General features: G+C 68.6%; 51 protein-coding genes and 3 pseudogenes. 27 read left to right on the top strand and 27 right to left on the bottom strand.

Annotated elements, in window-relative coordinates; genetic code table 11:
• Positions 1-692 precede the first annotated feature (692 nt).
• Together MQN93_RS34870 and MQN93_RS34865 are read left to right on the top strand one after the other, a co-directional pair.
• Positions 693-1895: a glycoside hydrolase family 64 protein gene (locus MQN93_RS34870; RefSeq protein ID WP_242712663.1), complete on the top strand. Its 1203-nt coding sequence runs from the start codon at positions 693-695 to the stop codon at positions 1893-1895.
• A gap of 226 nt (positions 1896-2121) precedes the next feature.
• Positions 2122-2919 (top strand): IclR family transcriptional regulator, encoded by a 798-nt coding sequence (locus tag MQN93_RS34865; protein WP_016430076.1) that lies wholly within the window; start codon positions 2122-2124, stop codon positions 2917-2919.
• Positions 2920-3000: 81 nt separating this feature from the next.
• On the opposite strand, the gene MQN93_RS34860 is transcribed toward MQN93_RS34865, so the two are convergent.
• Positions 3001-4380, bottom strand: coding sequence for an MFS transporter (locus tag MQN93_RS34860; protein ID WP_242712662.1), 1380 nt, complete (start codon positions 4378-4380; stop codon positions 3001-3003).
• A gap of 196 nt (positions 4381-4576) precedes the next feature.
• Here MQN93_RS34860 and MQN93_RS34855 point away from each other — a divergent pair, with 196 nt between their 5' ends.
• The 5 genes from MQN93_RS34855 to MQN93_RS34835 are packed head-to-tail and all read left to right on the top strand — an operon-like array spanning position 4577 to position 8989.
• Positions 4577-5467 carry a DUF6282 family protein gene (locus MQN93_RS34855; protein WP_242712661.1) on the top strand — a complete coding sequence of 297 codons (891 nt, stop codon included), beginning with the start codon at positions 4577-4579 and terminating at the stop codon, positions 5465-5467.
• Positions 5464-6393, top strand: a complete 930-nt coding sequence (locus tag MQN93_RS34850; RefSeq protein WP_242712660.1) for a cupin domain-containing protein — start codon at positions 5464-5466, stop codon at positions 6391-6393. Before MQN93_RS34855 ends, MQN93_RS34850 begins: the two co-directional genes overlap by 4 nt.
• A complete protein-coding gene (locus MQN93_RS34845; protein WP_242712659.1) occupies positions 6390-7178 on the top strand; it encodes an HpcH/HpaI aldolase family protein in 789 nt (262 codons plus the stop codon). Before MQN93_RS34850 ends, MQN93_RS34845 begins: the two co-directional genes overlap by 4 nt.
• 51 nt (positions 7179-7229) lie before the next feature.
• Entirely contained in the window at positions 7230-8186 is a 957-nt protein-coding gene (gene kce / locus MQN93_RS34840; RefSeq protein ID WP_242712658.1) for a 3,5-dioxohexanoate:acetyl-CoA acetone transferase, read from the top strand.
• 41 nt (positions 8187-8227) lie between these two features.
• Positions 8228-8989 (top strand): SDR family NAD(P)-dependent oxidoreductase, encoded by a 762-nt coding sequence (locus tag MQN93_RS34835; protein ID WP_242712657.1) that lies wholly within the window; start codon positions 8228-8230, stop codon positions 8987-8989.
• Positions 8990-9206: 217 nt separating this feature from the next.
• Here the strand turns inward: MQN93_RS34835 and MQN93_RS34830 are convergent, their stop codons facing one another.
• From MQN93_RS34830 to MQN93_RS34770, 13 genes are all read right to left on the bottom strand, one after another.
• Positions 9207-10703 carry an aldehyde dehydrogenase gene (locus MQN93_RS34830; protein WP_242712656.1) on the bottom strand — a complete coding sequence of 499 codons (1497 nt, stop codon included), beginning with the start codon at positions 10701-10703 and terminating at the stop codon, positions 9207-9209.
• Positions 10700-11677, bottom strand: coding sequence for an alpha-ketoacid dehydrogenase subunit beta (locus MQN93_RS34825; protein ID WP_242712655.1), 978 nt, complete (start codon positions 11675-11677; stop codon positions 10700-10702). Before MQN93_RS34825 ends, MQN93_RS34830 begins: the two co-directional genes overlap by 4 nt.
• Positions 11665-12726: a thiamine pyrophosphate-dependent dehydrogenase E1 component subunit alpha gene (locus MQN93_RS34820; protein WP_016430067.1), complete on the bottom strand. Its 1062-nt coding sequence runs from the start codon at positions 12724-12726 to the stop codon at positions 11665-11667. The genes MQN93_RS34825 and MQN93_RS34820 overlap by 13 nt, the downstream gene beginning before the upstream one ends.
• Complete coding sequence (locus MQN93_RS34815) at positions 12723-14084, bottom strand: M24 family metallopeptidase (RefSeq protein WP_242712654.1); 1362 nt, start codon at positions 14082-14084, stop codon at positions 12723-12725. Before MQN93_RS34815 ends, MQN93_RS34820 begins: the two co-directional genes overlap by 4 nt.
• Positions 14085-14139: 55 nt before the next feature.
• Entirely contained in the window at positions 14140-14889 is a 750-nt protein-coding gene (locus tag MQN93_RS34810) for an E3 binding domain-containing protein (protein WP_278191516.1), read from the bottom strand.
• Positions 14889-16286: an amidohydrolase family protein gene (locus MQN93_RS34805; RefSeq protein ID WP_242712652.1), complete on the bottom strand. Its 1398-nt coding sequence runs from the start codon at positions 16284-16286 to the stop codon at positions 14889-14891. Before MQN93_RS34805 ends, MQN93_RS34810 begins: the two co-directional genes overlap by 1 nt.
• Before the next feature lie 44 nt (positions 16287-16330).
• Positions 16331-17371 (bottom strand): zinc-dependent alcohol dehydrogenase, encoded by a 1041-nt coding sequence (locus MQN93_RS34800; protein WP_242712651.1) that lies wholly within the window; start codon positions 17369-17371, stop codon positions 16331-16333.
• Entirely contained in the window at positions 17368-18321 is a 954-nt protein-coding gene (locus MQN93_RS34795; protein WP_278191515.1) for an NAD(P)-dependent oxidoreductase, read from the bottom strand. The genes MQN93_RS34800 and MQN93_RS34795 overlap by 4 nt, the downstream gene beginning before the upstream one ends.
• Positions 18318-19793: an adenylosuccinate lyase gene (gene purB / locus MQN93_RS34790; RefSeq protein ID WP_242712650.1), complete on the bottom strand. Its 1476-nt coding sequence runs from the start codon at positions 19791-19793 to the stop codon at positions 18318-18320. The genes MQN93_RS34795 and purB overlap by 4 nt, the downstream gene beginning before the upstream one ends.
• Positions 19790-20770, bottom strand: a complete 981-nt coding sequence (locus MQN93_RS34785) for an ABC transporter permease (protein WP_242712649.1) — start codon at positions 20768-20770, stop codon at positions 19790-19792. The genes purB and MQN93_RS34785 overlap by 4 nt, the downstream gene beginning before the upstream one ends.
• Before the next feature lies 1 nt (position 20771).
• Entirely contained in the window at positions 20772-21755 is a 984-nt protein-coding gene (locus tag MQN93_RS34780; RefSeq protein ID WP_242712648.1) for an ABC transporter permease, read from the bottom strand.
• Positions 21752-23296 carry a sugar ABC transporter ATP-binding protein gene (locus tag MQN93_RS34775; protein ID WP_242712647.1) on the bottom strand — a complete coding sequence of 515 codons (1545 nt, stop codon included), beginning with the start codon at positions 23294-23296 and terminating at the stop codon, positions 21752-21754. Before MQN93_RS34775 ends, MQN93_RS34780 begins: the two co-directional genes overlap by 4 nt.
• Positions 23297-23376: 80 nt before the next feature.
• Positions 23377-24603, bottom strand: a complete 1227-nt coding sequence (locus MQN93_RS34770; RefSeq protein ID WP_242712646.1) for a substrate-binding domain-containing protein — start codon at positions 24601-24603, stop codon at positions 23377-23379.
• A gap of 214 nt (positions 24604-24817) precedes the next feature.
• On the opposite strand from MQN93_RS34770, the gene MQN93_RS34765 reads away from it, so the two are divergent.
• On the top strand, positions 24818-26002 hold the full coding sequence (locus MQN93_RS34765) for a LacI family DNA-binding transcriptional regulator (protein ID WP_242712645.1): 1185 nt from the start codon (positions 24818-24820) through the stop codon (positions 26000-26002).
• Between the two features lie 277 nt (positions 26003-26279).
• Here MQN93_RS34765 and dgcA read toward each other — a convergent pair whose 3' ends face one another.
• The gene (gene dgcA, locus MQN93_RS34760; RefSeq protein ID WP_242712644.1) at positions 26280-27266 is read right to left on the bottom strand and encodes an N-acetyl-D-Glu racemase DgcA; all 987 of its coding nucleotides are present in this window, start codon (positions 27264-27266) and stop codon (positions 26280-26282) included.
• Between the two features lie 15 nt (positions 27267-27281).
• A complete protein-coding gene (locus MQN93_RS34755) occupies positions 27282-28622 on the bottom strand; it encodes an MFS transporter (protein WP_242712643.1) in 1341 nt (446 codons plus the stop codon).
• 363 nt (positions 28623-28985) lie between these two features.
• On the opposite strand from MQN93_RS34755, the gene MQN93_RS34750 reads away from it, so the two are divergent.
• From MQN93_RS34750 to MQN93_RS34695, 12 genes are all read left to right on the top strand, one after another.
• On the top strand, positions 28986-29906 hold the full coding sequence (locus MQN93_RS34750; protein ID WP_242712642.1) for a CoA transferase subunit A: 921 nt from the start codon (positions 28986-28988) through the stop codon (positions 29904-29906).
• A complete protein-coding gene (locus MQN93_RS34745; protein ID WP_242712641.1) occupies positions 29903-30676 on the top strand; it encodes a CoA-transferase subunit beta in 774 nt (257 codons plus the stop codon). Before MQN93_RS34750 ends, MQN93_RS34745 begins: the two co-directional genes overlap by 4 nt.
• Positions 30677-30729: 53 nt before the next feature.
• Complete coding sequence (locus tag MQN93_RS34740) at positions 30730-31944, top strand: CaiB/BaiF CoA transferase family protein (protein ID WP_242712640.1); 1215 nt, start codon at positions 30730-30732, stop codon at positions 31942-31944.
• Positions 31945-31962: 18 nt separating this feature from the next.
• On the top strand, positions 31963-33198 hold the full coding sequence (locus MQN93_RS34735; RefSeq protein ID WP_242712639.1) for a CaiB/BaiF CoA transferase family protein: 1236 nt from the start codon (positions 31963-31965) through the stop codon (positions 33196-33198).
• Complete coding sequence (locus MQN93_RS34730; RefSeq protein ID WP_242712638.1) at positions 33195-34019, top strand: enoyl-CoA hydratase/isomerase family protein; 825 nt, start codon at positions 33195-33197, stop codon at positions 34017-34019. The genes MQN93_RS34735 and MQN93_RS34730 overlap by 4 nt, the downstream gene beginning before the upstream one ends.
• Positions 34016-34894, top strand: a complete 879-nt coding sequence (locus MQN93_RS44300) for a 3-hydroxyacyl-CoA dehydrogenase family protein (protein ID WP_242712637.1) — start codon at positions 34016-34018, stop codon at positions 34892-34894. Before MQN93_RS34730 ends, MQN93_RS44300 begins: the two co-directional genes overlap by 4 nt.
• Before the next feature lie 35 nt (positions 34895-34929).
• Positions 34930-35796, top strand: coding sequence for a 3-hydroxyacyl-CoA dehydrogenase family protein (locus MQN93_RS34720; RefSeq protein ID WP_242712636.1), 867 nt, complete (start codon positions 34930-34932; stop codon positions 35794-35796).
• The gene (locus MQN93_RS34715) at positions 35793-36572 is read left to right on the top strand and encodes an enoyl-CoA hydratase-related protein (protein WP_242712635.1); all 780 of its coding nucleotides are present in this window, start codon (positions 35793-35795) and stop codon (positions 36570-36572) included. The genes MQN93_RS34720 and MQN93_RS34715 overlap by 4 nt, the downstream gene beginning before the upstream one ends.
• A 40-nt stretch (positions 36573-36612) precedes the next feature.
• Positions 36613-37836: a thiolase family protein gene (locus MQN93_RS34710; protein WP_242712634.1), complete on the top strand. Its 1224-nt coding sequence runs from the start codon at positions 36613-36615 to the stop codon at positions 37834-37836.
• 387 nt (positions 37837-38223) lie between these two features.
• Positions 38224-39036, top strand: coding sequence for an IclR family transcriptional regulator (locus tag MQN93_RS34705; RefSeq protein ID WP_242712633.1), 813 nt, complete (start codon positions 38224-38226; stop codon positions 39034-39036).
• Between the two features lie 550 nt (positions 39037-39586).
• A complete protein-coding gene (locus MQN93_RS34700; RefSeq protein WP_242712632.1) occupies positions 39587-39757 on the top strand; it encodes a hypothetical protein in 171 nt (56 codons plus the stop codon).
• 225 nt (positions 39758-39982) lie between these two features.
• A complete protein-coding gene (locus MQN93_RS34695) occupies positions 39983-40621 on the top strand; it encodes a hypothetical protein (RefSeq protein ID WP_242712631.1) in 639 nt (212 codons plus the stop codon).
• Positions 40622-42044: 1423 nt separating this feature from the next.
• Here the strand turns inward: MQN93_RS34695 and MQN93_RS34690 are convergent.
• The 3 genes and pseudogenes from MQN93_RS34690 to MQN93_RS34680 all read right to left on the bottom strand — a co-directional run bounded on the left by MQN93_RS34690 (position 42045) and on the right by MQN93_RS34680 (position 44560).
• Positions 42045-42197 (bottom strand): STAS domain-containing protein, encoded by a 153-nt coding sequence (locus MQN93_RS34690; RefSeq protein WP_242712630.1) that lies wholly within the window; start codon positions 42195-42197, stop codon positions 42045-42047.
• A 728-nt stretch (positions 42198-42925) separates the two neighbouring features.
• Positions 42926-43150, bottom strand: a pseudogene (locus MQN93_RS34685) (IS110 family transposase); the annotation flags it as partial.
• Between the two features lie 189 nt (positions 43151-43339).
• Positions 43340-44560 (bottom strand): serine/threonine-protein kinase, encoded by a 1221-nt coding sequence (locus tag MQN93_RS34680; protein ID WP_242712629.1) that lies wholly within the window; start codon positions 44558-44560, stop codon positions 43340-43342.
• 430 nt (positions 44561-44990) lie between these two features.
• On the opposite strand from MQN93_RS34680, the gene MQN93_RS44435 reads away from it, so the two are divergent.
• Positions 44991-45515 carry a LexA family protein gene (locus MQN93_RS44435; protein WP_372504511.1) on the top strand — a complete coding sequence of 175 codons (525 nt, stop codon included), beginning with the start codon at positions 44991-44993 and terminating at the stop codon, positions 45513-45515.
• Between the two features lie 572 nt (positions 45516-46087).
• Here the strand turns inward: MQN93_RS44435 and MQN93_RS34675 are convergent.
• Both MQN93_RS34675 and MQN93_RS34670 read right to left on the bottom strand, forming a co-directional pair.
• Positions 46088-46825: a polysaccharide deacetylase family protein gene (locus MQN93_RS34675; RefSeq protein ID WP_242712628.1), complete on the bottom strand. Its 738-nt coding sequence runs from the start codon at positions 46823-46825 to the stop codon at positions 46088-46090.
• Positions 46822-48222, bottom strand: a complete 1401-nt coding sequence (locus MQN93_RS34670; RefSeq protein ID WP_242712627.1) for an MGDG synthase family glycosyltransferase — start codon at positions 48220-48222, stop codon at positions 46822-46824. Before MQN93_RS34670 ends, MQN93_RS34675 begins: the two co-directional genes overlap by 4 nt.
• A gap of 168 nt (positions 48223-48390) precedes the next feature.
• Here MQN93_RS34670 and MQN93_RS34665 point away from each other — a divergent pair, with 168 nt between their 5' ends.
• Entirely contained in the window at positions 48391-48801 is a 411-nt protein-coding gene (locus MQN93_RS34665; protein WP_242712626.1) for a BlaI/MecI/CopY family transcriptional regulator, read from the top strand.
• Between the two features lie 7 nt (positions 48802-48808).
• The gene (locus MQN93_RS34660) at positions 48809-49018 is read left to right on the top strand and encodes a hypothetical protein (protein ID WP_242712625.1); all 210 of its coding nucleotides are present in this window, start codon (positions 48809-48811) and stop codon (positions 49016-49018) included.
• A gap of 436 nt (positions 49019-49454) precedes the next feature.
• Here the strand turns inward: MQN93_RS34660 and MQN93_RS34655 are convergent, their stop codons facing one another.
• Together MQN93_RS34655 and MQN93_RS34650 are read right to left on the bottom strand one after the other, a co-directional pair.
• Positions 49455-50060 (bottom strand): phosphatase PAP2 family protein, encoded by a 606-nt coding sequence (locus MQN93_RS34655; RefSeq protein WP_242712624.1) that lies wholly within the window; start codon positions 50058-50060, stop codon positions 49455-49457.
• Positions 50057-50725, bottom strand: coding sequence for a DedA family protein (locus MQN93_RS34650; protein WP_242712623.1), 669 nt, complete (start codon positions 50723-50725; stop codon positions 50057-50059). The genes MQN93_RS34655 and MQN93_RS34650 overlap by 4 nt, the downstream gene beginning before the upstream one ends.
• A gap of 117 nt (positions 50726-50842) precedes the next feature.
• Here MQN93_RS34650 and MQN93_RS34645 point away from each other — a divergent pair, with 117 nt between their 5' ends.
• Both MQN93_RS34645 and MQN93_RS34640 read left to right on the top strand, forming a co-directional pair.
• Positions 50843-51214, top strand: a complete 372-nt coding sequence (locus MQN93_RS34645; RefSeq protein ID WP_242712622.1) for a BlaI/MecI/CopY family transcriptional regulator — start codon at positions 50843-50845, stop codon at positions 51212-51214.
• Complete coding sequence (locus MQN93_RS34640; RefSeq protein ID WP_242712621.1) at positions 51211-52140, top strand: M48 family metalloprotease; 930 nt, start codon at positions 51211-51213, stop codon at positions 52138-52140. Before MQN93_RS34645 ends, MQN93_RS34640 begins: the two co-directional genes overlap by 4 nt.
• A 571-nt stretch (positions 52141-52711) precedes the next feature.
• Here the strand turns inward: MQN93_RS34640 and MQN93_RS34635 are convergent.
• Positions 52712-53488 (bottom strand): annotated as a pseudogene (locus MQN93_RS34635) (IS701 family transposase).
• Between the two features lie 67 nt (positions 53489-53555).
• Between MQN93_RS34635 and MQN93_RS34630 the strand changes: the two are divergent.
• On the top strand, positions 53556-54197 hold the full coding sequence (locus MQN93_RS34630) for a carbonic anhydrase (protein WP_242712620.1): 642 nt from the start codon (positions 53556-53558) through the stop codon (positions 54195-54197).
• Between the two features lie 336 nt (positions 54198-54533).
• On the opposite strand, the gene MQN93_RS34625 is transcribed toward MQN93_RS34630, so the two are convergent.
• Together MQN93_RS34625 and MQN93_RS34620 are read right to left on the bottom strand one after the other, a co-directional pair.
• Positions 54534-55508 (bottom strand): L-threonylcarbamoyladenylate synthase, encoded by a 975-nt coding sequence (locus MQN93_RS34625; protein WP_242712763.1) that lies wholly within the window; start codon positions 55506-55508, stop codon positions 54534-54536.
• A gap of 218 nt (positions 55509-55726) precedes the next feature.
• Entirely contained in the window at positions 55727-55882 is a 156-nt protein-coding gene (locus MQN93_RS34620; RefSeq protein ID WP_242712619.1) for a hypothetical protein, read from the bottom strand.
• 128 nt (positions 55883-56010) lie between these two features.
• Here MQN93_RS34620 and MQN93_RS34615 point away from each other — a divergent pair, with 128 nt between their 5' ends.
• Positions 56011-56361 carry an STAS domain-containing protein gene (locus MQN93_RS34615; RefSeq protein WP_242712618.1) on the top strand — a complete coding sequence of 117 codons (351 nt, stop codon included), beginning with the start codon at positions 56011-56013 and terminating at the stop codon, positions 56359-56361.
• A 26-nt stretch (positions 56362-56387) separates the two neighbouring features.
• Here the strand turns inward: MQN93_RS34615 and MQN93_RS34610 are convergent.
• Positions 56388-56756 (bottom strand): annotated as a pseudogene (locus tag MQN93_RS34610) (transposase); the annotation flags it as partial.
• Positions 56757-56834: the final 78 nt, after the last annotated feature.

Here is a 56834-nt window from a genome sequence, read left to right as displayed (position 1 = left end):
CCGCGCACCCCCCACGCGGATGCTTCCCGGGCCGCCGGGACCTGGTCGGAGGGGTCTGACGGGTCGACGTACAGTGCGCCCTCCGATGCCTCGAAGTGGGCTGCGGAGAGGGGCGGTTGGGGCAACGGCACCCACGAACGGCAGTACAGAATCAATGGCCGGGACCCGTCTGCCCTTGACTGCGGCGGACACCCGGTGATCACCGCCCGCAAGAGGAGTGACGTGGTCTGCGGCGGGGGACCGGTGCCTGCCGGTGCACGTGCGATCGCCTCATCACGTCCGGGACGTTCACTCGATCCTGCGGACGCGTCGAGGCCCGTAGCAAAGTGCCGCGCGAGCACGGCAGCTGGCCCGCGGTGGGGACGTGGGGGGACACCCGCGGTGCCGCCGCACCGCGCTGGGCACCCACCTGGACACGCGACCTGACCGGCGTCACGGCGGACACATGCCCGGCCGCGCTGGACAACGCCCCGGCCAACACGCCCGGCCTGCAGATGGGTTCCCGCACAGGCCGCGCAGGCCATCAGCGGACCGCCGACTGATTCCACCGGCCCCCGACGGCCAGGCGGTCCCCCTCCCCGCGCCACTCCGCGCCACCCCGCGGTACCCGCAGTTCCCGAACATCCCAGCAACTCCCAACCTTTCCGCACTGTGCGTAAGTGAACAGTCCCCACCTGTAAGGAGCACCTCACATGTCCCCGCGTCATCAGCGCAGCCTCACCCGTCGCAAGGTCCTCACCGCTCTGGGCGGTGTGGCCGTGGCGGCACCCGCCGTGGCCGTCATCGCACCGCACGCCCTGGCCGGTTCAAAGTCCACAGCCGCCGGGGCGGACGCTGCGGGCGGGCTGCCGCTGACGGTCGTCAACAACACGGGTTCCTTCGGCAACGACTCGGTTCACCTGTACATCGTCGGCAACCAGGACGGGAAGCAGGTCCGGGTCACCCCGGAGGGCGCCCTGGCCCCGATATCCCTGTCCGACAACGGCGCCGACGGCTTCACCGACTACGCCATCCCGCTCGCCGGCAGCGGTGAGACCAAGCTGTCGCTGCCTCAGATGTCCGGCCGCATCTATGTGGCGCTGGGGAAGAAGCTGAAGTTCAAGGCGGTCGCGGACGGCAACGGAAACGCCGCCCTGCAGTACCCGGCCGGCTGGGTCACCTCGGACCCCAACTATGAAGTCCTGCACGACTGTGCGGAGTTCACCTTCAACGCCTCGGGCATGTTCTGCAACACCACCATGGTCGACATGTTCAGTGTGCCGATGAGCATCCGGCTGAGCGGTGCCAAGGACCAGACGACCGGTGTGGTGCGCGAGGGCGGACGCGCCGCCGCGTTCGCCGCGGTCAAGGAGATCCCGGAGTTCGCGCCGCTCGTCGTCGACGACGTGCGCATCATCGCTCCCGGTCACGGCCTGGATGCGGGCATCTTCGCCAAGGACTACTTCGGCCCGTACATCGACGAGGTGTGGAGCACCTACACCGGCAAGGACCTCAAGGTCACCACCAATGCCGGTACGTTCACCGGGCGGGTGCGGGGCGAGAAGTTCACGTTCGACGGCCCGGCCTCGGTCTCCTTCGCCAAGCCGTCGACGCGGGACGTGCTGTTCTGCGACGGCAACCTCGCCGCCCCGAACGACGGCACCACCGGCCCCGTCGCCGCCGTACTCGGCGCGGGCTTCAACCGCTCCACCCTGATCAGCAACCCCGCCCAGCCGACCACCGAGCCCGGCGACTTCTACCAGACCGATCTCACCAACCACTACTCCAAGGCCATCCACGCGGCCATGGAGGACGGCAAGGCGTACGGCTTCGCCTTCGACGACGTCGCCGACTTCGCCTCGTACATCCAGGACACCGCCCCCACCGGCCTCACCCTGACCCTGTCGGCCCTCTGAGACGGCGCCCGGCGACCCCGGCGGTCCCGGGGTCGCCGGGCGTTCGAGCACCGTCTGCGGGAGCGTGTCGCACAACAGATGGGGTACGAGGCCTCACGCCCCGACGCCGCAAGCCAGTGCAGGATCGGCCGCAAAGCTTTCTGGAGGAGCATCACGGCAGAGATCGCGCCGAAGCGGGTCGACTAGGATGGCGGCACCCCTCGAACATCGTCCGGCGGAGGCTTGCGTGACCAAATCGACACGGCCGTCGGATGCGGTCCGCGCCGACCAGGCCGACATTCAGGCCGTGAGCCGGGTCAGTCAGATCCTGTCCCTGTTCAATCCGGCGACCCCGGAAGTCACCGCCGGTGAAGTGGCCGAACGGCTCGGTTTCAATCGCACCACTGCCTATCGGTACTGCACATCGCTCGTGGCGGCCGGTCTGCTGGAGCGCAGCGCCGACGGTGGTTACGTCCCCGGCGGCCTGCTGCTGCAGTTGGGGGCGTTCGCGATCGGCCACCGCCGCGTCGTCAATCTGGCGCCTCGTCACATGCAGGCGCTGTCGCGCGTCGCACGGACCAGCGTCGTGCTCAGCCTGTGGGGCCTGACCGGCCCGGTGGTCTCCCGGGTCGAGGAGGACGTCTCCGCGATCGTGGTCGTGTCCGTGCGCGTGGGCAGCCATCTGCCGTTGGACACGGCGCAGAGCAAGGTCTTCCTCGCCTACCACTCCGACCAGTTGTCCATGGAACGGCTGATGGCGACCCTGCCCGCTGCTGCGCGGGACGAACTGCGCGCGGACGTCGAGCGGGTCCGGGCCGTCGGCCACTGCTCCGCGATGGGTACCCCCGGTGTCGTCGCCGTGGCGGCACCCGTCTTCGACGAATACGGCATCTGCGCCACCATCGCCATCGTCGGTCCGGACAACACGCTGTCGATGTCCGATGACGCTCCGGAGTTGCGGTTCGTCGTCGATGCCGCGCGAGACCTCACCCGCGAACTCGGCGGCCACTACCGGCCCGACGACCTCTCCCGGCCGGCGGTGTAGAGCAGCAGTGCGGATGGCTGGACATCCCGCGGAAGGACGACCCTTCTGCGGGATGATCAGCCATCCGCGCGTCCCTCGCCGTCAGGACAGGGCAGGAATCGTGGTGTCGTCGGCCATGTCGACGTCCTTCGTCTCGGGGCCGAGGAAGCCACCGACGCTGATCAGGGCACCGGCCAGTGCGATGAGGAGGGCCGGAGCGAAGTGCGCCGGCATGAAGCCGCCGAGCTGCTCCAGATAGAACTGGTAGAACGCCGGGGCGATCAGGGCAAGGCTGTAGCCGACGCCGTAGCCGGTGGAACGCACGCTCGTCGGGAATCGCTCGGTGAGGTAGGCGGCGATGGGGCCGAACGTGCCGATGGTGGAGACACCCATCAGCACACCCCAGCCGAGTGCCGCCCCCAGACCGCCGTTCGAGGCCATCAGCACTGTGTAGGCGCCTGACCCCACCACCAGGACCGCCAGGCCGTACCCCATGTAGAAGCGCCTTCGTCCGATGTGCTGGGACAGCACGCCGTAGACGGGGAACGACAGTGCGGCGGCAGCGTTGATGACGAGCATGGTCAGTGTGACCTGCTCGCTCGACAGGTGGAGATGGTCCTTCAGCTGTGCGGGAGTCACCGCGGTCTGCATGTTGGTCGCCAGCCAGGTGCCGGTCATGAGGATGAAGACCTGCCCCAGAGCCTTGGGGTACCGCCCCAGGAGCCGCGCGAAGGGCAGTTTGTGACGGTCTGAGGTCATCTCGGCGGGCGGTTCGTGTACCTGCTTGAGGTAGTAGCGGAACAGTACGGCAGCCAGCAGTGCCCCGATCAGGAACGGCACCCGCCACCCCCACTGGACGTAACTGCTGTGCAATCCGTCGGAGTTCAGCAGTTGCAGCATCAGCAGGGTGACGGCTGCGATCACGGCGTAGGCGGCCGGCGAGGTCGCCGTGATGATCGAGGCGAAGAGCCCGCGCTTGTGCCGGGGGCTCCATTCCATCGCCAGGGGTACCGCGGTCGTGTATTCGCCCCCCAGGAAGATGCCGTCGACGAACCGCAGGGCGATCAGCAGACCGATGGACCACGTTCCGATCGTCTCGTGCCCCGGCAGACAGGCGATCAGCAGGGTGGTGATGCCGAAGCCGCCGACGGCGACCAGGGTGGTGCGCTTGCGTCCGACGGTGTCGGCGAAGTGCCCGAAGATGACCGCGCCGAGCGGTCGGCCGACCAGCGTGGACGCGAACACCAGGGACGAGAGCAGCGCGGTGGTACTTGCGCTCAGGTCTGCTGCCTGGAAGTAGATCACCGCCGGGGCCACGACCACGATCGGCAGATAGATGTCGTACTGGTCGACGAAGTAGGCAAGGACCCCGCCACGCACCGCAGCGCGCACCTTGGCGATGTCCGGACCATGGGGCGGTCGTTGGGACGGCAGATCCGAAGCCGCCGTCTGCGGTTCGGTGGTCGGTGGCGGTGTGGACATCGTCGTCCTCCGAAGTGGGCTGCGGGATATCTGCAGCTCGCGAGTCGCCACTCTCGATGTAATGCGAACTGCATGTTCACCAAGCGAACCCGAATCACGGTAAACACGCCAGATCTGTAGCACAAGACTGTCGACAAGGTTGACATCTGGTCTCATGTTGAACTCATACTTCATATAGCGAACGAAGGGTGAGCTCATGAATCCACGACCCGCCATCGCTTCCCTCCTCGACGGCCTGGTCGACATGCATGTCCATTCCGGCCCCAGCCCCTTCCCCCGGCGCTTCGATCACGTCGAGGCAGCACAGGACGGCGCCCGGATCGGCATGCGCGCCATGGTCGCCAAGTCCCACCACCACAACACACAGATGGACCTCCTGGCGATGAAGGGCCGCCTCGCCGGCGTCGCCGCCACCGCCTACGGCGGCATCGCGCTCAACAGCACCGTCGGCGGACTCAACGTGCACGCCGTGCGCATGTGCCTGCGGATGGGTGGCAAAGTCGTCTGGTTCCCGACCATCTCCTCCGGCCGGCACATCGACTGCCACCCCGAGGACGGAGCATTCCCCACCACCACGGTGCCCCTGACCCTGGAGCGCATCGACATCGTCGACGACACAGGCGAGTTGAAGCCCGAAGCGGCCGAAATCCTCGACGAGATCAAGGAGCAGGAGGCCGTCGTCAACGGCGGCCACATGTACCCCGAGTACATTCGCACGCTGTTCCAGGCCGCCAAGGAACGCGGCATCACGCGCATGGTCGTCAGCCATCCCGATTTCGTGATCGGCGCCGAGCCGGACCTGTGCCGCGAACTCATCGGACTGGGCGCGTACATCGAGCACGAGGTCGGCATGTACGACCCCGAAGGATCACAGCACTGGGACCCGAGGCAGCTGCTGACCTGGATCGAAGCCCTCGGACCCGAGCACACGGTGCTGGCCTCGGACTTCGGGCAGGCGACGAACCCCAAGCCGGTCGACGCCTGGCTGCGCGTCGCCGAGGCGCTGCTCGACCTCGGCCTGCCGGAGAAGGATCTGCGGCGCATGGCCTGCGACAACCCGGCCTATCTGCTCGGACTCGAAACGTGAACGAAAGGGACAACACCGTGTACGCCAAGGACGACCCCCGTTCCTCCCTCGCCACAGCGCCCGCCCCCGGCCCGGACGGCAGCGCCGCGATCGCCGCCGCGCAATACGTGGACTTCCGGCAGCTGGCCCCGGCCGATGGCACCACGGCAGAAGAGCGGACCGCGATCGTCCGCGCCCAGAACGTCATACTCGTCCACACCGAAGCGCGCACCGGCGACGACCTCGGCAACGGAACGCTGGACGGGGAGCTCGCCGTCATCCTCACCGACGACTCGCCCGTCATCTCCGTCCACACCGCCGCTGGAACCACGCCGGTGAACGACCCCGGGCTCGTGGTGGTCCCGCCCGGCGCCTCGCACATCAGCGTGCAGGGCGACGGACCCGTCCTCCGCCTGATCGAGGCCGCCGAACCGGAGTGGCGCGATCGTGCCGCGAACGCGGAAGCCTACGCCGAGGACCACCCACGCGTCGCTCCGCTGCACCGATGGCCGGAGCCCGTCGGCGAGCCGGCCGTGCGGCACTACCCGCTCGCGAAGGTACCCGACGACCCGGATCGGTTCGGACGCATCTTCCGCACCCGCGCGTTCATGGTCAACTTCCTTCCCCCACAGCACGGTCCGCGTGATCCGCGCAAGCTCTCGCCCCACACGCACGACGACTTCGAGCAGCTCTCCGTCGCGGTACGGGGCAGCTACGTCCACCACATCCGCACCCCCTGGCTGAACGACAGCACAGCGTGGCGCGACGACGAGCACGTGCGGCTCGGCAGCCCCTCCGTGGCCATCATCCCGCCTCCCGCCGTGCACACCTCCGCGGCGGACGACCCCGGCGTGAACCAGCTGATCGACATCTTCAGCCCCCCGCGGGTCGACTTCTCGCAGAAGCCGGGCTGGGTCCTCAACGCCGACGACTACCCGATGCCGTGAGCACACCACACCGCACGGGCGCCGGCCTGTTCTCGCCGGACCGCACCACCACCCCCCTCGGCACCTGGCTGAAGATCGCCTCCTCGGAACCGGTCGAGATCATGGCGTACGCCGGCTTCGACTTCGTGGTGATCGACCTCGAGCACGCGCCCCTCGATCTCCAGACCGCCTACCGACTGATCAACTCGGCTGCCGCACTGGGCATGACGCCTCTGGTGCGCGTGCCGGACATGAACGCCTCGACCATCCAGAAGGTCCTCGACGCCGGCGCCATGGGCCTTCTCGTGCCGCACGTCGACACCGTCGAGCAGGCGGCCGCCGTCGCACGAGCCTGCCGGTTCCCGCCGTACGGCGTACGAGGCGCAGGCGGCACGAGCCGTGCGGGAGCCTGGGGACTGCTCCCCAATGCCGACTATCTCGCTCTCGGCAACGACGATGTGCTGTGCATCCCACAACTGGAGAGTGTCGAGGCAATCAAAGCGGCACCCGAGATACTCGCCCTCGATTCCGTCGATGCGGTGTTCGTCGGTGCCGCCGACCTGTCCCTGTCCATGGGGTCGACACCTGGATCGCCCGAGGTGCTCGCCCTGATCGGCTCGGCCCGCGACGCCGCGCATGCCGCGGGCAAGCGATTCGGTCTCGCGTTCGGTGGCGCGCCCGAACAAGCCGTCCGGGCCGTCCGGGACGGCTGCGACTTCGTCCTGCTCAGCAACGACACAACGATGCTGGCAACCGCGGCGCGCGGCCTGGTCGCAGCGTTCCGGGAAGAGAGCCAACGCCCATGAACCCATGAAGGACACCGCACTCGGCGTTCCCCACGCGAGAAGGAGCCACTGATGCGCAAGGCCGACAAGGTCATCATCACGACCGCGGTGACGGGCTCGGTCAACGTGCCGTCCCAGAGCCCCCACATCCCCCTCTCCGCCCAGCAGGTCGCCGAATCCGCGCTCGAAGCGATCGACGCCGGATCGGCCATCGTGCACCTGCACGCACGCCAGCCGGACGGCCGGCCCACCGCAGATCCCGACGTCTTCGAAGAGATCCTTGAGCGCATCACCCCGTACACCGACGCCGTCATCAACATCACCACCGGTGGATCATCGGCGATGACCATGGAGCAGCGGCTCGCCGCGCCCGTCCGCCTCCAACCCGAGCTCGCATCGCTGAACATGGGCTCGATGAACTTCGTGTACGCGGGAATCGCCGACAAGGTGACCGCGTGGACGCACACCTGGGAGAAGCCCTACGTCCTCAACACCTACTCCCAGCCGTTCATCAACACCTTCGAATCCATCGAACACACCCTGAGAACACTCGGCGCTTTTGGCACTCGATTCGAGTACGAGTGCTACGACATCGGGCACCTCTACTCACTCGCCCACTTCGTCCAGGCGGGTCTGGCCAAACCACCCCTGCTGATCCAAGGAGTCTTCGGCGTCCTCGGCGGCATCGGCGCCGACCACGACAATCTCGAGCACATGGTGCGCGTCGCGGACAGGCTCTTCGGCGACGACTATTCCTTCTCCGCGTTCGCCGCCGGTCGTAACCAGATGGAATTCGGCACCCACGCCGCCTGGCTCGGCGGCCATGTACGCGTGGGCCTCGAGGACAGTCTGTGGCTCGGCAAGGGCCGGCTCGCACAGAGCAACGCCCAGCAGGTCGAAAAGATCCGACGCATCGTCGAGGACCAGGGCCGGGAGATCGCCGCACCGAACGACGCCCGCCAGATGCTCGCCCTCCGCGGCCCCGCAAAGGCCGGCGACAGCACCACCGTCAGGGCACCCGCCCGCTGAACGCAGACGGACAAAGGACACAGAACGATATGCCGCAAGACATGAAAACCCAGCCGCTGCTCAGCGGAAAGGTCATTCTCATCGTGGGAGCGAGTACGGGGATCGGCGCCGACACCGCCCGCGTGCTGGCTGCGGAAGGCGCCGCACTGATGCTGGTCGCACGCACCGAGGAACCCCTCGCCGCACTGGCCAAGGAACTCGGAGCCTCGGGGTACGACGTGGAGTACCGCACCGGCGACGTCTCCGACGCAGCAAGCGTCGCTGCCTTCGTCGATGCCACCGTCGCGCACTTCGGGCGCCTCGACGGGGCGTTCAACAACGCGGCGATGACCCAGAGCGGACGGCTCGACGCGGTGGAGGAGGACGACTTCGACCGGATCATGACCGTTAACGTCAAGGGCACGTGGCTGTGCATCCGTGAGGAGGTACGGGTCATGGAACAGCAGGGATCCGGCGCGATCGTCAACATGAGCAGCATCGGAGGACTACGCGGCAGCAGCGGCATGGGCGCCTACCAGGCCACCAAGCACGCCGTCATCGGCCTGACCCGGACCGCAGCTCACGACTTCGGCCCACTCGGCATCCGCGTGAACGTGATAGCCCCCGGGCCCACCGAGTCCCCGATGCTGACACAACTGCGGCAGGCAATCCCCGGAGGCGTCGAGGCACGAATCGCCGCGACACCCTTGCGCAAGGCCGGCACGGGAGCCGAGGTCGGGGCGACGGCTGCATTTCTACTGAGCGACCGGGCGAGCCACATCAGCGGAACGGTGCTGCCGGTCGACGGGGGATTCACTGCCTGATCAGCCATGTGACGGCGGTTCGCTCGCACGGAATGGGGTGCCCATCTGGAGGGCAGTTGCATTGAGCCAGGTAGCTTGGCCGGCCCGGTCGTACAACGGCTTGCGAAAAGCCGGTCGCCGCGAGGTGGTTGAGGTGATCCGACCCAAAGAGCCCCGGATGGCGAACCGGCTGATCGACGACATCATGATTGGTGCGATCACGTGGATCTGACGAAGGTCAACCCAGGGTGAATGGATCGCGGGTGGCGCCGGACAATTCGATCCATACCGCCTTCGTCACGGTGTACTCGCGTACCGCGTCGATGCCGCTCTCCCGCCCCCACCCGCTGGCGCCGGTGCCTCCGAAGGGTACGTTCGGGGCGACCACGCGATAGGCGTTGACCCACACATTGCCGGCCCGCAGTTCGTGGGCCACTCGGTGCGCCCTGCGGACGTCAGCCGTCCACACACCCGCACCCAGCCCGTACTCCGTGGAGTTGGCGAGCTCCACCGCCTCCTCCTCGGTGTCGAAGGTCAGTACGGACAGTACCGGGCCGAAAATCTCCTCCCGGGCCACCTCCATTTCCGGGCGGACGTCGGTGAGGATCGTGGGGCGGTAGAACAGTTCGCCCAGATCCGGGGCGGAACAACCACCGGTCACAACGCGCGCACCGTCCGTGACGGCGCGCTCGACGAAGCCGCTGACGGTCTTGAACTGAGCGGCGTTCGACAGGGGGCCCATTTCCGTTTCCGCGGCACTGGGGTCGCCCAGGACGATGCGTTCCGTGCGCTCGCGTACCCGTTGCAGCAGGGCGTCGTGGACATCCCTGTGCACCACCAGGCGGGAGCCTGCCACGCAGGTCTGCCCGGTGGCCGCGAAGATGCCCGCGATCACACCGTTCGCCGCCGCTTCGAGGCCGGCGTCCGGGAACACCAACTGCGCCGACTTCCCGCCCAGTTCCAGCGTGGTCCGGGCGAAGTGGGCCGCCGCGCTCTGCGCCACCTTCACGCCTACGCCCGGCGATCCGGTGAAGGCGACGTGACGTACACCGGGATGCTCCACCAACGCGCGTCCCACATCGGCGCTCTGACCGGTCACGACATTGAACACGCCGGGAGGAAAGCCTGCCTCGTCCACCAGGCGCGCGAACGCGAGCGCGGAGACAGGCGTGTGCTCCGACGGTTTCACCACCAGCGTGCACCCCGCGGCAAGCAGCGGAGCGAGCTTCCACATCAGCAGCATCAGCGGGGAGTTCCACGGCACGATGGCACCGACGACACCCACCGGTTCATGGCGTGTGTACACCATGAAGTTGGGGCGGTCCGAGGGGATGACCTCTCCCTGGAGCTTGTCGGCCACACCCGCGAAATAGCGCAGCCAGGCCGGCAGATACTCCAGCTGCCCCTGCATCTCGCGCAGGAGTTTGCCGTTGTCCTTGGTTTCCACGGCGGCCAGTCCGGCCGCGTCGCGTTCCAGCAGGTCGGCCAGCCGGTGCATGAGCCGGGCGCGGGCGAAGCCGTTCGTGGCGCCCCAGGCCCCGCGCTGGGCGTCCTCGGCGGCGCACACCGCCGCATGCACGTCCTCGGCGGCGGCGTCGGGGACACTGGCCCAGGGCCGGCCCGTGAACGGATCAATGCTCTCGAAGCGCGCCTCGGACGCCGCTTCGCACCAGCGGCCCCCGATCCACATCTGAAAGGACGTCAGGCCGTCGGCGGAGGTGGGGAACGTGTTCACGTGTGGACTCCTTTGCGCACTTCCTCGACGATGCGGGCCACGGACGGCAGGACGGCATCCTCCAGGTTGTCGGCGGAGGGCAGGGGAATGTGCGGGGTGGTGATCCGGCGGCACGGCGTCTCGAGGTCCCAGAAGCACTCGTCCGCGGCGAGCGACACCAACTCCGCGCCCCAGCCCAGCAGTCGGGGGTTCTCCTCGACGGTGAACAGCCGGCCTGTGCGCGACACGGACGACAGCAGTGTCCGGGTGTCCAAGGGCACGAGCGAGCGGACGTCGATCACCTCGACGTCGATGCCCTCGGTGGCCAGCAGCCCGGCCGCCTCCAGTGCTCTCGGGACCATCAGGCCCAGTGCGGCCACCGTGGCGTCACGGCCGGGACGGCGGACCACGGCGCGTCCGAGCTCGTCGACGATCTCGCCGTCGGGCACCGCGCCCTTCGCCGCATACAGCCCCTTGTGCTCGAAGAACAGCACCGGATCGTCGCAGCGTACGGCGGCAGCCATGAGCCCGACGACATCGCGGGGGGTCGACGGCGTGACCACCTTCAGCCCGGGTACGGCCATCGCCCAGTTCTCGATCGACTGCGAGTGCTGCGCTCCGAGCCGCAGGCTGCCACCGCCACCCGACTTGATCACCAACGGCATCGACAGCTGGCCATTGGTCATGTAGCGCATCTTCGCGATCTCGTTGACGACGATGTCCCAGCACACCGCGAAGAAGTCGGCGAACATGATCTCGGCGACGGGACGCATGCCGGTCATGGCGGCACCCATGGCCGCGCCCAGGATGGCCTGTTCGGCAATGGGCGTGTCCAGGACCCTCTCCGGTCCGAACCGGTCGAGCAGTCCGGCCGTCGTCTTGAACACACCCCCCGCGCCCGCTACGTCCTCGCCGAGGAGCAGGACTCGTTCGTCGCGGTCCATCTCCTGGCTCAGACCGCGGGCGACGGCCTGTCGGTAGGTCAGTTCCGCCATGACGAACCTCCATCGGCCCAGACGTCGGTGAACGCTTCGGCGGTGTCGGGCAACGGCCCGCTCTTCGCCTCCGCAGTGGCCTCATCGACCCGGCGGCCGACCTCGGCCTCGATGCGGGCGAGGTCCTCCTCGGCCACACCCAGCCGGGTGAGCCGGTCGCGGTACAGGTGCACAGGGTCGTACGCCTGCCAGGCGGCGACCTCCTCGGCAGGGCGGTACTTGCCGGGATCGGCTCGCGAATGGCCGCCGTGCCGGTAGGTCACCGCTTCCACGAGCACGGGCCCCGCTCCTTCACGTGCTCGGGCCAGTGCCGTGGCTGCCGTGGTGTACATGACGTCCGCGTCGTTGCCGTCGACGTGCAGGGGTTCAAGGCCGTAGGCGGCCGCGCGGTCCGCTGCCGGGCGCTCCACCGCTGTGACGTCGCGAATCGGCGTGTACTCCATGTAGAGGTTGTTCTCGCAGACGAAAACGGTCGGCAGCCGGAAGGCGGCGGCGAAGTTCAGGGCTTCGTGGAAGGCTCCGATGTTGGTGGTGCCGTCCCCGAAGAAGCAGACGGCCACCTGGCCGGAGCCGCGCAGCTTCGCCGACCAGGCCGCCCCGTTGGCCACACACAGGTGCGCCCCGATGATGGCGTAGCTGCCCATGACCCCGTGCTCGACGCTGGTGAGGTGCATGGAGCCGCCCTTGCCCCCCATCAGGCCGTTGGCCCGGCCGAGGAGTTCCGCCAGGACGGGCGCCATCGGCACCCCGCGGGAGAGAGTGTGGGCATGGCCCCGGTAGGTGGCGAAGGTGTAGTCGTCCTTGCGCATGGCGGCGCCGAAGCCGGCCGCGATCGCCTCCATGCCCAGGGACAGATGACTGGTGCCCTTCACCAGCTGCTGCAGGAAGAGGTCGTAGGCACGCTTCTCGAACTGGCGCAGTTCCTGCAGCCGCCGGTAGAGGTCGATCCGGGTCTCCTGCGGCACCTGCAACCGGTCCCGTGCGGTCACCGACGGCGGCAGGACGGTGGGATGCGCCCCGTAGTCATGGGACGCCAGCGGAAGGGTCATGACTGGTTCCGAGTCTTCGGGTTGTTGAGATGGGACTGCGATTCACGCACGGCCGGCAGCGGGCCGGAGGCCGCGAAGTAGCGCTGCCCCGCCACGAGCAGTTCCTCGGCGGGGAAGCGGGTGATCACCTCGCAGCCGTCGGCGGTGACCACCAGCTCCTCCTCGATGCGGGCGGCCGACCAGCCGTCCTTGGCGGGCCAGTACGTCTCCAGGGCGAAGACCATGCCCTCCTTGAGCTCCTCGGGGTGATCCAGGGAGGTGAGGCGGCTGAAGATGGGCTTCTCCCACACCGACAGACCCACGCCGTGCCCGTACTGCAGCGCGAACGCGGCCTCCTCGTCGGCGAAGCCGAAGTCCTGCGCACGCGGCCACAGGGAGACGATGTCGGCCGTGGTCGCTCCCGGCTTCACCGCGGCGAGCGACTCGTCCATGATCTCCCGGGCGATTTTGTACGCGTCGTTCATCGCGGGGGAGGCGCTGCCCACCGCGAACGTGCGGTAGTAGCAGGTCCGGTAGCCCATGTAGCTGTGCACGATGTCGAAGAAGGCGGGATCGCCCGGCCGGACCATCCGGTCCGAGTAGAGGTGCGGGTGGGGATTGCACCGTTCGCCGGAGATGGCGTTGATGCCTTCCACGAACTCGGAGCCGTTGTCGTAGAGGATCTTGCTGACCAGGCCGACCGTCTCGTTCTCCTTGATGCCGGGGCGCAGGAAGGCGTACAGCTCCTCGTAGGCCATGTCCGCGAGGGCGCAGGCGTGGGTGAGCAGCGAGATCTCGTCGCGGGTCTTAACCCGGCGGGCCTCCAGGAACAGCTGCTGTCCGTCACAGATGTCCAGCCCGGCCGCGGTGAGGGCCCGGTGCACCGGCATCTCGACGAAGTCGACACCGACCGGCTCGCGTTCGAGTCCGTGCTTGCGCAGTTCCTCCAGGACCCGGGCGGCGACACTGCCCGCGCGATCTGCGTCCGGGTGGACGGCGCCGCGCAGCGTGGAGATGCCGGCGAACGAACGGGAGGTGCCGGGCACGGGGGTGCGCACACCGGTCACCGGATCGGTCTCCTCGTCGGAGAGCCAGGGGTTGTACAGCTGGTGGTGGCGGGCCGCGGAACCGAAGTCCCAGATGACGGGCTCGGCTCCGCGTACCAGCAGCGCGAACCGCACGAGCTTGTCGGAACCCCACGTCCCGATGTGGGTGGAGGTCATGTAGCGGATGTTGGCGAAGTCGAAGGCCAGCAGGGCTCCGAAACTCGACGCCTCCAGTTGTTCACGCAGCCGGGCCAGGCGTTCGCGGCGCAACCGGTCGATGTCGATGCGCGCCTCCCAGTCGACGTTCGTCGTGCCGTAGGTGGCGATTCCCATGACGTATGTCCTTTCCGATGCTCACGACCGGCCTGCTGCCGTTCGTGGGCGGGGCTCATGCTTCTTGTGCCGACGGTTGTTCCAGGGCCGACCTCACCGCGCCGAGGAACGCGGCGGCAGCCTCGACGCCGGTGCCTTCCAGGCGCACTCTCAGCGCGAGCGTGGCGACGGGATGCACGCCCATTCCCTCCGCCTGCGGGCCGCCCACCACGACCACCTTGCGGACGACGGGTCCCACCGACAGGGCTGCGCTCTGCCCCGGTACGAGGTCGCGGACGGTGAGCACAGCGTCCGACGGTGTGCACCGGAGAGTGAAGACGCTCCGGCCGCCGCTCGCCGTGGGCCGGGCCAGCATGTCGGCGACGGACTCGGCACTGTGCGCGTCGAGGTCCTGCAGGAGCACGGCTCGTACGCGCCCGTCGGGCTGCTGTGTCTGTACGACCAGGCCGTCCGTGGCGGCGATGCCGGGCAGCGGGTGGGTGCGCAGCGCGGCGGCCACCGCGATGCACAGATGTGCGGTGATGCCGGTGCCGGCCGTCGCGTCGGGTCCCGGGGCCTCCGAGGTCACACGGTGCAGGTCGACCTCGGTCATGGCCAGTGCGGATGCCGCCCCGGGCACGGGATCCGGCGACGGAGCCTGCTGCGCCAGATGTGCGGTGACGTCGGCTGCCGTGAGCCGGCCTCCTGGGCCGGTGGCCGCCACGTGGGTGAGGTCGACACCGTGATCACGTGCCAGCCTGCGCACCCGTGGGGAGAGAAGGGTCCGCGTCGGGGGAGCCGAGCGCCTCGGCGTGGGCGTGGCCATCACAGCTCGGTGGTGACGAGAGGCGCCGGCTGCCACGTGCCGCCGATCCGGGCATCGGTGAGGTTCTTGGTGTCCCGCGTACGGGAGAAGAGGCTGTCGCGGCTCGCCTCGCCCAGTCGTACGGCCCGTTCCGCGAGGTCGCCGTGCAGTTTCCCGCCCGACTTCACCACGCGACCGGCCACCAGAACCGTGTCGACCAGACCGGGGTGGGCCGAGTAGACCACCTGTCCGACCGGATTGTTCAGCGGAGCGAGGGACGGCGTGTCGGCACGCAGGAGGACGATGTCGGCCTGCTTGCCCGGCGTCAGACTGCCCACCTTGTCATCGAGGCCGCAGGCACGGGCGCCGTCACGGGTGGCGAAGGACAGCACGTCGCGTGAGCCGAGCGTGACGGAGGCCCGGTCGCTGGCTCCGGGCTCCTCGTTGTCGATGGCCCGCTGCGTGGCCAGACAGAGCTGCATCGTGCCGAACATGTGGCCGCTGTTGGACACACATGTGTCGATCGAGAGGCTGGGCCGGATGCCGACACGCATGAGGCGTCCGGTGGCCGGCCAGCCGTGGCCCATCTGCATCTCGATGTCCGGGGAGATCGACACACTGCCGCCCGAGTCCGCGATGTCCCGCAGTTCCTCGTCGGCGAGCGTGTTGCAGTGCACGTAGGTGATGTCCGGCCCCAGCAGGCCGCGCTCCTTCATGCGGGTCACGGGCCGGCTGCGGCCCCACTCGCCGTCGCCGACGTGCAGCGTCACCGGCAGGCCGAGCTCTCTGGCCAGGCGCAGATCCGACGCGGTGACGTCGAGGGTGGCGAACTGGGGGCCGCGCAGCGCCATCGCCATCGTGCACAGCTGATCGTCGGAGGGGAAGTAGCGGTCCCGGACCCTGCGTACGTCCTCGTCGTGCGGCACGGTGCTCGGCACCTGATACATGTCGGCACCGCCGCCGTGCGCGAACACGGCCCGGATGCCGGACTCCAGCAGGCCCTGGACGGCCGCGTCACTGTGCTCGGGCGTGTTGACGTTGTGGGACCAGTCGAGCATCGTCGTGATGCCGCTGTCGAGGGCCTCGACAGCGCCCAGCAGGTTCCCGGCGTAGGTGTCCTCCGGGCGGAACAGGGCACTGAGGCCCAGATGCAGTCCGGTCATGTACTGACCGAGCGTCCAGTCGGCGGCGAGTCCCCTCAGCGCCGCCTGCCAGGTGTGCCGGTGTGTGTCGACGAACCCGGGCAGCACGATCATGCCGTGGGCGTCGATGCTCTCGGCCTCGACCGGGCCCAGATCGGGTGCGACGGCCACGATGAGACCGTCGTCCACGAGCACATCGGCGGCGGCGAAGTCACCCAGGTCGTCGTCCATCGTGATCACCGTCCCCTGCCTCAGCAGCAAACGCTGGCTTCTCATGTGTTCACTCCTTTGTGAAGCCGGTGGAACGAGTTCATGCAGGGTCAGCGCAGGCTGATCACCGCCTTGCCGGGCAGTTGCCGCTCCACGAGCGGTTCCAGAGCCATCGCGACGACGTCCTCGAGCGCCACCGTCCGGTCCACCACGAGCGGGGAAATGCGCCGCCGGGTCAGTGCCTGCACGGCTTCGGGAAGATCCGTTGCGCACACATGGGCACTGCTGGAGACGAGGTCGATCTCGGATATCACCGCCCGCCGGACGTCGATCTCGGCGGGGGCGCTCGGCAGACCGAGCATCACCGTCCGGCCGCCCGGCGGGGTGAGCGCCAACGCGCTGCGCAACCCGGATGCGGTGCCGGAGGCCTCCACGACGGTCGGAACCCTCGCCTCGGCCACGGCCCCGAGACCTTCGCTGTCGGCCGTGCGGGCCGTGGCCGCGCCGAGGGCCAGGGCCGTGCGCAGTCGCTCGGGGCTGAGGTCGAGCACGTGCGTGGGCATGTCGCGAGAGGCAGCGGCGGCCACCAGCAGGCTGCCGATCCCGCCGGCTCCGATGATCACCACGGGTTCGCCGGGTGCCGCGCCGGAGCGGTTGAGCGCATGCAGGGCGATGGCCATCGGCTGGGCCAGGACGGCGCTGTCGTCCGGGCAGGAGTCCGGGACCGCGGTGCACATCGCGGCGGGCACCGTGACGTACTCCGCGAGCCCGCCGTGGGTGTTGAGCCCGTAGGTGTAGTAGTTCCGGCACAGGTTCGTCCGCCCTGCCCGGCAGGGCGGGCAGGAGCCGCACCAGTGACCCGCGCCGGCGACCACGCGTGTCCCCTCCGGCAGTCCTGTCACGTCCTGACCGCACTGCTCGATCACTCCGGTGAACTCGTGACCCGGAATCATCGGCCCTTGATGCCCGGACGCGGGGTGGCGTCGCTCGAGCGGAATCATGGACGGACCATGCGCGTACTCATGGCCGTCGGTGCCGCACAGTCCGCAGAGCGCGACGCGCAGCATCACCTCGCCCCGTCCGGGTCCGCGCGGCTCCGGGACCGACGTCACGCGCACATCGCGGGGCCCGTGGTACACAGCCGCTCTCATGTCCCTACTCCTGTCGCATCGGCAGTGCCCCGTCCGTCGGCGACATGGCGCATCAGCTGCGCCGCCTCCCGGCCGCCCTCGCCGGCGGAGCAGATCTCGTCGAGCAACCGCTGCGCGAGTGTGCCGGCGCCCAGCGGCCGTCCCGCGGCCTCCAGGGCGTAGCGGACGTCCTTCCTCAGTTGCTCGGCACTTGCCCATACCTCCGGGGGCTCGGCCAGCAGGAACGGGGCGCGGTAGTGGAGCATCGGAGAGGCGATGACGCTGGCGAGCATCGCCTCGGTGGCATCGGTGCGGGAGATTCCCGCCTGCTCGGCCACGACCATGGCCTCGCCCCAGGCGATCGACTGGATCGCGACCTGGAGGTTGACCGCGAGTTTCATGGTCAGTCCGGCCCCGTTGGCCTCTCCCAGGTGTACCACGGCTCGGCCGAGGCGGTCGAGCACGGGCCGCACGCGCCGCAGAGCGGACAGCGGACCCCCTGCGAACAGCACGAGGGTGCCTGCCTCCGCCGCGTCGAGGCTCCCGGAGACCGGGCAGTCGAGCATGTCGGCGCCACGGGAGCGTACGCGTTCTGCCAGTTCGCTGCTGACCGCCGGTTCCACCGTGCTCAGATCGACGAGTACGTGGCGTGGGGTGAACCCGGCGAGCAGGCCGTCCGCGGGGTCGCTGACAGCAAGCAGCGCCTGGGAGTCCCACACCATGGTGAGGACGGTGTCGGCACGGTCGGCGACCTCGCGCGGTGACGCACACGGGGTGAGACCCCGGACGATCAAGGGGCGCATGCGCTCCGGCGTACGGTTCCAGCCGAATACCGGGTGTCCCGCCGAGAGCAGGCGCGCCGCCATCCGCCCGCCCATGGCACCCAGCCCGACGAAGCCGATGCTCCGGCGATCATCAGTCTCCGGTATGCCTTGTGCGTGTCCGTCACCGGGACTGGTTTGCCCGTTCATGCGGCGCTCCCGTCCACGGCTGCCCGACGGCTGCGTTCCATGAGGGATCTGGCGCTCGAGAGGGCACGGTCGACCAGGACGCCGCAGGAGCCGAGGTAGGCCTCCGGGACCAGGAGTTCGACGAGTCGCCCGCGGTCCACACCGGACTCCACGACCTCGGTGCTCTCGATCAGTACGTCGCGCAGAGGACGCTGTGACTCCCAGGCGGACATGGCCGCGCGGTAGACGACGTCGTGCGCCTGGGTCTTGCCGATCGCCGCGGCGATGTGCATCATCGCGGGCTCGGACAGCATGAGATCTCCGAGCTGGTGCAGGTTGCGGCGGAGGGCGTCGGGGTTGACGACGAGACCTTCGAGGATCCACACCGTGCGTTCCAGCACTCCGCCGACCAGGCAGAAGGTCTCCGGCACGACCGCCCATTCCACGCCCCACAGGCTCATGTCCCGCTCGTGCTCCTGATGCATGGCGGCGAGCATGTTCGCCGGCGCCTGCCGGCACAGGAGGGCGCTGGAGATGACGTACTCACAGAACATCGGATTGCGCTTGTGCGGCATCGTGCTGCTGCCGACCTTGCCGGGAATGAACGGCTCCTCCAGCTCGGCGACCTCCGTGCGCTGCAGGACCCGCACCTCGTTCGCGATCTTGCCGCAGGTGGCACCGATCATCGCGATGACGCTGACGACTTCGACCAGTCCGTCGCGCGCCGTGTGCCAGGGCACGACCGCGCTGCCCAGACCCAGCCGCCCCATCATCCGGTCCTGCAGCTCCGGCCCGTGGTCGCCGAAGGCGGCCATGGAACCGACCGCACCTCCCAGCTCACCCACCAGCACGCGCGGCGTGACATCGTCGAGCCGCGCGGCGTGCCGTTCGCACTCGGCGAGAAGGACCGCGAACTTGAAGCCGAGTGTGATGGGCAGCGCGTGCTGGGCGTGGGTACGGCCGACCATGGGCACATCCCGGTGGCGCTCGGCCAGGGAGGCGAGTACGCCCATCAGCCCGTACAGCCTCGACCGCACCAGTTTCAGGGCGTCGCGCACCTGCAGGACCAAGCCCGTGTCGGTGATGTCCTGCGTCGTGGCGCCGTAGTGGACGTACGCGCCGGCCTTCGGGCCCGCCTGTGCCGCGAGCGCCCGGAGCAGCGGTACGAGCGGATGCGCCGTTTCCTTGATCTGGGCGCCGATGAGGTCGAGGTCGAAGAGATCGGCGTCGGCGCGCGCGGCGATCTGCGCGGCGGCGTGGGCCGGAATGATGCCGAGGTCGCTCTGCGCCCCGGCCAGTGCGGCCTCTGCGTCCAGCCACGACTGGACCATCGCCCGATCCGTGAAGACGGCACGCATCGCCTCGGAGCTGAACAGGTCACGCAGGATCCGTGAGTCCAACAGGTGGGAGGGATCAGGGGTGTCGGGCACGGGGAGCAATCCTCTTTCCGGGAGAACGCGGGTGTCGGCGGGGTGGTGCTCGCTGCTGCTCATATCTGGCTCCCCAGGGGCTGGTCACGGCCGTAGGAGGCCACCACGATCACGATGAGCGCGCCGAGCACGGCCTGCTGGGCGGCGGCACTGAGGGAGAAGCCGACGAGGAGGGTCGTCAGTTCGGTAAGGATCACCGCGCCCAGCGCACACCGGAGCATGTCGCCGCGCCCGCCGAGCAGGCTGTTGCCGCCCATGACGACCGCGGCGACGGCGCTGAAGAGATACGGTGCGCCCACATCGAACAGTCCGGCGCCGGTGAAACCGGTGAGGAGCGTCCCCGCCAGCGCGGCCAGCGTCCCGGAGCAGGCGAAGGCCAGGGTGTTCACCGAGCGGCCACCGACCAGCATCAGCCGGGCGGCACGGGGGTTGACCCCTTGGGCATACAGCTTGCGCCCTGCCGTGGTGCGGCGCAGGACGAACTCCGCCGCCGCGGCCAGCACGAGCCAGACCACCACGACGGGCGCCAGCGGCAGCGGCCCCGTCGTCGCCGACGACGAGGTGAAGCGGGTCAGCCATGACGGAGCGCTGCCGGTGAGCGTGGCGTCGGTCCACAGGAGCACGATGCCGCCCACGACGGAGCCGGTGGCCAGGGTGACGACCAGGGCAGGGACGTTCCACCGGCTGGTGACGTAGCCGTTCAGGGCGCCGACCGCGAAGCCCGCCACCAGTACGAGGACGATCACGACCGGGGAGGCCATGCCCTGGCCGGTGAGTTTGGCCGTCATCACGTTGCCGGCTCCGATCAGCGCCGGTACCGACAGATCGATGCCTCCGACCAGCACGACGAGCGTCTGTCCCATCGCGGCGATGCCCAGGAACGCGGCCAGGACGGCCATGGCACGGATCGACGTCCAGTCGCTGTAGCCGACCACTGCGCTGCGACCGATGAGGAAGACGGCCACGATCGCGAGGATCTGCGCCGGGCCCGAGGCCAGACGGCCCTGCAGGCGGGTGGACCAACGGTGCACTCGACGCATGTCAGACTCCCTGAGCTGCGGTGACACGGGGGCGCCGCCCACTGCGTGGGGCGGAGTTGAGACAGAGTGCGACGAGCAGGATCACGCCATACACCACCTGGATCCACAGCGACGACACCTGGGCCGAGGACAGCAGCAACTGGATGAGGAAGAGGACCACGGCGCCGAGCAGGGGGCCCAGCATGCCCCCGCGTCCGCCCGAGAGGGCGTTGCCGCCCAACGCCACGGCGGCGATCGCCATCAGTGTGTACTGCTTGCCCGCAGTCGGGTCGGCGGAGTCGGTCAGCGCGGTGAGAGCGATACCGGCCAGACCGGCGAAGACGCCCCCGAGCGTGTAGGCGCCCAGCCGCACGACGGGCACGTGCACACCGGATGTGTAGGCGGCACGTTGGTCGCTGCCGACGGCCGTGACGAGGCGTACCAGACCGAGCCTGCGCAGTCCCGCCCACAGAACGAGGACACCGGCCGGCAGGATCAGGATGTGGGGGAGATATCCACCCAGGGAGCCGTCGGCGAGGAAGGACGCCCACCGGGGCGCACCTCCGCGGGGCTGGGGAAGGACGACGAGCGCCAGACCGGACAGGACGAGGAACGTCCCCAAGGTCGCCACGATCGGCTGCAGCCGGCCGTACGCCACCAGGAGACCGTTCACGGCACCCACCAGGGCACCCAGAAGGACACACAGCGGGATGCCGAGCCAGGCCGACAGGATGCCGTGTTCAGCCAGGACAGCCACGGTGACGACGTTGACGAAGCCGAGTGCGGGGCCGACCGACAGGTCGAGTCCGCCGCCGCCGGACAGGACGGACGGAACGCCGGCCAGTGCGGCCAGGGCCAGGGGCGCCAGCAGGTTGGCCATCGCGGTCACGCGGGTGCCGTGCAGCAGGTCGGGCGCGATCACCGCGTTGGCCACCACGAGGGCGGCGGCCATGACCCACAGCCGTGCGACCGGCGCACGGAGCGCATGTACGTAACGCTGGTTCACTGGGAGCCTCCCTGCACCAAGGTCTCCTGGCGTTGCCCGAAGTAGGCGGCGATGAGGGCTTCGCGATCGGTCTCGCCGTGCGCCAGCTCCTGGACGCAGCTGCCGGAGTGGAAGACCAGTACGCGATCCATGAGATGCAGGTGCTCCTCGACCTCGGTCGAGAGCATCACGATCGCCGTCCCGTCCGCGGTGAGTCCTTCGAACAGGTCGTACAACTCGTGCTTCGTCCGCAGATCGACCCCCCGCGTCGGGTCGTTGAGCAGCAGAACGCGAGGGGCGGTCGCCAACCAGCGGGCCAGGATCACCTTCTGCTGGTTGCCGCCGCTCAGGCGCCCTGCCGGGATCGCCGGTCGCGGCTCGAGGTTGACGGTGCCCGCGAGGGTGGTGAAGCGCCGACGGGTGCGGCGGGGGCGGACCGCTCCGCCGACGGCGTCCCTGCGGAGCGTGGGCAGGCTGAAGTTGTCCAGGCTGGACAGCACATCGGTGATGCCCTCGGCCTTGCGGTCGCGCGGTACGTACGCCATCCCGAGCCGTACGGCGGAGCGGTAGGACCGCACGGCCACCGCCGAGGCCGTGTCCTGGTCGAGGAGGTGCACCTCACCCGCGGTGGGCGGGCGGAGTCCTGCCAGGATGCGCAGGAATTCGTCCTGTCCATGGCCCTCCAGTCCGGCCAGGCCGACGATCTCGCCGGGGCGCACGGTCAGCTCCACCGGTTCCGCTCCGGGCCGGACGACGACCCGTCGGGCCCGCAGGACCGGGGCAGTCGTGGTGGGCCGGGTGCGCGCGGCCCTGGTGCGCTGTTCAGCGGCCTGTTCGCCCGAGATCAGCCGCACCAGGCGTCCGGCTGTCGCTTCGCGCCGGTCCACGGTACCGACGGTCTCGCCCGAACGCAGGGCGACGAAACGGTGGGCCAGTGTCAGCACCTCGTCCATGCGATGAGAGATGAACAGGGCGCCGGCCCCCTGCGCGCAGCGTCGGCGCAGTTCGGCGAAGAATCGGTCACGGATCGTCACATCGAGGGTCGACGTGACCTCGTCGAGCACGAGCAGCCTGGGTCGGCGCAGCAGACCACGCGCGATGACACAGACCTGCTGCTGCATCAGGTCGAGTTCACCTGTCTCGGCTTCCAGAGGAGGGGGGTCGGGAGCGAGCACGGAAAGGATCCGCTCCGCCTCGGCCCGGCGCCTCATCTGTTCGCTTCGGGTGGTGAAGGCCGAGCCGTGGCCCAGCCAGAGGTTGTCCGCCACGCTGAGGTCGGGCGCTGTGAGGATTTCCTGGAACACGGTGACGATGCCGGATCTCAGCGCGGCGCGGGGTGTCCGCAGGGCAAGCGGGCGACCGTCCATCCGCACGGTGCCCCGGTCGGGGCGCAGCACTCCGGAGAGCGTCTTGACCAGCGTGCTCTTACCGGATCCGTTCTCTCCCAGCAGGGCGACGATTTCACCGGCGGACACGGACAGGGAGGCGTCGACAAGGGCTTTGGTGGCGCCGAAGCTCTTGGCCACGCCCGCGGCCTCGAAAAGTGGTGTCTGTCCAGCCACTGACTCTTCCCCTTTCTCGAAGGACGGTCCGGCGCAGCGCTGCGGAAGCGGTGTGTTCTCCTGGTGGCCGACGTGCCGGGTCATGGCAGTGGCGGCAGCTCGGGAAGTGCGGCGGGCCGCTGGAAGTAGGACCGCAGCTGCTGAGGAGACAGCCAGTCGGTTCCGGGCGGGGCGGGCGCCTGAGCCGCCGACGAAGCGGTCCAGCCGTCGCGGATCCAGTCGTCGAGGGCGGCGCGGCCGGTGATCTGCGTGGGAGTGGCGACGATCGCGTCGTACTTGGGTCCCTGACCGTGCAGTACGGCGATGGCGGTCAGCAGCGCGGCGTCCATGCCCTGCGCGGGCGGTGTCACACCGGCCGCGTACTGGTCGGGGAGCAGTTTGCGCAGGGAGACGAGTGACCCCTGGTCGGGGTTGGCGTCGCCGATGGGCACCGGTTTGCGGCCGGTCTGTTGCAGGGCCTGCAGAATGCCGTTGGTCATGCCACCGCTGTTGACCACGGCCGCAAGTTGTCCGGGGTGGGTGGAGAGGTACTGCAGCACCAGGGACTTCGCCGTGGCTTCGCTCCACTGGCCTTCCAGCGAGCCCTTGACGTGGATGCCCGGGCACTTGGCGAACGCCGCCTGGTAGCCCTGGTGCAGGGTGGAGCTGGCGGGCGAACCGTTGATGCCGTCCACCACCAGGACGTCGCCCTGCCCCTTGACGATCTTCGCGACGCCCGCGCCGACGAGTTCTCCGGTCAGGTGGTAGTTGGTGTCCACATTGATGGCGTAGGGCGACGTCACATGCGAGTTGAGCGTGATGAGCGGGATGCCGGCGTCGTAGGCCTGCTTGATGACGTTGTTGAAGGCGGTCGGCGAGTTGGGGATGGCGATGATCGCGTCCACTCGCTGGTTGATCATGCTGGTGATCTGCTGGATCTGGAGGCTGTTGTCGAGGTTGGAGTTGGCGGTGCGCAAGCTGCTCATCACGCCGGACTTCTGGAGGGCTGCGGCATCCTGCTTGAGCCGGGCGAGCGCGTCTCCGCGCCAGCCGTTCGCGGAGAAGGAGTCGCTGTAACCGATCTTCAGATGGCCGGTGGACTTTGCTTTGAAGTCTTTGTAGACCGACGTGTTGACGGGGGCGAAGTATCCGTTGTATCCCTCGCGGATCTTCTTCGGCAGCTGCGAAAGGTCGGCGTTTCCACCGGGGTCCTTGTAGGTGAGAGTCCCACAGCCCTTCCCGCCGGTGCCGGCGCCCGCTGCCCTTGCGTCCGTGTCCGAGCCTCCTTTGGCCGCGCAGGCCGCTGTTCCCGTGAGGGCGGCGGTCATGGTGAGGGCAATCAAGTGACGGCGTCTGAAGAGCGGCGGCCGACGTCCCATCGGACTCATCCCCTTCGATGTCGTGGAAAGCTTTCCACTGGTTCAGGTAGCTGAGAGCATGCGACTCAGGCTGGGGCTATGTCAATGGCTTCCAGCGAGGGGATTTCGATCGAACGGCAACGAAGTGGAAACCATCCCACGCGCTGTCGGGCACGCAGGAGGCGTGAGCAGCACAGATGCCGCTGAAGCGATGATGCGCGACGGAATGTGGCGAGGTGGATCGGCTTCAGGCCTGGGCCAGATCCTGAAATCGCGAGGCGGAGTGATCGGCGTGTGGCGGGGGCGACGCAGGCGGTATCGTTTCCACGTGGCAACGCTCAAGGACATCGCGCAGGAGACCGGCCTGGGGCTCGGCACGGTCTCCCGTGCCCTCAGCGGGGCACCGAAGGTGAGCCCCGCGACGCGACGCAAGGTCGAGCAGGCGGCGAAACGCCTGGGATACCAGACCAACGCGCTGGCGCGGGCACTGCGCCAGTCGCAGTCCAAGGCCGTCGGGCTGGTGATCCCGGATATCGAGAACGAGTTTTACACCTCGGGTGCCGCCATCCTCCAGGACGTTTTCGCGCGGGAGGGATACCGCTTGGTCCTGTGCTGCAGCAACAGCGACCCGGAGACCGATGCCGAGCTGCTGGCCTCCCTGGTGGAGCGCCGGGTCGACGGAATCGCTCACACCCCCTGCAGCCCGCAGGGCGCACAGGTGATCCGGACATTGAGTCCCACGTTGCCGATCGTGGAGTACGCCCGGCGTTCCGAACTGGACAGCGTGGATTCAGTGACCGGTGACGAGCAGCGCGGCAGCGCGGAGATCGTGGACCACCTTGTCGGCCTCGGACATGCTTCCATCGCCATGATCACCGGGCCGAAGGATCTGAGCACGACGCAGGCGCGGCTCGCCGGGTTCGACGATGCCTGTCGTCGGCAACGGCTGCGCAGGCGTGACTGTCCTCGTCTGGTCGGCGCGTACGACGCCGAGTGGGGCCGGGAAGCCACGCTGCGCATACTGCGCGACCATCCGGGCGTCACGGCGATCTACGCCTCGAGTTCCCGCATCGTCTTGGGAGTTCTGGAGACACTGCGCGAGGCCGGCGTCAGCATTCCCGACGACATGTCCGTAGTGGGCTTTCTCAACCCCCGCTGGTACGGCGTCGCCTCCCCGCCGCTCACGACGTACGAGCTTCCTCTCAAAGAGATGGGCGACATCGCCGCTCGTCTGCTCCTCCAGCGTATCGACGCCGGATCAGACCAGTCCTCGCACGAGCGACGGTCCGTCCGCATCGAAGGGCGCCTCGTCGTGCGGCAGTCCACGAGCCGCCCCCGTGTGGGACCCGTGCCCCGGCGGATGGCGTGAGTACCGGCAGGGACCGCGAGGTGGCTGCCATCGCCAGAGGGCGATCGCCTGACCTTCGGGCCGGTGCGGCCGTCGTATGCACGACCTCGCCTCCCACGACGGCCGGCTCGGTGCGATGCACGAGCCGCCCGCCGGCGATCGTTCGTGGCGGGTGGCGCCCGGCCCGGGGACAACATGGCGGTCTCCATGGCGCTGCCCCTTCCCGTGGCGGGCTGCGGAGCCGGACTCGTGATCGCCGCCTACCGGACCCTCGCCCTGCACCTTGCGCCACGTCGCGCTACTGTGCCCAGACTCCGCCATCGGCGGGGTGAGTCATCGCGCCCTCGTAATGAAGCGAGGGCTCGCGGTCGCGTTCCAGCAGGAGTGGACCGTCGAGATGGACGATGTCGGTGCGCTGTGCGAGCACGACTCCCGGCGCCATGGACAAAGACGTCGCGACCATGCATCCGGTCATCGTCCTCAGGCCGGCCTTGCGTGCCTCCGCCTCCAGTTGCAGCGCTTCGGTCAGGCCGCCCGTCTTGTCCAGCTTGATGGTGGCGATCGCGTACTTGCCGACCACGTCGTTCAGCGTCGCGAGGCCGCGGCAGGACTCGTCCGCCGCGAGGGGCACCGGGCTGTCGAACGAGGCTAGGAAGTCGTCTTCGGCTGCCGGAAGGGGTTGCTCGATCAGTTCGACGCCCAACTCCTTGAGGTGCGGGGTGAATTGACGCAACTGCTCCGGCGTCCACGACTCGTTGGCATCGAGGATGAGGCGGGCCGAGGGCGCTGCCGTACGGACAGCCCGCACGCGTTCCAGATCACCGTCTCCGCCGAGCTTCACCTTAAGAAGGGGCAGACGGGCATGGCCGAGTGCCGCAGCGCCCATGCGTTCGGGTGTGTCGAGGCTGAGCGTGAAGGCCGTCATCACGGGCTGCAGTGCCTTGGGCAGACCCGCGAGGTCGGCGACAGGTTGGCCGGTGCGGCGTGCAGTCAGGTCCCACAGCGCGCAGTCGAGCGCGTTGCGTGCGGCCCCCGGTGGCAGCACGGACTGCAGTTCGTCCCTTTCCATTCCCTGTTGCACGCGCTCGCGGACCTGCTCGATCTGGGCGCAGACACTGCCGGCCGTCTCGCCGTAACGGGCGTAGGGGACTCCTTCCCCGCGTCCCGTCACGCCCTCCTGACTGATCGTCACGGTGACGACCTGGGCGACTGTCTTCGCTCCGCGACTGATGCGGAAGACCCCCCGGATCGGGAAGTCCTCCACCGTTGCGGTCAGGCTGCGCACGTTCTCTCCGTTCCGTCAGTGCTGGTACTCGAGCGGCCCCGCGGGAGCGGGTGCCGGCGTGGCCGGTTGGATCAGCCGTGACCTGCCGACACAGGCGGCGACGACCGACAGGGCGCCCACCACTGCCAGGTACACGCTGAAGGCCGTACTGGTCCCGGTGGCGTCGTTGAGCCAGAGACCGATGGCGGGGCCGGCCGCGCCGAAGGTGATGGTGCAGACGTTGTAGGCGAAGGCACCGGCGGTCACCCGCACACGTGCCGGGAACATGTACGACATGGCCATGGCGCCGGCGACGGCGACGATGCCCTTGCCCACGGCCAGCAGCGATCCGCCCACCAGAGCGCCGGCCACGCCGTGGGAAGCCAGCGCGAAGGCAGGCACGCTGATCACGGCGATGAACAGTCCGCCGATGACGAACGTGCGCTGAAGTCCGTGGTTGGACATGAGCCTTCCGGCAACGAGCGTCGCTCCGATCATGACCAGGTTGACGACGACGGAGATCCAGTAGGACGCACCGTGGCTGATGCCACCGGACGACTGCATGAAGGTGATGAAGTACGAGGACAGCACCGGGGTGATCAAGGCGTAGGCGGAGACCACGCAGAAGAACAGCACCATGGCTTTGGCCTGCGTACGGAAGGCGGCCCGGATCGGTGTCGCCTTTGTGTGCTGGACTTCGGACTCCGCGTTGACCCGTGCGAATTCGGGGGTCTCGGCCACTCGGTTACGCAAGTACAGACCGGCGATGCCCAAGGGACCGGAGAGCAGGAACAGGATGCGCCAGCCCCAGTTCTCGAAGACGCTCTCGCCGACGATCGCCGTGCACACGCTGGCCGCCAGGACGGACGTGGTGATGCCGAGGAAGGTCATCGTCACGAGGTAGCTGATGCGGACCGGTCTCACGCGCGGATCACTGTGTTCGTAGACGAAGGCGATGGCCGAGCTGTACTCGCCGCCGGTGCCCAGACCCTGGATCAGCCGGCATATGGCCAGGAGTAGCGGAGCCGCGATGCCGATCTTGGAGTAGGTCGGGATGAAGCCGATGAGCATGGTCCCGGTGCACATCAGGAGCACGGTGAAGGACAGTGCACGGCGACGGCCGAGGGTGTCCCCGAGCCATCCTGCGAACAGCCCTCCCAGGGGACGGCTCACATAGGTGAGGCCGAAGAGGGCGTACGCGCTGATCAGGGCGACGGCGGGATTGCCTGCGGGGAAGAACTGCTTGGCGAGGATGGACGCGACCACGCCGTAGACCGCGAAGTCGTACCACTCCGCGAAGTTGCCGATGCCCGCCGATGCGATGAGCCGGCGCGGGGATTCGGTACGCGGGACGTCGGCCGCTGGAACCATGCCCATGAGGGCCTCCTAGGTCAAGGGTTGCTCATACGCGGGCTGCTGAGGAGGGGGCTGCGCGAGAGATCTGTTGCGTGCCTGCCTGGGGGCGAAGCAACCGGCGAGAGCCATGTAATGGCGCTATTGGCGCCATATGGGCCATGTAATGTGCTCGAATCGTCCAGTCGGTCGCTCCGGCTGTCAACCCCTAGGAACGAGCCGGATTCAGATCGCGCGCCGTTCGGCGGCCGGCCGTCCCTCGTCGACTCATCCATGTGCGCTGCGTCTCTCCTTGATCGCAGAGCGCTCTGGTCTTGACACGCGCTTTCACCGTGCGCACCATTATGTGAACACAGCGACCATATAATGACGCAGGAGGTGACCGGGATGGACGCGTCGAGTCCGCCACCCGCAGCCCGGACCGTGCGCACGTCGAAGGCGACGGCCCTGTCGGAAGCCGTGGCACTCGTGCCCTCGGGCTCCTTCGTGGCCCTGGGCGGCCTGTGGTTCCACAACAACCCGTCGGCCGCGGTGCACGAACTGATCCGCCAGGGCGTGGAAGGGCTCACGATCGTGGCCGCGCCGCCGTCCAGCTATGCGGTGGACCTGTTGATCGGGGCGGGCGCCGTGCGCACCGCCTACCTCGCACATGTCTCCTTCGACCACCTCGGCATGGCGCCCAACTTCCGCAGAGCCGGCGAATCCGGTGAGGTGGAGATCATCGACGGAGACGAGGCGCTCCTCCTCGGCGGTCTGATGGCGACGCTCGAGGCGTTGCCGAAGCACCCCGTCCACTCGCTCAAGGGCACCGACCTGCTGCGTCGTTCACCCCTGGCCGGCTCGTCCGACGCCTTCGGTGGCGCGGACGTGGCCGCTCCGGCCGCGATGGCACCGGACGTCTGCCTCCTGCACGCCCAGGAGGCGGACATCTACGGCAACGTGCGGTACGAGGGCACGCCGTTCTGCGATCCGTTGCTGGCCAAGGCCTCGCACAAGGTCATCGTGTGCGTGGATCGGCTGGTCGACAACGACGAGATACGCCGCGAGCCGCACCTCACCGTGATCCCCGGCTACCTGGTGGACGCCGTCGTCGAGACCCCGTACGGGGCACACCCCTGCGCGAGCCAGGGCCACTACGCCCATGACGAGGAGCGTCTGACCGCGTACATGGCGGCCGGGCGGACGGCGGCCGGGTGGCGAAGCGACTATCTGGAGCCCTATGTGCTGCGTCCACGCACCCCGCAGGAGTATCTCGCCGCTGTGGGCGGCGCGGAACGCATCGAACGTCTGGCGAGTGTCGTCTCATGACTGACGCGCCCACCAGCGACGAGCTGATGACGATCCTGATCGCACGCGAACTGCGCAACGGAGAGCTGGCCGTGACAGGTGCCAGTTCGCTCGTACCCGTCGCCGCCTGCCTGCTGGCACAGCAGCTGCACGCTCCCGACCTGACACTCATCCTCCCGTCCGGCGTGGTCAATCCGCGGCCGGGCCGCCTCTACCGGTCCGCCGCGGACGGCCGATGGGTGCCAGGAGCGGAAGCGGTCGGCAGCGGCTACGACCTCTTCGAGATGTCCGAGAACGGGCGCCTGGACGTGATGTTCTACGGCGGCGTGCAGATCGACCGGCACGGCAACGTCAACCTCACCGCCACGGGGCTCGACCAGGGACCCCTGCCCGCGTTCCGCGGCCCGGGTCTGGCGAACACCTCCTTCGCCGTGGTGTCCGGCCGGATCATCCTGTTCAGCGCCGGCCACACGCCCAGGACATTCGTCGAACGGGTGGACTACCTCACCGCGGCCGGCCATCTCGACGGCGGCAGCAGTCGCGCCGATGCGGGGATCACGACACAGGGCCCCGTCCTGTGCGTCACCCCTCTGGTGACCTTCGACTTCGACGAGGCACACCGCATGCGCGTGCGCAGCGTCCACCACGGTGTCAGTGACGACGAGGTCGTCGCCCGGACGGGATTCCACCTGCCGACCGAGCCACCGTGGCCGAGGACCCCGCCCCCGACCACGGACGAACTCGCCACCCTCCGTCACATCGTCGACGGCACCGGCGAACTGCGTGCCTAGGACATCACCCGGCACGCGCCCTCACGACTCCACACGGTGAAAGGCAGTACGCGATGCAGAAAACAGCACTCCAGGGCCTACGGGTCATCGACTTCTCCCGCGTGGTCGCGGGCCCCTACTCCACCATGCTGCTGGGCGACCTCGGCGCCGAGGTGATCAAGGTGGAGCGGCCGGGCAAGGGCGATGACAGCCGAGCCTGGGGGCCGCCGTCCCGGGGCGAGGTCAGCACCTACTTCCTGGGCCTGAACCGCAACAAGAAGAGCATCGCCATAGACCTCTCGACCGAACGGGGGGCCGCCCTCGCCCGCGAACTCGTCGCAGGCGCCGATGTGGTCGTCGAGAGCTTCCGTCCCGGAGTGATGCAACGCCTCGGTCTGGACTACGACACCCTCCGGGAGACCAACCCGGGCCTCATCTACTGCGCCATCTCGGCCTTCGGCCAGGACGGCCCGTACAAGGACCGCCCCGGCTACGACCTGATGATCTCGGCGCTGGGCGGGCTGATGAGCATCACCGGCACCCCCGGTGGTGAGCCGGTGAAGACCGGCGTCGCGCTGATCGACGTGGCGACGGGACTGTACGCGGCGCTCGGCGTCCTCGGCGCCCTGAACCATCGCAACGCCACGGGACAGGGACAACGCGTGGACATATCCCTGCTGAGCACCGAACTCGCCATTCTGATCAACGCGGCCAGCCAGTACCTGATCGGTGGCAGTGTCGCCGAACCGCAGGGCTCCGCCCACGCCAACGTCGCGCCGTACCAAGCATTTCCCACCAGTGACGGCCATGTCCTGCTCGGCTCGCCGAACGACAAGCTGTTCGGCGTGCTCGCCGAGGCCCTCGGCCACCCCGAGTGGCGCGAGGACCCTCGATACGCGACGAACCAGGCCCGGGTCCTCCACCGCGACGAACTCATCCCCATGATCGCCGAAGTGACGGCGCAACACCCGTCCGCCCACTGGGTCGACGTGCTCTCACGCACGGGGGCACCCGTGGCACCGATCAACCGCATGGACGCCGTGTTCAAGGATCCCCAGGTCCAGCATCTCGACCAAGTGGCCGAGGTCGAGCATCCGTTGTACGGCAGCTACCCGGTCGTCACCTCCGCACTGCGGATGTCGCACACCCCGCCGGTCGTGGGGGACGCGGCTCCGCGACTGGGCCAGCACACCGCCCAGATCCTCGGCAGCGACCTCGGCCTGCCCGACGAGCAGGTCGCCGAACTGATCGCGGACCGAGTCGTCGAATACCGGCCGGCTGCCGGCTGAAGCCGAGGGACGTACCTCATGCAACCTGAACGAGAACCTGGCCCAGGTCCACTGGCCGGCCTCAAGGTCATCGATCTCACGACGTCCTACGCAGGCCCGACCGCCGCCATGTATCTGGCCGACCTCGGCGCCGACGTCATCAAGGTCGAACGACCCCGTACCGGAGACGACGCCCGCTGGTGGGGGCCGCCCTTCGTCGACTCCCGATCGGCCTGGTTCGCCTCCGCGAACCGCAACAAGAGGTCGGTGGGCATTGATCTGCGGCAACCGGACGGACTGACGACGCTGCGCACCCTGCTCGCCACGGCCGACGTCTTCATCGAGAACCTCAACCCAGCGAAGCTGCAGTCCGCCAAGATCGACCCCGACACCCTGCGACAGGGCTTCCCCCGTCTCATCTACTGCGCGATCTCGGGATTCGGCCTGACCGGCCCCGACCGGCTGCTGCCCGGCTACGACCTGGTCGCGCAGGCCCGCTCCGGTCTGATGTCCGTCACCGGCGCGGAAGGCGGCACACCACAGCGGGTCTCCACCGCACTGTCCGACATCGTCACCGGCATGTGTGCCGCCCTCGCCATCAGCGCGGCCGTGGTGCGCCAACGCGAGCAAGGCACCGGCGACCTGATCGACATGTCCCTGCTCGACTGCGACCTCGCTCTCATGGCGCCCCGCATCGCGGCCTATCTCGCGGGGGCGCCGGAGCCGGCCCCGAGCGGCGGCACCGACTCGGTCCTCGCCGTCTACCAGACCTTCTCGACCGCGGACCGCGAACTGGCCGTCGCGATCGGCAACGACGCGATGTGGATGCGCTTCTGCCACGCCGTGGGCCTGCCCCACCTCGCCGCTGACAAGACCCTCGCCGACAACGAGGGGCGGCGCCACCACCGAGGTGTCATCGTGCAAGAGGTCGAGGCGCGCCTTCGAAAGCGCCCGGCCAAGGAGTGGCTCGGTGTGCTCGCCGAGGCACAGGTGCCCTGCTCGTTGGTGCAGGGGCTCTCCGAAGTGGTCGCCGACCCGCAGGTCACCGCGCGCGGCGCACTGCTCCCCGTGCCCGGGACCGACGGGCGCATGCACAGCGTGCACAGCCCGTTCCGTCTCGCATCGGTGAAACGGCCGCGCAACAGCGCGAGCCCCGAACGCTCCGCACACACCGCCGAGGTGCTGCGCGAGCACGGATTCAGCTCAAAGGACATCGAGACTCTCGCCGCGAGCGGGGCCATCGAGGTCATCGAGCACCGGGGGACAGGACGATGAGCGAAGCCCTGATCGAGACGGAACGCCGGGACAGGGTCTGCGTCCTGCGCATCAACCGGCCCCACGTGCACAACGCCCTGAACGCACAGCTGTTGACCCAGCTCGGCGCGACGATCGACGAACTGGCGTCGGACGGCGTCACCCGTGCCGTCGTCATCACCGGAGCCGGCTCCAAGGCCTTCAGCGCCGGCGCCGACCTGGAGGCGCTGTCCGTCATGGACGTGCCCGAGGCGCATGCCTTCCTGCAGGCCGGACAGCAGGCTCTGCGCCGGCTGGAACACAGCGGCATCCCGGTGATCGCCGCGGTCAACGGGGTCGCACTCGGCGGCGGGTTCGAACTCGCCCTCGCCTGCGACTTCGCGCTGCTGTCCGAGAACGCCTCGCTCGGACTGCCCGAGACACGCCTCGGCCTGATCCCCGGCTTCGGCGGCACGCAGCGCCTGCTGAGGGCGGTGAGCCCCGCCGTCGCTCGGTACCTCATGCTCACGGGGCGACGCGTCGACGCGTGGCGTGCCCATCAACTGGGCCTGTCAGTACTGCCACCCACGGTGCCGGACGAACTGCTGCCCACGGCGGTGTCGCTCGCCGAGGAGATCAGCCGGAACGGCCCCCAGGCCTGCCGCTTCGTCCTGCAAGCCGTCCGCGAGGGACAGGACGCGCCGGTGGAGACCGGACTCGCCCTGGAGGCCGCGTTGGCCGCCATGGCCGTGGGGGGACCGGAGTCCGACGAGGGCGTCGCGGCGTTCCTCGGCCGCCGCACCGCGGACTTCGAGCGAGAGCCCACGGCGAAGAAGCCGTACATCAGAAGGGAACCGAAGTGACTTTCCACCAGCGCACCGTGGCGGTGCTCGGCTCGGGCACCATGGGCTCCGGCATCGCCGTAGTGAGTGCCCGCGCGGGCCACCGCACCCTCCTGTACGACCTGGACGACGCCAGGGTGAAGCAAGGCCTCGGCCGGGTCGCGGACTTCCTCGACAAGAGCGCCGCACTGGGCAAGCTCAGCCCCGAGGCGGGCGCGGCAGCCAAGGCCAACACCAGCGGCACGACCGACCTCGACGAACTCGCCCGAACGGACATCGTGATCGAGGCCGTCGTCGAGGACCTCTCTGTGAAGCAGGAACTGTTCGGCCGGCTCGACGGCATCGTCTCCGAGCGCACGCTGTTCCACACCAACACCTCCACCCTGTCCGTGACGGCGATCGCCGCGGGGTCCTCCCGGCCCGAGCGCGTGATCGGCACGCACTACTGCAATCCGGCGCCGCTGATGAAGCTGGTCGAGGTGGCGGACGGACGGCACACGGCCGACTGGGCGCACGACGCAACCACGGACTTCCTGGCCTCGCTCGACAAGACGACCATCGTGACCAAGGACAGGCCCGGTTTCATCCTCAACCGGTTCCTCATCCCCTGGGAGAACAGCTGCATCGACGCGCTGGAATCCGGGCTCGGCACGGTGCAGTCCATCGACACCGCGGTCAAGGGAGCCCTGGGGCATCCGATGGGTCCCTTCGAACTGCTCGACATCGTCGGCCTCGACATCCACCGGCAGGTCGCCATGCGCCTGTACGAACAGCTGCGTGATCCGCGGTTCTTCCCCCCGCCCATGGTCGACCGCATGATCGCTGCCGGCGACCTGGGACGGAAGACCGGCACCGGCTTCTACACGTACGACGACAACCGGCTGTTCGGATCATGACCGCCACACCGGCCATCTCTCACGAAGGAGCCCCTATGACCGTCTATCCGCATGTCGCGGTACTGGGATTCGGCACGATGGGCGTGGGCATCGCCCAGGTTGTGGCGCAGTCCGGCCGCCAGGTCACCGTCCTGGAGGCGAGCCAGGAGCGACTCGAAGCCGGTCTCGCCGCCATGTCGGACTTCCTCGACGGTGGTGTGCGACGCGGCAAGCTCACCGACGAACAGCGCGCGGACGTCCTGGCCCGGGTTCAGGGAACCACCGAGGTCGCCGGGCACACGGACACCGATCTGGTCATCGAGGCGGTCACCGAACGTCCCGACGTCAAGCGGGCGTTGCTGAGCGAGGTGGCGGACGTGGTCCGCGAGGATGCCGTCATCGTCACCAACACGTCCGCCCTGTCGGTGACGGGCCTGGCCACCGCGGTGCCGCATCCGCGGCGCTTCGCGGGCCTGCACTTCTTCAATCCCGCCCCCTTGATGCGAGTCGTCGAGGTGGTCCGCGCCCTGCAGACCGACCCTGAGGTCGTACGCCTACTCACCGCCTTCACCACCGACATCGGCAAGGACCCGGTCGTGGTGAAGGACCGGCCCGGATTCCTCGTCAACCGCCTGCTGATGCCCTACCTCAACGATGTCATCCAGGCCTACGACGACGAACTGGCCGATGCCGAGGACATCGACACCGCGGTACGCCTCGGCCTGGGGCACCGTCTCGGACCACTGGAACTGCTCGATCTGATCGGCCTCGACGTACACCGGCACGCCACCCTGTCCGCCTACGAAGCCACGCTCGACCCTCGCTTCGCCCCGCCGCCGCTGCTGGCCCAGATGGTGGCCGCCGGTCACCTGGGCACCAAGAACGGCCAGGGCTTCCGCACTTCTTCGAAGGAAGCACGATGAACGACTACGAGGACATTCTCGTCGACCGGGACGGACCGGTCCTGACCCTCACCCTCAACCGGCCGGACAACGGGAACAAGTTCCGGCCCCAGACCTGCCTGGAGTTGATCGACGCCCTCCAGAGGTTCAGGCTGGACCGGGAACTGCGGTCGGCGGTCCTCACCGGAGCCGGTGAGAAGTTCTTCTGCATCGGCGGCGAGCACGAGGACATGTCCTTCCTCGATCAGTCCCAGGTCCTGCCGATCATCGACGTGTATCAGGCCATCGACACCATTCCCAAGCCGGTCATCGCCGCCGTGAACGGCTACGCCGTCGGTGGCGGCAACGTCCTGCACACGGTGTGCGATCTGACCGTCGCGGCGGACCACGCCGTCTTCCGTCAGGTCGGGCCGATGGTGGGCAGCTTCGACGCCGGATACGGCAGCTGGTACCTGGAGGAAACCATCGGCCGCAAGCGGGCCAAGGAGATGTGGTACCTCAACCGCAAGTACTCCGCGCAGGAAGCCCGGGACATGGGGCTGGTGAACGACGTGGTCCCCGCGGCGGAACTGCGTCGGCACGCTGCCGAGGTGGCACAGGAGGTCGCCGCCCGCAGCCCGCTGGCCATAGGAGGTCTGAAGGCGGCTTTCTCCGCGCGCCACAACGGTGTCTCGGGCCAGGCACGCATGGCCCACGACCAGTATTTGACGCTCTACCTCACCACGAAGGAGGCCCATGAAATGGGCGCTTCCTTCGCGGACCGCCGCCGCCCCGATGCTCAGCAGTTCTGGCACTAGTCGCGAAGATCGCACACGACCCGTCCGAAGGTGGGCTCCGATGTCAACCGAGGTGTATCTGATCGACGGCGCTCGCACGCCGCAGGGCCGCTACGGTGGCGCTCTGGCGTCCGTGCGCCCCGACGACCTGGCAGCGCTGGTCGTCAAGGAGGCAGTTGCACGCAGCACCATTCCCTCGCACGCCGTCGACGAGGTGATCCTCGGCGCCGCGAACCAGGCCGGTGAGGACAACCGCAATGTGGCCAGAATGGCCGTGTTGCTCGCCGGCCTGCCCGACAGCGTTCCCGGCCACACGGTCAACCGTCTGTGTGCGTCCGGACTGACCGCCGTCGCCTCCGCCGCACAGGCGATCCGCGCGGGCGAGGCGGACCTGATCGTGGCCGGGGGAGTGGAGTCGATGACCCGCGCCCCGTGGGTGATGGAGAAGCCGGGCACCCCATGGGCCAGGCCCGGAGCCATCCACGACACCGCTTTGGGCTGGCGCCTGGTCAACCCGCGCTTCGAGGCCATGGACCGGGGCAGCGGCGACGGCACAGGCCCCGCACACGGAGAAGTCACCCTGTCGATGGGGGAGACGGCGGAAGAGGTTGCCGCGCTGGACGGCATCACTCGGGCGGAATCGGACCAGTTCGCGTTGCGCAGTCATCAGCGTGCGGTCGCTGCGCAGAACGCCGGCCGCTTCGACGACGAGATCGTGCCGGTGCCCACACCGGACGGAGAGGTGACACGAGACGAAGGCCCCCGTCCCTCGACGAACCTGGCCCAACTGGGAAAGCTGCGCACCGTCTTCCGGCCGGACGGCATCGTCACCGCCGGTTCGTCCTCGCCGCTCTCGGACGGCGCATCCGCGGTCGTCGTGGCCGGTCGAGCGGCGGTCGAGGGATATGGACTCACCCCCAGGGCGCGCATCGTCACCTCGGCGGCGGCCGGTGTGCAGCCCGCGCTCATGGGTCTCGGTCCGGTTCCGGCCGCCCAGAAGGCGCTCGCCCGCGTCGGCTGGCACGTCGATGATCTGGATGCCGTCGAGATCAACGAGGCCTTTGCCGCCCAGACGATCGCCGTGATGCGCCGCCTCGCACTCCAGGAGGACAAGGTGAACACGGACGGCGGCGCCCTGGCACTGGGGCATCCCCTCGGCTGCTCGGGGGCTCGCATCCTCCTCACGCTCATGAGGCGGATGGAGCGCGAAGGCGCCCGTCACGGGCTGGCCGCCCTGTGCGTGGGGGTCGGGCAGGGCGTCGCCATGCTGCTCGAAGGTATGTGAGCTGCCGCGGGCGAACCCGGACAACGTGAGGACGCACCGGCACGTCAACATTCAGGAAGCGCCGAAAGCATGATCACCGAACAGCATGCGTCCCCTCACTGGCCCCGCCTACAAGCGCTCAAGGGCGGAGGAGATCGGTCGTCCAACACCGCTGGATTCCGGATCGCGTCGGCCCGGCAGGCCCATCAACGGTCGCCTCAGCGATGGGCCGGAAGGCTTCGCGCGGACCTTCCTGCCGGCCGGCTTCCGGCTCGCGGGAGCGACTGGTGCCGGCATGAGGAGCGGACCGTCTCGTGGGCCGTGCTGCTGCAGTGTGCCCTTGCTGTGTGAGGTTGGGGGCGTCGGACATAATCATGCGCGTACCACTGAGGCGGCGAAGGGGTGGGGATGCCCAAGCAATCCACAGGACAGCCGGTGCGCTCAGCCGAGCGCATGCTCGCTGTGCTGGAGATGTTTTCCTTCGAGCGGCCGGCGTTGTCAGTCGCCGAGATCAGCACCGGACTGGATCTGGCGACCAGTACGGTCCGGCGGTTGCTGAACGTGCTGGAACAGCACGGATTCGTGCGGTACAGCGCGAGCAGCGGCAAGTTCGCGCCGCACTACCAGGTGGTGAGGTTGGCAGCTGTCGCGGTGCAGGGCAACGACCTGATCGCTGCTGCCGGCGGTCCGCTCGACACGTTGCGGGAACGCACGGGGGAAGCCACCCAGCTCACGGTTCTGGCTGCCGGTGATGTGGTGTTCGTCGACCGGCGGGAGAGCCAGAGCGTCATCAAGATCTTCAGCCCGATCGGTCACCGCAGCCCCGCGTGGGACGGTCGGGCATCGGGCAAGGCGTTGCTGGCGTGGCTTCCCGAGAACGAGGTCGCGGCGATGTTGCCTGAGTCCGCGCACTGGCCGGCCGGCGGCCCGAATGCGTCGGATGGTCCGGAGGAGTTCATGCGACGGCTGGCGCTGGTGCGTGAGCAGGGCTACGCGATCAACGACGAGGAGACCGAGCAGGACGTGTGGGCCGTTGCAGCGCCCGTGCGGGATCACACCGGCGAGGTCGTCGCCGCGGTGAACGTTCCGGTGCTCAAGACGCGAGCGGCGCAGCCGGGCAGGTCGGCTGAGCTGATCGAGGCGGTGAAGGTGGCCGCTGAGGACGTCTCGCGTGCGCTGGGGAGTTACCGGAGTGGGCCCGGCCGGGGAAAACAGGGATAGAGGAGCCGTGTGGCCCCTGGCGACTCATCGCCAGGGGCCACAGCTCGCAACATGTTCATGAAGCGGTGCGCCCGCGAGCGGGTTGCTCCCAGCCGATGACCTTGAAGTCCTTGTTCACGAGGTAGCGGTTGTGGGCTGCGGCGCTGTTTGTACACCCAGCGAGTGAGTGGTCTGTGACGCTGCGCTGCGAGGACGGCACCTGGACTCTCGGCTCCGCGCCAAAACCGCCGAGCTGGGGCGTTTGATACTGCGCGCCGGGCAGGGCAAGCGACTTCGGGTAAAGCTGACACTGATTGGCTGAACCCCTCGTGGCAAGTAGGATGCCGCGTCGGCCAGGCACCGGACTGCCTCGCCAGGGCCCACATTGAAGTGATCGCTCTCACGGCTTCCGTCGGCGTCCGCCCCGGGCCGCAACCATTGCTCCGCCCGCACTGTGCCCGCTGTCGCGGTTTGCGTACCGGGTCGGTTGGCGGCGACCACGAGCAACGCGAGCCGAGGAATCAGCGAGGAAGCCCTCTGCCTCAAGCAACTCCGCGACTATTGTCCGGAGTTGAGCGACACCGCGAGTCATGTCCGCGAGTTCGCCAAGATCATGGACCGGCTGGACGGTGCCCGGCGGCTGCCCGGATGGATCGGACGCGTCGAGCACGCCGAGCTTCCGGTGATCCGCAACTTCGCCTGCAACCTCCGCACCGATCTCGGAACCGTCGTCCAGGGCTGACCAGCCGCTTCAACTCGGGCGTCGTAGAGGGCCTCGGCACAGACCTCAAATCGATCAAGAGGCAGATGGCGGGCCGCGCAGGATCCTCTCTCCTGAGGAAACGCGTCCTGCTCGTCGCTGCCAGCCGGCGACTACCCAAGGCCGCCCGAGTCGAGAATCTTCTGACCAGTTCCGCCAGGGTCCTTGCTACTCAGCCGAGTACGTTGACCGGTATAACGATCTGTCATGACCATCATCGCGGCGCCGAGCGAGACCTTCTGGACGGCCTTGGGGGCGGTAGGGGCCATGCTCGCGATCCCGACCGCCCTCTTCATCGGCTGGCTCGGCTACCGGGCAGTCTGGCCACGACGCCGGATCTATTGGTCAGCGCGCGTCAGCACTGTCACGCATACTGCCGCACGCGGCGCTTTGACCATCACGCACGGAAGCACAACGCTGAGCAACCCGCATGTGGTGGAGATCGACCTCTCCAACGTCGGCAACAAGGATCTGGAACCCGCGCAATTCAATGGCCGACCCATAGAAATCACTTCCACGGCCGAAGTGATCGCTGTCCTCAACGAAACGTCACGGCCTACATCGCAGCGGGTACTGCCAGCCACCGTCGACACCAACGCCCTTAGCCTGAGCCCTGCGACACCTCTGCACCAGGGCCAGACATTGACGTACATCATGCTGGTCGACGGCTCGGACCCGCAGATTGACTTGCGGGCATCCGTGAGCAACACCTATATCAAGCGTCAGACCCGACTGACGCCCGATGAGATCGTCCGCATGTACTACACGCGCATGTCCCAGGTCGTGGGAGCCAGCGCCGGCACAGGGCTTCTCTATCTAGTCTTCCTTCTGCTCTTTAAAGCGTGACGAGGCGCGTTCGACATGCACCAGCCAGGCGATACCGGGATGTCGGTCATCGAGAGCGCAGAGTCGCGACCCCGGTCGGCTCACGGGACTCTTGCAAAGCCGAACGAATGGCCGTTGACACATCCCGATCGCCTGGTCCATGACGGTGTGCGAGATCATTGCCTCGTGGAGCTGCCTGACCTCTTGCCGAAGCTCGGCGCACCCGGTTCGTCTCGTTGGCGGGCACCCTCGATGCCGGTCCCATATAACCGATCTTCGCCCACTGTGCCCTTTTTGCGCCAGTTGATAGAGCCGCGCAGCTCATCGAGCCGCACATGGCCTCAGAAGCACATGATCACATGTGACGTCTCCGAGCACCGCGGCCCGAGCCCCGCAGTGCGGGCCAGGCTCCACGATCTCGATCAGCGCCCGGCTCGCCTGCGGCACTCTGCCGTTCGGTGATTCAGGGGTGTTCGGGCTTCTGGGCCGGTGGCACTCCGCCGCCCTGGCCGCCGCCCTTCTTGCCCCTGTCCTGGCCGTGTGGGCGGGCGGACTGTGCCGTGGCCGGATGGCTGGCGGGCCTTCAGCTCGCCGCCGTCCTGCGGGGTGGCGCCTCCCTTGTCACTGCGTCGCTGTTCGGGCTGCTGCGGATTGGACATGCGCCGGACTCCCTTCGTGTGGTCCGTGCGCGGTTCGGGTTCCCAGAGCAGCGGGGGCAAGCCGCCCCCGGCGAACGCGGCGAGGCCGTCCGGGCCATCGACAGCTGACGACTCCCAGAGTCTGCGGTCGGGCCGTTTTGATCCGTTGCAATGGCCTAAGGATGAGGGGGGTGGGGATGTCAGTCCCGGGAAGGATCTTCGACTCCACGCCTGGGGCCGCAGCTGTCCTTTGCACCCCTGTTTCGGCTCTGCGCGGTGGATGGTGCTGAGGTGTCAGACCTCGACTGCCGCGGGCGAGCCCTGTTCTGGGTCTGGTTCATCTGCGCTGCGGTAGCTGACCGGCTGGCCCTGCAATCTGTCTGATGCATCCGCTCGTCCCGCATGAGTGCCTGATCGGTGGGTCCTGCATCCATGGGTCGGCCTTCCCTCGTGCACGGCATGCGGAAGGTCCGCTTGCTTCACACCGGACTCGACGGTCTGGTCATTGTCCGGGTCGGTAGCCCCTGACGAGTTCAGCACGGATGCGGACCACGTGGTTCACGTCCGTGCCGATACGGGGCGGGAGGAGGTGCCGATGGCGGTCTGTGTCCAAGAGGGTGTGGATGCGGCTGGTGGGGCCGGTGCCCACGACACCAACTGGTTTGGGTGGTGATGTCGAACCCGACCTGAGTCACTGCCATCAGCCGGGCGACGACCGGCGTGCGCGGCCCGACCGCCTGGACGTAGCCATCAGGGCCGCCGGGCTTGCGCATGGCATCCAACAGGACGTTCAACCCGGTGCAGTCTCAGAAGTTCACCCCGCGGAAGTCGACGGCTATGCGGCGAGGACCGGTGGCCATCGCGGCATCCAGCTCGTGCCGGAGCCGGTCCGACGCCGGATAGGCCACGTCGCCCGCGACCAGCACGGCCGCCCAATCGCCCGCGCGGATGCCGAACATGCTCAGCCGATTGCCGGTTCCTGCCCCCTCGACACCACCTCACGGCCTGACGTATGCCCTCGCCTTTGTGTAAGGCGCCGCCAGCTCGCGACTATGCGCCGGAACTCGGCAGAGGTTCAGTTCCGCGACGGCAGCTCGAGCGCCACGCCCACATGATCGGTGCATAGTCCCTTGCCCGGCGCGCGTAGTACCGCAGGCTTGCCGCACAGGTAGCCGTGCACCCAGGTCCGTCGCCCGTCAGGGCGCTCCACCTCGCGCGCGACAACGCGCCGGCACGTCGTTCCGTCCATGTTCCTTCCTTTGCCGCCTCGCCACATTCGGCTGCGACGCCATTGATCGGCAATTGCGTGTGGAACGTGGACGAGGGTACTCGACGCGGTAGAGCCCTGATTACCGTGAGCACTTCCTGATAGCGCTCCGTAATGGGGATGGGCCACCCGGAGTAGACACCGTCATCCTTCGGCTGCAGGGCGCATGCCGCACCACAACCGCGCGCCCTGACTGCGCCACGTCGAAAGCAGGGGCAGACCCGCCACGGGGGGATTGAACGGCGCCGCCCCTGCATGTCGGCGCCCACGAGACCTCCCCAAAGGTCCAGGCGCCTGACCCCGTCAGGGAGTCACTTCCCCCAGCGGATCACGAGGCGGGAACGTCACTGGTAACCGCAGACGGTTGCAAGGTCAACACCCATGTGCATACGGCTACTCACTGCCGGCACGAATCGGCCACGAGCGCCGCGTATCGATGCCGAGGTCAGCGGTGCGCACCAGGGCGGTCGGGGCGTTCACAGCCCTGGTTCGCTCGCTGGTGAGTTCGTCCCGCGCGGTGAGCAGGATCTGCGCTGCCGCGCGGATCCCCTCGTCCATCCGTGGGCTGCGCAGCTGTTCTTCGTGAAGTGGAAGTACGGCTGTGGCTATGCGCCGGGCATCGATTGGGTCGGACTTGCCGATTCCGCCGCGCTCGGGGCGGCATGTTCACAGGGGTGCCCCGCAGATGTCCGCCGCCGGTTCCGGCTGGAGTCGTCCTCCGGCACCTCTGTTGGCGCCGTCGAATTCGATTTCTGGGCACGTCAACACCTGCCAACCGTCTCGAGCTGGCCCGAAGCCCTTCGGGTCGGTTTCGGCATGCTCAGTGGCGAGGGCTCAGTCGTCTGAGTCCTTGCCCTTGCCCTTGCCGTGTCCCCCTTTCCCTGCGTGGCCTTCGCCGTCTTCGGGGTCGCCCCCCGGGGGCTTCGTGGTGGAAGGAGCAGCGGAGGACGGCGGTGCTGAAGGAGTCTCACTGACATGGACCGACGCGGCATAGGACGGCACGGAAGAGGGGGGTGCCGAAGGGCTCTCGTCGCCCGAGTTCATCGATGCACCGATCGCCGCGGCCGCGGTGAACAGGACGATGCCGGCCCCGCCCAGCACGGCCCGGGACGCTGTCCTGCGGCGTCCGCGCGGCCGGGAGTGCGCCGGGGGACCATGCATACCTACCAAGGGAGCCGCATCCGGGACCGGCGGCGCGGCCATGTGGACGGGCGGAGCCGCCATGGGCGCGGTCTGGCCGACCTCCGCGGCCGAGGCCCACTCCGATGTGCCCAACCAGTGGGCCGCTTCCTCGGCGGTGGGCCGGGCCGCGGGGTCCTTGGCAAGCAACTGCAGTACGTACTCGGCGAGTTGCGGCGGTATCTCGGGGCGCAGCCGGGCCACTGGCACCGGGACGGCATCCACGTGCTGCTTGACCACGGCCAGCGAGGTCGCGCCCTGGAACGGTGGACGGCCGGTGAGGAGGTGGTACAGCACGCAGCCAAGTGAGTAGACGTCCGAAGCGGGCCGCGCGGAACGTCCGAGAGCACGCTCGGGGGCCATGTAGTCAGCGGTACCGACGACCTTTCCGGTGGCGGTCATCGTGCCGGCCGCATCGTCAGCGAAGCGGGCTATCCCAAAGTCGGTGATCTTTACGGTGCGGTCGGTGGAGATCATCACGTTGGCGGGCTTGATGTCTCGGTGCACTACCCCCTGCCGGTGCGCAGCGGACAGGCCCGCAGCAGTCTGCGCCGCGATGGCCGTCGCCTCGTCAGGAGCCAGGACACCGCGCATCGACCGCTCCTGCGCCAAGCTCCAGCCGTCGACGAACTCCATGACCAGGTACAGCCGGCCCCGGTCTGAGCCGAAGTCGTAGACGCCCACCACATGGGGATGGTTGAGGCGGCCCGCGGTCTGCGCCTCCATCCGGAAGCGTTCCGTGTCCGCCGGCTCTTCCTCCCTGAGGAGCTTGACCGCGACGGCGCGCCCAAGGATGCGGTCGGTGGCCCGCCACACCTCACCCATCGCGCCTCGCCCCAGCAGTTCCTCCAGCTGATAGCGGTCCGCCAGCAGCACCAGTACACCCACCCCAAGTCGACACGAACATGTTCACTACGAGCCCAAATGCTGGTGTTTTATGACCTTTTGGGCAGCGGCGCGGCCAGATTACCGCGCGCTCTCGGGCCGCAGCGCCGGGCCGGAAAACCTCGCGTGGCAGGCCGGTTACGGGGGTGCACCTGCCTGCCTGGCGTACGAGTACGGGCCCGGGAGGGTGTCGCGTACGTCCGGGACCCGCCGAAGCTGGTCCCGCTCATACAGCGCACCCATGCCCGGCAGCGTCACACCACTACGAGTGCAATGCCGATTACGCTGAGCCCCTTGCGGAAGTGCGCCGGCAGCCGTGCATCTACGGGCCTCTCCAGGATGCGCAGATGCACGTATCCCCGCTTGCGGCCCGTCGTGAGGGGGCTTTCGAACATATAGGGAGGGTTGCAGAAGTCGCGGCATGGCCGTTCACATCGGGCGGCCGGCTATGCCTGGCCGCTTCTGGCTATGCCCCAGTGACGAATCGCGCGTCGGCTTGCCTGAGAATGCAAGCGAGCGATCGAATTTAAGGATGGCCGACCATTGGGTCGAGTACCTCACCTGCGCCCAGGCGCAGCTTCTCCGCTGCATTCGCGAGTCGATCGCCGACCGGAGTGCAGCGCCCACACTGAAGGAGCTCGGCGCGCGGCTCGGCATGTGCAGCACCCGTCCGTGCACCGCCATTTCGGACGCATCGAGGCCGTTGGGCGCATCGCCCGCGAGCTCCCATGGCCCTGCCGAATCCGGCTCACATGACCAGCGCGCCCTGGAACGGTTCCACCTCACCGTCGCCGCTGACGGCCGCCCCGCTGCCCGGGGCTGGTGGGAAAGCGACACGACGGCTCGCGGCAAGTTCTTGTCGCGGGTGGGCCGGTGGGCCGCCCCTGGTGTGCATCAACCTCGTCGACCAGCAGGACAACGAGGTCGTGATGAGTTGGGAGGCTGAGACGGTAGGACTCAGGCCCGCTGGGCAGCGCCAGCTGGCCACACGACGTCGACGGGGTGGCCGGCGGCGCGTGCTTCCAGGACGGTGTCTGCGGCGCCGCAGCCCTTGAGGATGGGGGATCGCCGTTTTCCAGATGGCGACCAGGTGTTCGGCGCGCTGGACGAGCGTGTGGTTGGCGTCCTCGCAGGCTGAGCGGTTCGCAGTCTCCTTGGCCAGGACGAAGATTTCGTCTACGGCGTCGATGAGCCGGTCGAAGAGGGGGGTGGTCGGGCATGTCCTTGTTCTGCCGATGTCCTCGAGGGGATCACCGAGGCCAGGCGGCCGCCGAGGGCCCTTCACGATGCAAGGGTCTCGGTGGCGAGGGCATCTCGCTTGCATGAATGGCTTGGGGTCCTCGGCGCGAGGCTCGGGGATATACGGGAGCAACGATGAACTGTTGGCTGTATTCAGGCGTTTACGTGTGTGCCGGCCTCAACTGACATGTGCCGACTACTGGTGACGGCGACGACGACGCGCCGAGCGCGACCTGATGACGGACGTGTGAGTAGCAAGAGATCATCGAGCTCGATAGGTCAGGACGGCAGCGGCCATCCGTGGTCGCGCAACCTACCGACCTGGAAGCCGCGTTGCTCACAGGCGTCGAGGATGCGCGGGAGCGCGCCCAAGGCCGGCCGCCAGGCGCCCGGGGCGGACGTGCAGTCGGAGTCGTGGAGCAGGATGGTGCCGCCGCCATCCAGGTCGGCCGTGACTCTCTGGTGGATGGACTCCGGTGTGGCGCGTGCGGTCCAGTCCTCTCCCCAGCAGGTCCACAGCACGGGGGTGAGACTGAGGCGGCGGGCGGCAATATGCGCTGCGGTCGACATGACGCCGTACGGGGGACGGAAGAGGATCGGCTGGTGCCCCGTGATGTCGGCGACGATGTCGCGGGCGCGGGCGAAATCGTCGTACGTGGCGCGCAGGCCGCGCAGTAGTAGCGGACGGTGCAGCCAGCCGTGGATACCGATCTCGTGTCCCGCCGCGGCGATGTCGCGTACCAAGTCGGGCGAGCGTTGGGCCTCCCGGCCCAGCAGGAAGAAGGTCGCCCGGATCCGGCGTGCGGCGAGGAGGCCCAGAAAGCGCGGGGTGGAGAGCGGGTCGGGTCCGTCGTCGAACGTCAGGGCTACGTGGTCCCGGCGGCCCCGGCCTGCGAGTCGGGGCATCGCGCGATTGCGCAGCGGCCCGAAGGTGGAGATGGCGGGTGCGGCATGGGCGGCTGCCAGGGTGGGCAGAGCGGCCAGAGCGGCGGTGCGGAGCAGTCGTGAGGTGGTCACGAGTGGTGGTGCCCTTCGACGTGGAAGATGTGATGCGGCGGCGGGTCGTCCCGGTCGAGACTGTGCCCGATGGCGTGGATCACGCCCGAGCCCTCGTAGGCGGTGGCGATCCCCGTCCCGACGGCGCAGGCCCACACCCCGCAGGCCACGGCGGTCGTGGCGACGAGTCGGCGTGCCGCCGGGTGGTGCCGTGGTGCGGTGAACCGGGGAGATTGCGGAGGCGACACTGCGCTGTGAATGCGCCCTATCTCTGCGGCGGGTCCGCCTTCGCCCTCAGCGGTGAAGAGGGCGAAGCCAATTGCGCGTTGGCTCAGTCCCAGTGGGCCGTGGATCAGGTCGCAGAGCGCGACCTTGAGGCGGGCAGGGTCGCGGATCCAGACCGCCGCACCGGCCTCTTCCAGGGCGGCGGCGTTGGTCAGACCGTGGCCCGGTATGCACCGGTAGCTTGCGACGGGCAGACCGGTGGCGAAGGCCTCCAGGGAGCTGAGCCCACCGGCGTTCTGGACCAGCACGTCGGCGGCCTGCATCAGGGCGGGCATATCGTCCACCCAGCCAAAGGCATGTTCGATGCCGTCCGCGCGAAGTCGTTCTGCCAGCGCCTTGTTGCGGCCGCAGACGACCACGGGGACGGCGGCACCGCAGTCGCGTAGCTCCAGGGCAACCTGCCGGACCGGTCCGACCCCCCACGAGCCGGCCACGAGCAGCGCCAGCGGAGTGTTCCCCGGCAGCCCGAAGCGTGCCCGGGCCGTGTGGCGCTCCACGGCGCTGCCGGGACAGAAGCGCGGATCGACCACCGGGCCGCTCACTCGGACGTCCTGCGCTCCGGCGGCCCGGGCCTGGGCGGCGGGCACGGCGTGCGCGGCGAGGTGGACGTCGACACCGTCGGCCACCCACAGCGGATGCACGGAGAAGTCGGTGAGATACGTGAGGACGGGCACAGTCAGCCGTCCCCGAAGCCGCAGGCTACCCAGGACACGGCTGGCCCCCGGATACGTGGAGACGACCGCCCCGGTGTCGGGGTGCAGCGTGCGGAAAACGCGCTCCTCGGCGGTGCGCAGCAGGGCTCTGGCCAACGGCCCGCCACCGCCGGCGCGTTCCGTACTGCGGTAGACCCTTTGATATGCCCAAGGTGCCCGGACGAGCATGCGGTGGTAGCTGTCCCGGACGAGCTGTCCCAGGTGGACCGGCAGCAGGTCCAGCAGGTCGAACCGGTCGACGACGAAGCCGTGGGACGTGAGCCGGCGAGCGAGCTCGGCTGCGGCACCGTCGTGGCCCGCACCGATGCTCGCCGAGACGATCGCGATGCGCTTGTCCCGTGCGGTGGTCGGCACCGGCTCGGGGTGCAGGGCAGCGGCCGCCGGGACGCGCAGATGTGCCGAAGTACCGGAGTAGGTCATAGAGCTCGTTCCTCCGCGGGTGGAGTGGGCGGCCGAACTCTACAACATGTAGTAGATAAGCTCGTGCGTGATGCAGTTGGTCACTGTCGCCAAGATCCCGCTGGCTTCCTACAAGCCGTAGTTGCCCCGCCGGTAGGGTGGGGAGTAGAGCGGGAGGGCAGGTGAACGATGCGGGACCGGACGAGCAGCGAAAGCGGCCGGGCGACCGGCAGAAGGGCACGCGGGGAACTGGAGAGCGGCGTCATGGCTGCCCTGTGGGCCGCGGACGAGCCGCTGACCGCACGGCAGCTCCTGGAACGGCTGCCCGGGGACCTCGCCTACACGACGGTGCTGACGATCCTGTCGCGCTTGCACGACAAGGGCATGCTCGTACGGCAGCCCGCAGGCCGCGGATACGCCTACGCGCCGGTCCGGGACGAAGCGTCCGACACCGCCGTACGGATGCACGGGCTGCTGGACCGCGGCTCGGACCGTGAGGCGGTGCTCACTCGCTTCGTCGACGAACTCTCCCAGGAGGACGAACAGTTGCTGCACCGCCTGCTGGGTGAGCAGGACGCCGGGCGCAGCGACGGCGGGTAGCGAGCCGGTGACGATCGGCGCCTCCATCCCCCTCCTGGTCGCGTTGCTCCTCGCGGTGCTCGGCCACAGGGGGACCGGCGCCGCGGCCCGCGGCCGCGTTCTTTGGCCGTGTGCGGCACTGGTGACGGCGATCGGCAGGCTCGGCTCACTGGCCCTGCTCGCGTTCACCGGGTTCGCGCAGATCCCTGAGGTCGCGAAGGAGGCCCCTGGTCGGTAGCCGCACTTTCGCGCTGAGGACCCGCTGTCCTTGGCCGTCGCGGCCGGTCGGCGCCCTGACCCCGCCGACCGGGTTCATGCCGCCGGGTGTGGCGGCCGTACGGCAGGCCGACACGTCCTGTGGGCCCGGCGCGAAAACGACCGGGTGCCCGGGGACACGAAGCCTCGTCGTACTCGACGACGGTTCCGCAGGCGTTCGCGCTTCCCCCGCCTGCGGACGGGTCGTGGTGTCTCGCGGGATGCTGCGCTGTGTGACGCGGAGCGTGCAGCCTCCTGGCGCACGACCGAGCGCATCTCCGGGGCCGACACCTCTTCCAGGCCGCGTGGCCACTCACCGCGGCCGTCAACCTCCTGCTGCGACTGCCGGCCGAGGCGGGCCGGTTCGTGCTGGAGCGATGGCGCGAGGGAGTCGGTCAGTTCGACCACTGTGCCGCGCTTCATGTGGCCACCAGCAGCGGACGTAGCGGAGTGGCCATGATGTGTTGGGTGATGGCCTGCATTTTCCGCCGCAGCGCGGCCATCACGAGGAGCGCGACCAAAAGACCCACCGCGACCCCGGCCACCACGTCGTGGGGGTAGTGAGCGCCGACCCAGATTCGCGAGGCCGCCATCGCACAGGCGGCCACTACGGCGACCGCGCCGAGCCGGCGGGAAACGAACAGCAGGGCGACAGCCGTCGCGGCGGCGATGGCCGCGTGATTGCTGGGAAAGGACCAGTCGCCGGGCGCCGGACAGGCCTCCAGCGGAGTCACGTGCAGGCTCTGGCAGGGCCGGTCTTCACGCACCAGCAGCTTCAAGCCCGTGTTCACGCCGTAGGCCACGAATACGACGAACGGCACGGCGAGCGCCGTCATCGAGGCCGTGGCGCCCACCCGCCGGGAACGCCACCAGCCGATCACCATGAGCACGGCGAACAGCCCGAGCCCGTACGTCGACCAGGCCGACACCGCGTCGTCCAACCATGAGGGGGAGTGCCGGGCGAGGTCCACGACATCGGTGTAGGCAGGGCCGTCGATCGACGAGCCGTTGAAGGCGAGGATCATCCGCGTGCCTCCTTCGCCTTCGCGTCACGCCGCGAGCGGTACATCTCGGAGGCGAGCGGAATGAGAGACAGGGCCACGATCACGACGACCATCGGCATCAGATAGCGGTCCACGTTCGGTACGGAGAAGCCGAGCGCGTATCCCGCGAGCGTGAGACCGAGGCTCCACACCAGCCCGCCGACCACCTGCCAGACGGTGAACGTCCGTACTGGTACGGCCAGTGCACCCGCCATCGGGTTGAGCACGGTGCGCACCACCGGAACGAAGCGGGCCAGCACGATCGCCCTCGCATACCCGTAGCGCCCCAGCAACTCCTCCGCCCGTCTCGCCCCCTCGTGCAGGCGGGCCGATTGGCTGCGGGCGAGCAGGGCGCCGCCCGCCGTCCGGCCGAGGAGATATCCGCACTGAGAGCCCGCCAGTGTTCCCACCGCGGCAACGACCAACAGCGGGGCGAGCGACAGCTTCAGGCCGCGGTCGGCGGCGCCGGTGCTCAGCAGGCCGGCCGTGAATAGCAGCGAGTCGCCCGGGAGGACGAAGCCGATCAGCAGGCCCGTCTCGGCGAACAGCACCACACCCACGCCCAGCACCCCGAAAGCGGGCAGTAGTGACTGGGCATCCAGCACGTTGACAGCGACCTGCGATGACAGGTGCACGGATGTGGTCATCGTCGAGAAACCCCTTCGTCCGGACCATCGGATGCAGCCGACCGGCACCCGACAAGCGTCTACAATGCTGTAGACGGTCTACTGGACTGTAGACGATAGTGGGGTGAGGATCGTTCCATGAGCAACGCGAAGGACGAGAGACGGCCTGCGGGCGAACTCGAAGCCGCCGTCATGGCTGCCCTGTGGGCCGCCGGTGCCCCGCTCACCGCGGGACGGGTGCAGACTGAACTCGGCTCCCAACTTGCCCGGACGACGGTGACGACGATCCTGACCCGTCTGCACGAGAAAGGTGTCGTCGGCCGTGAACGGCAGGGGCGCGGCTACGTCTACTTCCCCGTGCAGGACGCTCCCGGCCTGACCGCCCGGCGCATGCACAGCGAACTCGACCGGGACACCGACCGGGAGACTGTCCTCGCGCGCTTCGTCGCCCAGCTCAGCCCCGACGACGAACAGCTCCTGCGCCAGCTGCTGGAGGGTGACGAGCAGTGACCGCTTTGCTACTGGTACCGCTCTTCCTCCCCTTCCTCGCGCCGACGCTGGCCCGCCGCACCCTCGGTCGTCTGACTCCCGTCACCGCCCTGTGGGTCCTCACGACCTCTGCTATGGCCCTGGCGAGTGCCTGTGTGGCCGCTCTCGGAGCCCTGGTACTGACCGGACTGCTCAAACTGCCCGCCTTTGCCGCACTCGGCGAACTCGTCCACCCCCTGCGCACGCCGTCGGACTTCCTCGTCGTCCCCGCGGCCATGGCGGCCACCGGAGTGCTCACCCTCAGTGTGTGGACACTCGCGCGCTCGGCCCTCGGTCAGGCCCGTGTCTTTCGCACTGCCCGCACGCAGGCCGACCGTTACCCCGCCGCAGGCGACCTCTGCGTCATCGACTCACCCCACCCCGACGCATACGCGCTGCCCGGACGGCCCCACCGCATCGTCGTCACCAGCGCCATGCTGCGCAGCCTCGGCCCCGCCGAACGCGAAGCCCTCTTCGCCCACGAACGCGCCCACAACCAGGCCGGCCACCACTACTTCCTGGCCGCCGCCGAACTCGCCGCCCACTGCCATCCAGCCCTGCGCACCATCCGGGCCACGATTCGGCTCGCCGCCGAGCGGGCAGCCGACGAGGCTGCCGCCACCGTCCTCGGCGACCGGCGCTTGATCGCCACGGCCATCGCCCGCGCCGCCCTCGCCGGCCAAGCCTCCCGATCCACCCGCCCCGACTTCGTACCCGCGGCGACGACCGGTCCCGTTCCCCAACGTGTCGCCGCCCTGCTCCAGCCCTCCGAGAGGTGCTCGCGCGCCACGCGCTTTACTGCGCTTCTCCTTGCCGCCTGCGCGGTCCTGTCGGTGGGCGCCGGGGCAACCGGCGTACTCGCCTTCCATCACCAGGTCGAAATCGCCCAGGGAGAGGAGAGCCACTGACCCGGTTCGGGCCTCGCAGCGACTGCGTCTGTTCCGCTCACCCTCCCCCGGAGCCGCTCGCCTGAATATGGTGATCTCGCTGGTGCTTGTGCCCCGACCTGGTTGGTGGTGGACGCGCTCTGGGGGCATCCGCGACGCTGTGGCGGGCACCAGCGGCAACTGACCGGGGGAGTCGGCTTGTGACCTGCGCCCTCTCAGTCGGATCCTTGCCGATCTGAACTGCTGGTGCGGTGGCCGGTGCTCGGCTGCAGAGACCCGGCTGGCTAGTGGCCGACCAAGAGCCTTCTGCCAGCCAACGCCCCGAGGGGGGTGCACACCCGCGGCCGCACCTACAGCACCCACCCCCGCTCCACCAGGCGTTTCGCCTCAGAGGGCGTTTGACGTGGGCAGATGGCCGTTTACGCCCTAGTACTGCAACGGTGTTTGTTCTGAGTGCTGGGCAGGTATCAGGGGCTGTGTCCGCGTCGTTTGTAGTGGCTGATGCGGGCCTGGTGTTGGCGTCGTCGGCGCCATGTCGACCAGTGCAGGATGTGCTCGACCGGGGTGGGACGGCGGCTGGTGAGTCGCGTGATCAGGCGTCTGACTTCGGCGAGACTGAGGTGGGTGAGCTGGGAGGATCCGTTTCTGCTTTGTCCGCATCCAGCTGGCGGGCGCGCAGGACGGTCAGACAGGCGTGGGCGGCCATGGCGAGGGTCATGTGGCGGTGTCAGCCGGGGTAGCGGCGGTCCTGGTAGTCGTCCAGGCCGCACTTCTGCTTCGCGGGCTGGAAACACTCCTCAACAGCCCATCTGCTTCCGGCGATCCGGATGAGTTCGTCCAGTGTGGTGCCGGTGGGGCAGTAGGCGATGTAGCAGGAGATCTCCTCGGGCCTGCTCACGCTGCGGCGGGCGAGAACCCAGTGCTGGCGGTCTTCGCGGTGCCAGGGTCGCACCTCGACGCGGGCCCAGTCATAGATCCTGTGTCCGTGGGCCCCCTCGCCGCAGGAGTGGCGTTTCCACTTCTGCCGGGGCAGGCCTGGAAACAGGTCATGCACGGGATGATCAAGCGCCCACCGGGTGACGACGGTGCCGTGCCTCGTGGTGGCCATGACGTGGAAGACGTCGGCCTGCTCCAGCTCGAAGCGCCAGCCTTTGCTGAAGCCGTAGGCGGCATCCGGCGTCACCCGCCCGAACGGGATCTTCTGGGCGACGGCCCGGCGGTCCATCGCCTTGGCCATGACCACCTTCGTCTCGAAGGCGACATGGTCGTCGATGCCTGCCCGCCGGCAGCGTTCCCGGTGCACGAACCGCTCATGCACCGCCTCGAGTTCACCCGCCCAGAACCTGACATCAGCAAGGTCCCCACCCATAACCACCCCAACGACCGAACTGGCCAGCAGCCACGGCAAGGACCGTTGCAGTACTAGGCTGCGGGCCATGAGCGAGATCAAGACCCCGACCCCCCGCGACGCCTTCGAGCTGCTGCTGGCCGGTAACCAGCGCTTCGTCGACGGCACTCCCGAACACCCCAACCAGGACGCCACCCGCCGCTTTGAGATCGCACCGTCCCAGCAGCCCTTCGCGGTGCTGTTCGGGTGCTCCGATTCCCGTTTGGCCGCCGAGATCATCCTTGACCGAGGCCTGGGCGACTTGTTCGTGGTGCGCACCGCGGGCCACGTCATGGGTCCGGAGGTGCTGGGCAGTATCGAGTACGGCGTGGACGTCCTGGGTTGCCCGCTCGTCGTGGTGCTCGGCCACGACTCGTGCGGCGCGGTCGGCGCCGCTTGCGCCGCGCTTGAGGACGGCATGACACCGGCCGGATACGTCCGGGATGTCGTCGAGCGGGTGACTCCCAGCGTGCTTGCTGCGCGGGCTGCCGGGCACGTCGAGCCGGATGAGATTCTTGCCGAGCACATAAGGCACACGGTCGATCTGCTGCTGGACCGCTCCCGGGTGCTCGCCGGGAAGGTCGCAGCCGGGCAGGCTGCGGTGGTGGGCCTGTGCTACCGGCTGGCCGACGGCAGTGCGCAGCTCGTCGCCTCCCGGGGCCTCGATGCGCAGGTTCCCGCCGTGTCCTGACCGCCCGGCCGTGGCTGCTCAGCGTACTTGGCGCAGTCGGACGAGCTCTGGACACGTGGTTGTGAATCCACCGGGCTCACGGCCTGATCATCCGGGGAAGGGCAACGCCCGATGGCTTACTGTGGCGACGGCGCGCCCAGCGCCGCCCCCGCGCCGCTCTGGCGAGGGGGCAGCGCTGCGAGGTGTGCCGGGATGGGCAACGGTTGTGACCGAGGAGGGGCGGCACGAGCTGTGCCCGCTTACCAGATCGCGGGGCGCGGCTCAGCCGAATCCGTCATGCACCGCCCGGCCCCTGTCCGCGGGAGCAGTAAGGGCAGGGTGAAAGTGCCGGTCATGTCACACGGTGGACCGGGGCCCTGCGGCACGGAGGAGTCGGTTGGCGATCGCCAGTCCCAGCCCCTCCTCCTTCGGCAAGGACGCGATGATGAGATCGCACCCCAGCTGGTCGAATTTGCGCAGGAATCCGTACAGCTCCCGTGCGTAGGCGGACATCGAGGCGGGAACCGTCAGCACGGCATGGGCCGTCACCGGAGCGCCGGCGAAGGAGGCGGGCACAAAGGCGCCCACCTGGTGCCCCAGCTCCTGAGCGAGTTCCGCTTCGGCGATGACCTTCTCGGGCTCGACGAGGACGACCCGCGCCCGCGGGGCGTAGTGGGACGGGTGCTGGCCCGGCACCCGAACATGGCTCGTCGAGGGCACCGCGAGCGGGAACCCCAGCACCGCTTCGAGTTCCTCGCGCGTCACACCGCCGGGCCGCAGGATGCTCGGGGCATCGCTGGTGACGTCGACGATGGTCGACTCGACGCCGACCAAGCAACGGCCGCCGTCCAGCACGAAGTCGACCCCGTCGCCGAGTTCCGCGCGGACGTCGTTCGCCGTGGTGGGACTGACCTGGCCGAAGCGGTTGGCGGACGGGGCCGTGACACCGCCACCGAAAGCCTCCAGCAGCGCGAGCGCGGCGGGGTGGTCAGGCACGCGCACGGCGACCGTCTGGAGGCCGCCGGTCGCCTCCAGCGGCACGCGGGGACCGCGCCGAAGGACCAGCGTGAGCGGCCCAGGCCAGTAGTGTTCGGCCAGCACACGGGCCGCCTGGGGAACGTCCTGGACCCAATCATCCAGATGCTCCGCACCGGCGATGTGGACGATCAGAGGGTGCGAGGGCGGACGTCCCTTGACCTGGAAGATGCGCGCGATGGCCGCGGGGTCCTCGGCGTTGGCGCCCAGTCCGTATACCGTCTCGGTCGGGAGGGCCACCAGGCCGCCGGCGCGCAGCACATCGGCCGCCTTCTCGATGTCGCTGGTTTTTACCATCACCCTCCACATCCTAGGAGCATCAAAGGCCGGCCACGGCCGTGACCGATCTCAGCGTCAACCGGGGTCTCATTGGCCGGGCCGCTCAAGATCAACTACTGGTGCATTTGACGCCTACTCGCGGCGAGACCCCGAGGAAGCCTGAGGAGGTCACGTACAAGCAGCCCGATCTCTGCCGGGTGCCGCAACGGCTGGTGAGGTAACTGGCCTCCACAATGTCAAGATCGGGCCACGATGCGCTGGGCGGTGCGCTCGGAAATGCGGCATCCGGCTGCCACATCCTGTAGCCGTGCGGCCGGATTGCGGGCGAAGGCCAGCAGGACGCGTGCGTGGTTGCTCAAGAAGGTCCACCGTTGGTTTTGGTGGCGGTCCATGCTGTGCGAGGCTCCTTCTTGTCCGATCTGCAGCGGCCGGGCTGCCGATGCCGGCTGCTGCAGCATGATGCGGGGTCGATAAGCTCGGCGAAGTCAGATGGGTCCTGGCGAGACGGTTGGGAGATGTGGTGGCTGGTCCCCTGGTGGAGGTGGCCGTCTCGGATCACTGTGTGGTGGCCCGGGTCCGCGGCGAGATGGACTACACCACCCGCCCGGCCTTGCAGGAGCGTTTCGTCGAGCTGATCACTCGCGGGTACCGGTTCATCGTGCTGGACATGTCCGGGGTGACGTTTTGCGACTCGGCCGGATTGAACGTGCTGGTGGTGGCGCGGCTGCGGGCGGATGAGCGCGGGGCGGAACTCGTCCTGGCCTGTGTGCCGCCGAATCTGGTGAGAGTCCTTTGGATGACGGGCGTCGATCAGGTGCTGCGGGTCTTTGCCACGGTCGCCGAGGCCGAGGCGGCCGCGCCCCGCACCTGAGAGCCTGCCGCCACCGCCTGTCAGGCGGCGAAGGTCATGATGGCCGGGCCGGCGGTGGCCCTCGCACGGGCGGGCTTGCGGGTGAGGTGGCGGGTCATCAAGGTGATCGCGGTCCAGATGATCAGGGCCTTCGAGTGCCGCACGAGCCGCTCGTGTCGCGGGTGTGCATGATCCACGCCACTGAGGTTTCGACGAGCCAGCGGCGGGGCAGCAGCGCGGACCCGGAGGTGTCCTCGAGACGGCTGACCGTTTTGATCGTGAGGTTCAGGTGGCGTTTGGCCCAAATCACCAGCTTGCCCGCGTAGGCACGGTCGGCCCCCACGGTCGTGATCTCTGGGTAGGTCCAGACGCAGGCGGAAATGGAGTGCCTTCGCCGCCTGCGCATCGTGCAGGTCGATCTGTGGACGAAGATTGTAGACGAGATCCTCGAACGCCTCGCCAGGGATCTGAACAAAATTCTTCACTCAGAAGAC

Source organism: Streptomyces spinosisporus, assembly GCF_022698145.1.
Classification (GTDB): Bacteria; Actinomycetota; Actinomycetes; order Streptomycetales; family Streptomycetaceae; genus Streptomyces; species Streptomyces spinosisporus.
This window is presented reverse-complemented; position numbering and strand designations above follow the sequence as displayed.

What these genes read in the sequence shown, in the direction of transcription:
- MQN93_RS34855 (WP_242712661.1), top strand. Translation starts at nt 4,577, where the DNA reads ATGAATCCACGACCCGCCATCGCTTCCCTCCTCGACGGCCTGGTCGAC.
- MQN93_RS34795 (WP_278191515.1), bottom strand. Translation starts at nt 18,321, where the DNA reads ATGAACGGGCAAACCAGTCCCGGTGACGGACACGCACAAGGCATACCG.
- MQN93_RS34655 (WP_242712624.1), bottom strand. Translation starts at nt 50,060, where the DNA reads ATGATCCTCGCCTTCAACGGCTCGTCGATCGACGGCCCTGCCTACACC.
- MQN93_RS34800 (WP_242712651.1), bottom strand. Translation starts at nt 17,371, where the DNA reads ATGAGAGCGGCTGTGTACCACGGGCCCCGCGATGTGCGCGTGACGTCG.
- MQN93_RS34665 (WP_242712626.1), top strand. Translation starts at nt 48,391, where the DNA reads ATGCGGGACCGGACGAGCAGCGAAAGCGGCCGGGCGACCGGCAGAAGG.
- MQN93_RS34735 (WP_242712639.1), top strand. Translation starts at nt 31,963, where the DNA reads ATGCAACCTGAACGAGAACCTGGCCCAGGTCCACTGGCCGGCCTCAAG.
- MQN93_RS34630 (WP_242712620.1), top strand. Translation starts at nt 53,556, where the DNA reads ATGAGCGAGATCAAGACCCCGACCCCCCGCGACGCCTTCGAGCTGCTG.
- MQN93_RS34770 (WP_242712646.1), bottom strand. Translation starts at nt 24,603, where the DNA reads ATGACCGCCGCCCTCACGGGAACAGCGGCCTGCGCGGCCAAAGGAGGC.
- MQN93_RS34755 (WP_242712643.1), bottom strand. Translation starts at nt 28,622, where the DNA reads ATGGGCATGGTTCCAGCGGCCGACGTCCCGCGTACCGAATCCCCGCGC.
- MQN93_RS34620 (WP_242712619.1), bottom strand. Translation starts at nt 55,882, where the DNA reads ATGGACCGCCACCAAAACCAACGGTGGACCTTCTTGAGCAACCACGCA.
- MQN93_RS34815 (WP_242712654.1), bottom strand. Translation starts at nt 14,084, where the DNA reads ATGGGAATCGCCACCTACGGCACGACGAACGTCGACTGGGAGGCGCGC.
- MQN93_RS34695 (WP_242712631.1), top strand. Translation starts at nt 39,983, where the DNA reads ATGACCATCATCGCGGCGCCGAGCGAGACCTTCTGGACGGCCTTGGGG.
- MQN93_RS34670 (WP_242712627.1), bottom strand. Translation starts at nt 48,222, where the DNA reads ATGACCTACTCCGGTACTTCGGCACATCTGCGCGTCCCGGCGGCCGCT.
- MQN93_RS34645 (WP_242712622.1), top strand. Translation starts at nt 50,843, where the DNA reads ATGAGCAACGCGAAGGACGAGAGACGGCCTGCGGGCGAACTCGAAGCC.
- MQN93_RS34745 (WP_242712641.1), top strand. Translation starts at nt 29,903, where the DNA reads ATGACTGACGCGCCCACCAGCGACGAGCTGATGACGATCCTGATCGCA.
- MQN93_RS34750 (WP_242712642.1), top strand. Translation starts at nt 28,986, where the DNA reads ATGGACGCGTCGAGTCCGCCACCCGCAGCCCGGACCGTGCGCACGTCG.
- MQN93_RS34825 (WP_242712655.1), bottom strand. Translation starts at nt 11,677, where the DNA reads ATGGCGGAACTGACCTACCGACAGGCCGTCGCCCGCGGTCTGAGCCAG.
- MQN93_RS34805 (WP_242712652.1), bottom strand. Translation starts at nt 16,286, where the DNA reads ATGAGAAGCCAGCGTTTGCTGCTGAGGCAGGGGACGGTGATCACGATG.
- MQN93_RS34810 (WP_278191516.1), bottom strand. Translation starts at nt 14,889, where the DNA reads ATGGCCACGCCCACGCCGAGGCGCTCGGCTCCCCCGACGCGGACCCTT.
- MQN93_RS34625 (WP_242712763.1), bottom strand. Translation starts at nt 55,508, where the DNA reads ATGGTAAAAACCAGCGACATCGAGAAGGCGGCCGATGTGCTGCGCGCC.
- kce (WP_242712658.1), top strand. Translation starts at nt 7,230, where the DNA reads ATGCGCAAGGCCGACAAGGTCATCATCACGACCGCGGTGACGGGCTCG.
- MQN93_RS34705 (WP_242712633.1), top strand. Translation starts at nt 38,224, where the DNA reads ATGCCCAAGCAATCCACAGGACAGCCGGTGCGCTCAGCCGAGCGCATG.
- MQN93_RS34785 (WP_242712649.1), bottom strand. Translation starts at nt 20,770, where the DNA reads ATGCGTCGAGTGCACCGTTGGTCCACCCGCCTGCAGGGCCGTCTGGCC.
- MQN93_RS34715 (WP_242712635.1), top strand. Translation starts at nt 35,793, where the DNA reads ATGAACGACTACGAGGACATTCTCGTCGACCGGGACGGACCGGTCCTG.
- MQN93_RS34650 (WP_242712623.1), bottom strand. Translation starts at nt 50,725, where the DNA reads ATGACCACATCCGTGCACCTGTCATCGCAGGTCGCTGTCAACGTGCTG.
- MQN93_RS44435 (WP_372504511.1), top strand. Translation starts at nt 44,991, where the DNA reads ATGGCCGTTCACATCGGGCGGCCGGCTATGCCTGGCCGCTTCTGGCTA.
- MQN93_RS34720 (WP_242712636.1), top strand. Translation starts at nt 34,930, where the DNA reads ATGACCGTCTATCCGCATGTCGCGGTACTGGGATTCGGCACGATGGGC.
- MQN93_RS34820 (WP_016430067.1), bottom strand. Translation starts at nt 12,726, where the DNA reads ATGACCCTTCCGCTGGCGTCCCATGACTACGGGGCGCATCCCACCGTC.
- MQN93_RS34860 (WP_242712662.1), bottom strand. Translation starts at nt 4,380, where the DNA reads ATGTCCACACCGCCACCGACCACCGAACCGCAGACGGCGGCTTCGGAT.
- MQN93_RS34835 (WP_242712657.1), top strand. Translation starts at nt 8,228, where the DNA reads ATGAAAACCCAGCCGCTGCTCAGCGGAAAGGTCATTCTCATCGTGGGA.
- MQN93_RS34730 (WP_242712638.1), top strand. Translation starts at nt 33,195, where the DNA reads ATGAGCGAAGCCCTGATCGAGACGGAACGCCGGGACAGGGTCTGCGTC.
- MQN93_RS34710 (WP_242712634.1), top strand. Translation starts at nt 36,613, where the DNA reads ATGTCAACCGAGGTGTATCTGATCGACGGCGCTCGCACGCCGCAGGGC.
- MQN93_RS34690 (WP_242712630.1), bottom strand. Translation starts at nt 42,197, where the DNA reads ATGTTCGGCATCCGCGCGGGCGATTGGGCGGCCGTGCTGGTCGCGGGC.
- purB (WP_242712650.1), bottom strand. Translation starts at nt 19,793, where the DNA reads ATGAGCAGCAGCGAGCACCACCCCGCCGACACCCGCGTTCTCCCGGAA.
- MQN93_RS34870 (WP_242712663.1), top strand. Translation starts at nt 693, where the DNA reads ATGTCCCCGCGTCATCAGCGCAGCCTCACCCGTCGCAAGGTCCTCACC.
- MQN93_RS34740 (WP_242712640.1), top strand. Translation starts at nt 30,730, where the DNA reads ATGCAGAAAACAGCACTCCAGGGCCTACGGGTCATCGACTTCTCCCGC.